The sequence below is a fragment of the Thalassomonas sp. RHCl1 genome (genome assembly GCF_947387555.1).
Taxonomy (GTDB): domain Bacteria; phylum Pseudomonadota; class Gammaproteobacteria; order Enterobacterales; family Alteromonadaceae; genus Thalassomonas.
In genome coordinates this window covers 1-57,671 of the sequence record NZ_CANDNZ010000020.1, presented here as the reverse complement: position 1 = coordinate 57,671, position 57,671 = coordinate 1, and the positions used below count along the sequence as shown (strand labels likewise).

36 protein-coding genes (1 of these 36 running past the window's edge) are annotated in these 57,671 nt (G+C 47.9%); 12 read left to right on the top strand and 24 right to left on the bottom strand.

What is annotated here, in order from left to right; all coding sequences use genetic code 11:
• Together recC and QL234_RS29465 are read right to left on the bottom strand one after the other, a co-directional pair.
• Window positions 1-3,007 carry the 5' portion of an exodeoxyribonuclease V subunit gamma gene (gene recC, locus QL234_RS29470; RefSeq protein WP_281561313.1) on the bottom strand. The gene continues 503 nt to the left of window position 1, outside the view, so only the first 3,007 of its 3,510 coding nucleotides appear in the window; the start codon lies at window positions 3,005-3,007; its stop codon lies beyond the left edge, outside the window.
• Window positions 3,008-3,219: 212 nt separating this feature from the next.
• On the bottom strand, window positions 3,220-3,549 hold the full coding sequence (locus tag QL234_RS29465) for a hypothetical protein (protein WP_281561312.1): 330 nt from the start codon (window positions 3,547-3,549) through the stop codon (window positions 3,220-3,222).
• Window positions 3,550-3,659: 110 nt separating this feature from the next.
• Between QL234_RS29465 and QL234_RS29460 the strand changes: the two genes are divergently transcribed.
• A complete protein-coding gene (locus QL234_RS29460; RefSeq protein ID WP_281561311.1) occupies window positions 3,660-4,337 on the top strand; it encodes a DUF2982 domain-containing protein in 678 nt (225 codons plus the stop codon).
• Between the two features lie 11 nt (window positions 4,338-4,348).
• On the opposite strand, the gene QL234_RS29455 is transcribed toward QL234_RS29460, so the two are convergent.
• The 12 genes from QL234_RS29455 to QL234_RS29400 all read right to left on the bottom strand — a co-directional run bounded on the left by QL234_RS29455 (window position 4,349) and on the right by QL234_RS29400 (window position 32,963).
• Entirely contained in the window at window positions 4,349-6,388 is a 2,040-nt protein-coding gene (locus tag QL234_RS29455) for a DUF3488 and DUF4129 domain-containing transglutaminase family protein (protein WP_281561310.1), read from the bottom strand.
• 4 nt (window positions 6,389-6,392) lie between these two features.
• The gene (locus QL234_RS29450; protein WP_281561309.1) at window positions 6,393-7,373 is read right to left on the bottom strand and encodes a DUF58 domain-containing protein; all 981 of its coding nucleotides are present in this window, start codon (window positions 7,371-7,373) and stop codon (window positions 6,393-6,395) included.
• A gap of 25 nt (window positions 7,374-7,398) precedes the next feature.
• The gene (locus tag QL234_RS29445) at window positions 7,399-8,337 is read right to left on the bottom strand and encodes an AAA family ATPase (protein WP_281561308.1); all 939 of its coding nucleotides are present in this window, start codon (window positions 8,335-8,337) and stop codon (window positions 7,399-7,401) included.
• Between the two features lie 136 nt (window positions 8,338-8,473).
• On the bottom strand, window positions 8,474-11,629 hold the full coding sequence (locus tag QL234_RS29440; RefSeq protein WP_281561307.1) for an EAL domain-containing protein: 3,156 nt from the start codon (window positions 11,627-11,629) through the stop codon (window positions 8,474-8,476).
• 3 nt (window positions 11,630-11,632) lie between these two features.
• The gene (locus QL234_RS29435) at window positions 11,633-18,589 is read right to left on the bottom strand and encodes a cadherin-like domain-containing protein (RefSeq protein WP_281561306.1); all 6,957 of its coding nucleotides are present in this window, start codon (window positions 18,587-18,589) and stop codon (window positions 11,633-11,635) included.
• Window positions 18,590-19,068: 479 nt separating this feature from the next.
• A complete protein-coding gene (locus QL234_RS29430; RefSeq protein WP_281561305.1) occupies window positions 19,069-22,473 on the bottom strand; it encodes a cadherin-like domain-containing protein in 3,405 nt (1,134 codons plus the stop codon).
• Window positions 22,470-24,701: an efflux RND transporter periplasmic adaptor subunit gene (locus QL234_RS29425; RefSeq protein ID WP_281561304.1), complete on the bottom strand. Its 2,232-nt coding sequence runs from the start codon at window positions 24,699-24,701 to the stop codon at window positions 22,470-22,472. The genes QL234_RS29430 and QL234_RS29425 overlap by 4 nt, the downstream gene beginning before the upstream one ends.
• Before the next feature lie 407 nt (window positions 24,702-25,108).
• A complete protein-coding gene (locus QL234_RS29420) occupies window positions 25,109-27,322 on the bottom strand; it encodes an HlyD family efflux transporter periplasmic adaptor subunit (protein WP_281561303.1) in 2,214 nt (737 codons plus the stop codon).
• Entirely contained in the window at window positions 27,292-29,262 is a 1,971-nt protein-coding gene (locus QL234_RS29415) for an HlyD family efflux transporter periplasmic adaptor subunit (RefSeq protein ID WP_281561302.1), read from the bottom strand. The genes QL234_RS29420 and QL234_RS29415 overlap by 31 nt, the downstream gene beginning before the upstream one ends.
• A 396-nt stretch (window positions 29,263-29,658) precedes the next feature.
• Window positions 29,659-30,753, bottom strand: coding sequence for a DUF2855 family protein (locus QL234_RS29410; protein ID WP_281561301.1), 1,095 nt, complete (start codon window positions 30,751-30,753; stop codon window positions 29,659-29,661).
• A 124-nt stretch (window positions 30,754-30,877) separates the two neighbouring features.
• Entirely contained in the window at window positions 30,878-31,075 is a 198-nt protein-coding gene (locus QL234_RS29405) for a DnrP protein (protein ID WP_281561300.1), read from the bottom strand.
• A gap of 49 nt (window positions 31,076-31,124) precedes the next feature.
• Window positions 31,125-32,963 (bottom strand): VWA domain-containing protein, encoded by a 1,839-nt coding sequence (locus QL234_RS29400; RefSeq protein ID WP_281561299.1) that lies wholly within the window; start codon window positions 32,961-32,963, stop codon window positions 31,125-31,127.
• Window positions 32,964-33,160: 197 nt separating this feature from the next.
• Here QL234_RS29400 and mltC point away from each other — a divergent pair, with 197 nt between their 5' ends.
• Window positions 33,161-34,342, top strand: a complete 1,182-nt coding sequence (gene mltC, locus QL234_RS29395; protein WP_281561298.1) for a membrane-bound lytic murein transglycosylase MltC — start codon at window positions 33,161-33,163, stop codon at window positions 34,340-34,342.
• Here mltC and QL234_RS29390 read toward each other — a convergent pair.
• Window positions 34,333-34,782 carry a GFA family protein gene (locus QL234_RS29390; RefSeq protein ID WP_281561297.1) on the bottom strand — a complete coding sequence of 150 codons (450 nt, stop codon included), beginning with the start codon at window positions 34,780-34,782 and terminating at the stop codon, window positions 34,333-34,335. The two genes, mltC and QL234_RS29390, sit on opposite strands and share 10 nt — an antisense overlap.
• 290 nt (window positions 34,783-35,072) lie before the next feature.
• Between QL234_RS29390 and QL234_RS29385 the strand changes: the two genes are divergently transcribed.
• Window positions 35,073-35,915, top strand: a complete 843-nt coding sequence (locus tag QL234_RS29385; RefSeq protein ID WP_281561296.1) for a hypothetical protein — start codon at window positions 35,073-35,075, stop codon at window positions 35,913-35,915.
• Between the two features lie 67 nt (window positions 35,916-35,982).
• Here QL234_RS29385 and QL234_RS29380 read toward each other — a convergent pair whose 3' ends face one another.
• Both QL234_RS29380 and QL234_RS29375 read right to left on the bottom strand, forming a co-directional pair.
• Complete coding sequence (locus QL234_RS29380; RefSeq protein ID WP_281561295.1) at window positions 35,983-36,465, bottom strand: cupin domain-containing protein; 483 nt, start codon at window positions 36,463-36,465, stop codon at window positions 35,983-35,985.
• A gap of 65 nt (window positions 36,466-36,530) precedes the next feature.
• Entirely contained in the window at window positions 36,531-37,622 is a 1,092-nt protein-coding gene (locus QL234_RS29375) for an AI-2E family transporter (protein ID WP_281561294.1), read from the bottom strand.
• Between the two features lie 207 nt (window positions 37,623-37,829).
• On the opposite strand from QL234_RS29375, the gene QL234_RS29370 reads away from it, so the two are divergent.
• On the top strand, window positions 37,830-38,759 hold the full coding sequence (locus QL234_RS29370) for a TIGR01777 family oxidoreductase (protein WP_281561293.1): 930 nt from the start codon (window positions 37,830-37,832) through the stop codon (window positions 38,757-38,759).
• Between the two features lie 103 nt (window positions 38,760-38,862).
• On the opposite strand, the gene QL234_RS29365 is transcribed toward QL234_RS29370, so the two are convergent.
• Window positions 38,863-41,433 (bottom strand): FtsX-like permease family protein, encoded by a 2,571-nt coding sequence (locus QL234_RS29365; RefSeq protein WP_281561292.1) that lies wholly within the window; start codon window positions 41,431-41,433, stop codon window positions 38,863-38,865.
• A 30-nt stretch (window positions 41,434-41,463) separates the two neighbouring features.
• Window positions 41,464-42,171: an ATP-binding cassette domain-containing protein gene (locus QL234_RS29360; RefSeq protein WP_281561291.1), complete on the bottom strand. Its 708-nt coding sequence runs from the start codon at window positions 42,169-42,171 to the stop codon at window positions 41,464-41,466.
• Here QL234_RS29360 and QL234_RS29355 point away from each other — a divergent pair.
• The 5 genes from QL234_RS29355 (at window position 42,170) to QL234_RS29335 (ending at window position 47,254) form a co-directional block, all read left to right on the top strand.
• Window positions 42,170-42,799, top strand: coding sequence for an arylesterase (locus QL234_RS29355; RefSeq protein ID WP_281561290.1), 630 nt, complete (start codon window positions 42,170-42,172; stop codon window positions 42,797-42,799). The genes QL234_RS29360 and QL234_RS29355 overlap by 2 nt on opposite strands.
• A 91-nt stretch (window positions 42,800-42,890) precedes the next feature.
• Window positions 42,891-44,489: a cation:proton antiporter family protein gene (locus QL234_RS29350; protein ID WP_281561289.1), complete on the top strand. Its 1,599-nt coding sequence runs from the start codon at window positions 42,891-42,893 to the stop codon at window positions 44,487-44,489.
• A gap of 231 nt (window positions 44,490-44,720) precedes the next feature.
• On the top strand, window positions 44,721-45,359 hold the full coding sequence (locus QL234_RS29345) for a carboxypeptidase-like regulatory domain-containing protein (RefSeq protein ID WP_281561288.1): 639 nt from the start codon (window positions 44,721-44,723) through the stop codon (window positions 45,357-45,359).
• 167 nt (window positions 45,360-45,526) lie between these two features.
• Window positions 45,527-46,054 carry a DUF6795 domain-containing protein gene (locus tag QL234_RS29340; protein ID WP_281561287.1) on the top strand — a complete coding sequence of 176 codons (528 nt, stop codon included), beginning with the start codon at window positions 45,527-45,529 and terminating at the stop codon, window positions 46,052-46,054.
• Window positions 46,055-46,096: 42 nt separating this feature from the next.
• Complete coding sequence (locus tag QL234_RS29335; protein WP_281561286.1) at window positions 46,097-47,254, top strand: lipase family protein; 1,158 nt, start codon at window positions 46,097-46,099, stop codon at window positions 47,252-47,254.
• A gap of 48 nt (window positions 47,255-47,302) precedes the next feature.
• On the opposite strand, the gene recQ is transcribed toward QL234_RS29335, so the two are convergent.
• Together recQ and QL234_RS29325 are read right to left on the bottom strand one after the other, a co-directional pair.
• Entirely contained in the window at window positions 47,303-49,108 is a 1,806-nt protein-coding gene (recQ, locus tag QL234_RS29330; protein ID WP_281561285.1) for a DNA helicase RecQ, read from the bottom strand.
• Window positions 49,109-49,266: 158 nt separating this feature from the next.
• The gene (locus QL234_RS29325; protein WP_281561284.1) at window positions 49,267-50,085 is read right to left on the bottom strand and encodes a LytTR family DNA-binding domain-containing protein; all 819 of its coding nucleotides are present in this window, start codon (window positions 50,083-50,085) and stop codon (window positions 49,267-49,269) included.
• Between the two features lie 162 nt (window positions 50,086-50,247).
• Between QL234_RS29325 and QL234_RS29320 the strand changes: the two genes are divergently transcribed.
• The 3 genes from QL234_RS29320 to QL234_RS29310 all read left to right on the top strand — a co-directional run bounded on the left by QL234_RS29320 (window position 50,248) and on the right by QL234_RS29310 (window position 53,025).
• Window positions 50,248-50,673: a DUF2141 domain-containing protein gene (locus tag QL234_RS29320; protein ID WP_281561283.1), complete on the top strand. Its 426-nt coding sequence runs from the start codon at window positions 50,248-50,250 to the stop codon at window positions 50,671-50,673.
• Window positions 50,674-50,700: 27 nt separating this feature from the next.
• Complete coding sequence (locus tag QL234_RS29315; RefSeq protein ID WP_281561282.1) at window positions 50,701-52,227, top strand: carotenoid oxygenase family protein; 1,527 nt, start codon at window positions 50,701-50,703, stop codon at window positions 52,225-52,227.
• A gap of 177 nt (window positions 52,228-52,404) precedes the next feature.
• Window positions 52,405-53,025 (top strand): LysE family translocator, encoded by a 621-nt coding sequence (locus tag QL234_RS29310; RefSeq protein ID WP_281561333.1) that lies wholly within the window; start codon window positions 52,405-52,407, stop codon window positions 53,023-53,025.
• A 256-nt stretch (window positions 53,026-53,281) separates the two neighbouring features.
• Here the strand turns inward: QL234_RS29310 and QL234_RS29305 are convergent, their stop codons facing one another.
• The 3 genes from QL234_RS29305 to QL234_RS29295 all read right to left on the bottom strand — a co-directional run bounded on the left by QL234_RS29305 (window position 53,282) and on the right by QL234_RS29295 (window position 56,836).
• On the bottom strand, window positions 53,282-54,160 hold the full coding sequence (locus QL234_RS29305) for a universal stress protein (protein ID WP_281561281.1): 879 nt from the start codon (window positions 54,158-54,160) through the stop codon (window positions 53,282-53,284).
• Window positions 54,161-54,464: 304 nt separating this feature from the next.
• Window positions 54,465-54,719 (bottom strand): SymE family type I addiction module toxin, encoded by a 255-nt coding sequence (locus QL234_RS29300; RefSeq protein ID WP_281561280.1) that lies wholly within the window; start codon window positions 54,717-54,719, stop codon window positions 54,465-54,467.
• 500 nt (window positions 54,720-55,219) lie between these two features.
• Window positions 55,220-56,836: a hypothetical protein gene (locus tag QL234_RS29295; protein WP_281561279.1), complete on the bottom strand. Its 1,617-nt coding sequence runs from the start codon at window positions 56,834-56,836 to the stop codon at window positions 55,220-55,222.
• Between the last annotated feature and the right edge of the window lie 835 nt (window positions 56,837-57,671).

Here is a 57,671-nt window from a genome sequence, read left to right as displayed (position 1 = left end):
GATAAAACACCAATTGCTGCCCTTGTACCGGCAACAAGGTAGTTAACAGGATGTTATTGCCGTCTGCCTGGGAAAGCAGCACTTCACAGTAGACTTGGCTGGGGTTATCCCCGCCTTGTTCAATGATCACCCGGGAAAATTGCTCACTGTCATCACGCCATTTTTCAAACAACTCCCCCGTAGTCGGCAAATCAGGGAACTTGCCCGCCAAACGCGCCGCGGTGATCACCTGTAAAACTTCCCGGTCGATATCAGAAGGGGCTGCTGCGGGAGCATCTTCACGCTCTTTTGTCGCCCCCATCAGATAGCAGTCAAGCAACTGCTCCCTAAGCTGATAACTTTGCAATCGATCGGCGGTAAAAGGTTCGGCATCCTCAAGCTCTATGCTTACTTGTTCAAAATAAAGGTTAAGCTGGCGGCGGGCAAATTGCCTGACCGGATGTTGGAAAAAAGCGATCAGCTCGGAAGCATTGATTTGTGCCGGTTTTTCTCCCTGCTGCTGAGCCGGCATATTTTCTGAAACAGGTGTTGAACTTTGCTCATCACTGCTCTGGTTTTCTTGCGGGATCAATAAGATTTCATTGCCGCTTTCTTCCCCAGAGGCAGTACTATTACCTAATTTCAGCCATTTTTCATCAAAGCCCGGGTAGGTGCCGAGATAATTGTCAGCACTAAAGGGTTGCATCGGCAACTGCCGGACATCGTCGCCCGAACCGCTAACTTGCCAGCCGTAGCCCAGTTCCAGGTATTCCATCAGCTCTTTTAATACCAGGGAAGCCTCCCTGGGGGCATTGGTTTTAATATTGCGCCCCTGATAACTCAGGTAAAGGGCCTGACGTGCGGAAATAATGGCTTCAAGGAATAAATACCTGTCATCCCCCCGACGCGATCTGTCGCCGAGTTTTGCCGCCGTCATCGCCAGCAGATCAAAACCCAGCGGCTGACGCTGGCGGGGAAATTCACCGTCATTGAGTCCTAAAACCGCAATGATTTTAAAAGGAATGCTGCGCATGGGGATCATAGAGCAGAAAGTTACCTGCCCCACCATAAACTGGCGTCCGGGATCCGGCATACTGAAATGGCTGTTAAGAAAATCCCGGACCACGCTTAAAGCGATTTCCTGACGATAAAGGGCATGGGTACAGTATTCCACCAGGGATTCGATGGCATGATAAATCAGCTCAAAATTATGATCTCCCGTGACCACAAAAAGCTCATCCAGCATTTGTTGTAAAAAGCTTTGCCAGCTGGCGGCATCGCGTGCAGTGCTTAGCTGGTGGGAAAAACTTTGCAGCTGTTCAATAATCAACATCAGCTGGCCTAATAAGCGTCCGTCATCCCCTTCCACCACAGGCAACAATAACGCCTCCTGGTGGATAACCTCACTATCGCCGTAGGCAAACCCTGTCATTAGCCGGCCCAGTCCCTGCTGCCAGGTAAAGCTGTTATTGCCCTGTTCAAGCCCGAGGATATTGGCTTTATGCTGCTGGTCCAGCCCCCAGTGAATCGCCGCCTGCTCAACCCAAAGGGTAATTTTATCGATATCCTCAAAGCTCAGGGAAAATTTTTGCTGCATCGCCGGTAATCTTAACAAGGCGATCAAACCCGAAACCTGAAAACGGCTGTCGGGCAAATTAAGCAAGTCAATGAAAGCGGCGATCAGCGGCTCGGCATCTTTACTGCTCCTGTCGGCAATGGAGCAAGGTAAAGGAGGAATTTTATCGTCGATATCCTGCCAGCCCCGGGTAAAGACCGCATTAACATAAGGGGCGTAACTTTCGATTTGCGGGCACATCACCAAAATATCTTTTGGCGTTAACTCACTGTCGGCATTAAATTGGTGCAACAGCCAGTCATGCAAGCCCTGCACTTCCCTGAGCGCACTATGGCAGCTGGTGATGGTCACCGAATCATCTTTTGCCTGCTTGGGCGCCTGACGCGCATCCGTCAGGGTTAAAATATCATTTTGCAACTGTGCCAGCACGGAAACAGCCTCCGGTGCCGATATTGCCGCCTGCTGGCCAGATTTTGGCGCTGATACCGGGTCTTGGCTTCCGGCATGTTCAAAAACGTCAATATTGACCAGAGAGTAATTATGCAACAGGGCCATAAACTCCCTTCCCTGCTGGCCAAGGCTTGCCAGCAAAGGATTGCCGACCGCAGAGCGGATATTGTCATAACCATCGACCCAGTTGGTGATGGCCTTCACCGCCTGCTTTTCTGAAAGGATATCCCCCCAATAGGAAAAACACGGGTTTAAATGAAAAAAGTGTATTTCGATATGCTCACTCAGGGCATTAATAAAATCCAGCCACATCGGCGCCATGGCGTTGATACCGAAAAAAACAATCCGCCGGGGCAGCTCGGCTTTCTTTTTATCGAGCCCGGCAATAGCATCCTGCATTAAGGTTACCGGATTATAGGGCAGTTCTTTGATCAGTAATTGCCATAACAGCCCCTGCCATTTTTCAATCTTATCAAGACCGCCGGCAGTCGGCGGGCTCTCGTCTTGCAAATTGAAAATACTTTCTTTGTGCTGCCAGGCATCGATCCACTTTGGCCGGAAAATAAGGTATTGCTCATATAAATCCGCCAGCTGTGTTGCCAGCTGATAACGTTTCAGTGCCGCCCTTTCTGCTGATGTTTCCTGTTGCCAGTAGCGGGTGGGCTGCTCAAACTCGGGATTAGCCGTCACCTCATCACAGCCCAGTAAGGCATCTAAACGCCAGGTAAGCACTTCCCGGGAATAAGGCGACTGATCCGGGACATCTTCATCACTGGCAACAGATCGCATTAATTTCCATAAAAACTGCGCCGGCAGCGCATAACGGATATTCATGCTGATCCCCCGCTGTTTTGCCAGCGAGAGGTTCAGCCAGTGCTGCATACCCGGATTTTGCACCACAATGATTTCCTGGCTAAACACCGCCAGGGGGGATATCTGCTGAATTTTATCTAACAGCACCAACAGATTTTCCATCTTGTTGGCAGGATAAAGGTAGATCACATTGATACCAAGTAGATTAAGGAAGCCATCCGGCTTTTTTATTATCGGTAAATTTAATCATATGGGGTAAGTCAAAACTAGTGAAAACCACAGAAAAACCCCAAAGAAAATCAAAATGATGAATAATCGAGCAAGCAGGGGTTAATAAGGAAGGCCGGGGCAACAGCCAGGATTAAACAGCAAGGTATCAAGCCGCGGCACAAAAACGAAAATTAACAGATAAAATCCAGATGTCTTTGATAGAAGTCCCCCAATAACGGCACAGATCTTTTTTGTCCGGTCAGGGCGTAATACAAGGCCAAAAACCACAAAAAGATCACGGCGATATTAAGTAACCAGCCAATTAAAGGAATAAAGGATAACAGGGCTGCGGTAATCACCAGTCCCAGGGATTGTCTTAAATGAAAGCGGGCAAACGTTGATCTATGAAAGCCATAGAGAATTATCGCCAGCATCCACCCTACTATGGTCAGATAACTTAATGCCGCCACTATTTTAGCCATATCATAGGCCGTTTTGGTATCCGTGTGATAATGCGACATCTTTTATCTCCAGCAGGGTTTATTAATATAAAAGTTAGCCTTTATTCAACTTCCAAACAAGCACAATTTTTGTCATAGTTAACAATATAACCCGAGTTTATGACAAGAAAATGAATGCCAGCCTGCCCTGCATCCAGATAAAGGCCAAAGCAAAAAATCACGGATTATTTTTAGTTTGCCTCGGCAGCGGCTTATTGCTGATCGCTTTACTGTTTTCGCTCTTTTTCTGGCAACAGGCAAGACTTACTTTAATTTTCATTGACTTAGTCGCCCTGGTGACCTGCCTGGTAGGTTTGGGCAAATTGATGGAGCCTAAGATCAGCTTTTTTATCACCCCCGCCTCTTTATGTTATCAGCACAGGCATGGCAAATGGCGCCTGTTATGGCAGGACATAGTGCGGATAGACGCTGTCAGGCAAACCTGCGGTGTCAGCAGCCAGGAACTGCCCTATCTGGGTATAAGGCTGAAACATATCGACTGTATTGCAGGCAATATCTCCCCGCGGATGGCAAACCGGCTGATCCATGAGCAAAGGCCGCTAACCCTTTATTGCTTACTCAATAATTTAATGACCCTGGAGCAGGGAGCCATGAATTTTATGCCTTATACCTTAAGCGACGGCACCCGCATCAAGGGACCAATAGCCTGTTTCCTGCACCATAGCTGCGCCTTGCAAAAGGCATTGGGCTACCACCTTTTTATTCCCGATACCGCCATGGACAGAGATATCACCGACTTCTCCCGGCTACTGAGCCAATGTAAAAAGGCCACCGCATTATACCCTTAACCCCTTTTATCTTATTTAAGCGGCTTAAGCAGACGCTTGAATTGGGACAGCAGCACTTGCATCCGGGCTAAGCTTGTTTTCTGCTCGGCCGCAGACAGGGGTTGGTAACTCAGTTTTTCGAAGGTTTGTGTTATTTCGTTAAAAATAGCTGCAATTTCAGGACGCTGCAACGCAAGTTGCCCGGCAAAGACTTTGGCTGTCTGGGGCAGAGGTTTCTCCAGTCCTTTTTCGGTTAATAAGTCCAGGGCCTGGCGGTATAAAACTAATCCGGGATCTCTTACTTCTTGTGAGGAATTACGCCGGTACAGCCACCATAGAAGCACTAAAGTGATCATTATGGTCCCGGTAATGATGACGACAACTTTCCATGGCACCAGGCGGCCAAACCAGGAAGATAACAACCGATATTGCCGGGCGGCACTATAGCCGAGCACCAAACGTGTCCACTGATAGTCTATGGCATCAAGCTGCAGGCGCAACTCATTGAGCCAGGCGAATTGCTTCAGTCTTTGCAGGCTGAAAAAATCGCCGCTTAACCGTGATTGTTCCTGCAGCAACAACGCCGATAAACCGTTTTCAACCCGCTCAGGGTTAACCGCGGCGGTGGGGTCTACTCTGTGCCATCCCTTACCCGGTTGCCATATCTCTACCCAGGCGTGGGCATCATATTGATAGATGCTGTAATACTCCCCTTGCGGGTTATGCTCCCCCCCTAAATATCCGGTCACCAGGCGGGCAGGAATACCGGCGACCCGCATCATAAAAGCAAAGGTACTGGCATAATGCACGCAAAAGCCTGCCCGGGTATCAAAATAGAACTCATCCAGGCTATTTTCATTTAACAGCGGTGGTTGCAGGGTATAGCGAAACGGCGCCTGGTTAAAATGGGCCAATACCGCCTGTACCAGAGCGGAATCATCGGCATACGCTTTTCTTAAGGCAAACACCTCCTGTACCAGTTTAGGGTTACTGCCTGGCGGATAATCCAGGTTGCGGCGGATAATATGACCGGGGATCTGTAAGTCCAGGGGGGCATCGGGATAAGTATCCACCCGGTAACTGACAGCCTTGGTCAGGGGCTTTCGGCTGCGCAAGCTATAATCCGGCAGCTGGATGATTTGCTGAGAACCCTTGGTCTCCGCAGGCAATGTCGCCAGATCCAGGGCAAACAACCATTTCTTGAAACTGGCTTCGGCGATCACCTGATAACTTAGTTTGCGCTCCCCGGGGCGGACTTGCCCGGAAAGCGGATCGATAAATATTTGCTTAAGTTTACTCTTGTACTCGGGCGCCATTTGCCAGCGCCTGCCGTTATAATTTTCTAAAACCAGGGTACGCCAGTAAAGTTGGCTGTAATCGGGGCGCACCCGATCAAAGTTCGCCCGAAACGCCAGCTTATCAGACAATGCCAGGCTGGCAATATCCCCCGGCGCAACACTTTCAGATAATCCGGTGGCGGATGTTTTCGCCATAGGCACTTGCCAAAACGGCGAAAGCCTCGGAAAGATAACAAATAAAACAATGGCTAACGGAATACTGTGCACTATCAGCAAGCCGCTGGATTTAAGTGTGCCAGCTCCGGGACGGCGTGATGAAAAATAACTGAGCAATAAACTGATATTAAGTAAGAGCAATAACAGGATCGCTAAGGTAAATTGCAGATCTTGCTGAAAAATCAATGCCGACACCAACAAGAAAAACCCCAATAAGACTACCAGGTAAAAGTCCCCGCGCCCCTGAATCTCCAGTGCTTTTAGCACATAAGAAAAACACAGCAGATGCAGCATGGCCGATAATAACCCCAGCTCAACCCCGGAAATAATCAATACCAGGCAGCCGCCTAGGGCAAAAATAGCCATCACAGACCCGGGTGGCCTCTCTTTTTGATAGTGCACCATTAACACCTGCCAGCACAGGCACAGGGCTAGAACGGCTAACATCCAGGAAGTCAGTTCCTGAAACAAGGTCAGCAGGTTGGTCCCCTGGCAGACAATTAACAGCCAGGTGACATCTTTACTCAGGGTAAATGTTTTTTGGCTGACCACCGGCATAATTTTATGCTCCCCCTGCTGACGGACCCGGGTAAGCCGCCAGTGCCCGCAAGCAGCTTTTCAGGTGAAAGTCACCGCTGTCGACCTGGAATACCTGCCCTGCCAGCTCCAGGCCATAGCGATAATCTTCATGATGGTAATGTAACAGCAGATAACATAGATACTGTAATTGTGTTTCGACATCGCCGCCCGGCATAGCCGCCAGGCTTAACCAAAGGACACTGCCCTGTTGCTGCTGATAATGTTTGGTATATTTTCCCTGCCCCCGGGCAAATTGTTTCCAGGCCACCCGGTTGACTGACTCTCCGAGCACATAAGTTTTTAATTCAAAAAAGTCTTCCGCACCGACGCAGGCTTTACCGGTATTTTCCGCACTGTCCCCCTGCTTTAAAAAATGCAGCAACGGCCCCGGGGGTAACTTGGCCTGAGGATAAAGGGTGCATAAGCAGCCAAAATCCAAGTGGGTCCAACAGCTAAAGAGTCCCAGGGAATATTCGCTTTTAATGGTGATGCGCCCGGGCGCGATCAAGCCCCGCTTTTTCGAGAAAAAGGGTAAGTTCACAGACACCTTTTCTGCACGAATAACGCTGATATGCACCGCCTGCTGCCCGGCAAAAGAAAGGGTTAAGTCATAGCGGGGGATTTTACTGTGCACGGTAAGCGGCATAGTCACCCCCTGCCCGGCATAACCGCTACATTGCCCGTTGCAGCTTATCGCCAGGCCGCAAAGATTAAAAAAGCTTTGCAACATCACGGTAATAAAGAGACTGCCCATCAGGTAACTCATTAAAATAATGACATTATTCTGATAGTTAGTGCCGAGCAAAAAAATCAGCAACACCAGTAATAAATAGGCGCAGCCAAAACGGCTGGGAAAGATAAAAATATTGCCCCGGTGCAACAGCTGGTATTTGGCCGCCGGCAGCCGCTGCTTTAACCAAAGGGAAAAGCGGCTTTTAACGCCGGCTTTAAGCTTTAACATCATCTTGGCGCCAAACATAGCAGGGACTTCAGGATAACTTGGCTAACGGATTGGTGGGATCTACCTGCTCCAGTACACTTAATGCCAGTCCCTCTTTGTGCTGCATAAAGCTATCTGAAACAATTTCCAGGCGATGCTGGCAAACCGCCACAAACACCGCTTGGATATCCCCGGGATGGACATAATCACGATCTTCCATAAAAGCCCAGGCCTTTGCCGCTTTTAACAATGCCTTACCCGCACGGGGCGACAGGGGTCTGAGATTTTCATCCTGGCCGCGGCTGACATGGCATAAAGCAATGATATAGTCGAGAATGGCATCGCTGGCACTCAGGTTATCAATATTTTTTTGCATGGTGATAAGTTGCTCAAGTTCAAGGCAAGGGCGTAAGTGCATAAATTGATGATCCCTGTCCTGGCTTAACAAAATCAGTTTTTCTGCCTCCACATCGGGAAACCCCAGGGAAATACGCATCATAAAACGATCCAATTGAGACTCAGGTAAGGGATAGGTCCCAGCATGACTGAGGGGATTTTGCGTGGCAATAACAAAAAATGGCGAAGGCAGTTCATACGTTGTGCCGTCGATACTGACCTGGTGTTCGGCCATGGCCTCTAATAACGCACTCTGGGTTTTCGGGTTGGCCCGGTTAATTTCATCCGCCAGCACCACCTGATTGAAAACCGGCCCCCTGTGAAGCTCAAACTGCTTTTTTTCACTATGATAAATCGAAATACCGGTAACATCCGCCGGTAATAAATCACTGGTAAACTGGGTTCTTTGGTAACTTAGTCCCAAGGTTTTTGCCAATACCTGGGCTAAAGTGGTTTTGCCCATGCCGGGTAAGTCTTCAATTAAAATATGTCCCTGGGCCAGTAAACAGGCAAGGGCCAGGCGGATCTCCCGCGGTTTTCCCAGCACTATTGAACCGACTTGTTCTACTACCGCACTAATAAGGTTTTGCATCTTGATTATTAAACGTTTTTTAGCCTGAAATCTAACTGGCAGTATAGGAATGAACCGGGCCTTTCGCGAATGGCAGCGAGCATTAATCTTAAGTTTCAACGACATTATCCGCTAACCAAAATAAGGCAATCCCCCCTCAGTAAGGCGCTTTATTTAAGATCCCGGTAAGTTCGACCTTAAAGTTACCTTCATCATGGGCTAACGCCTGGATATCATGCTCCAGACTGGCTTTAACTTTGCCGTTGATTAATGACGGATCCGATATAAACTCAGTGGCCTGTTCATAGGAAACCGGTTTGCTGATCAAATAACCCTGCACTTGGTGACAATTGAGATCACGTAAAAATTTCAGTTGCTCCGCCGTTTCCACCCCTTCGGCCACGATCTTTAAACCTAAATGATCCGCCAAGGTGATAATGGAATTGACGATGGCGGCATCAAAGGTATTCTCGGTGAAATCTGTGATAATAGAGCGGTCAATTTTAATTTTATCCACGGGAAAGTTCTTTAAATAACTATAAGAGCAATAGCCGGTACCAAAATCATCGAGGGAAATACTAAAACCGGCATCGGTGAGTTCGTGGATCAAATCGATCGTTGCCGCCAGGTTATCGGCGACCACATTTTCCGTAATTTCCAGCTCTATGTATTTGGGTAAAATATCATTTTGCTTCAACTGTTTAATAATCTTGCTGGCAAGCTGCGGGTTTTTAAACTGTACCGGCGACAGGTTGATGGCAACCGGCACAGGCTCAAGAGATGCCTCCTGCCACCGGGTGAGATGTCCGCACACCAGGGCAAGTATCTGATCGGTAATCGCATCAATAATACCGTTACTTTCCGCCAGCGGGATAAAATCATCCGGGGGCACCATACCCGAGTCCGGATGTTGCCAGCGTACCAGGGCCTCCATACCACACAATTGCCCGCTGCTGACATCCACCTTCGGCTGATAATAAACAAGAAATTCATTTCGTTCGACGGCTTTATGCAGGTCGTTTTCCATTTGCAGCTGCTGGTTCGCCCTTTGATTGATTTCTGGCGAATAAAACCTGAAGTTATTTCGTCCGGATTTCTGTCTGGCTTCATACATGGCAGTGCTGGCATTGGCGATCAGCTCATCCGGCTCTTCACCGTCATTCGGGTATAAGCTCACCCCGATACAGGTATCAAGGTACAGATCACTTCCTTCAATACTCACCGGATTTTCCAATGATTGGAATATCCGGTTTAACATCTGGATCAGAAATTCATCCTGGGAAAAATCATCCAGCAACAGAGATAATTCATAACTGCTGATTTGTGACACACAGACACTGTTCTTTGCAGCGTGCCCAGCACTATCAACAAGGGAAACACAATCCGTATTTCTAAATAGTTGGCTGATTTTACGGCCCATTTCGCGGATCAATTTTTCACTGACACTATGACCTAAGGTATGGCTGATTTGACGGACCTTCTCCAGATCCAGAACCAGGATAGCAAACTTTCTGTTATTGCGCTTTGCCCTGTATATTGCCTGAATAATACGATCGAACATCACAGTACGGCTCGGCAGACCAAAGACCTGTGTGGTTTCCACCCGCTCATCATATTTACCGGGAGCTAAATTCACAGATACTACAGCACTTTCCTGAGGTGGTTCATCGTCATTTGGGCATAAGCTTTTCTTGCTTTCCAACTCACTCCCGGCCAGGGGGGTTATTTCGACAACCGGTTCGGCCTGGACTTGTTCACTCTCATTTTCTTCAAAAGTCTCAGTGCCATTGCTTTCCTGTTCGCTTTCCTCAACCGGCTCGGCGGCTGCCGGAGGTTTTTCCGCCTGTTCATTCCAGATTTCCACACGGTTACGGCCCGTTTCTTTAGCAACATATAAGGCCTCATCTGCCTGGCTGACAAAGGCTTCGGCATTACTGAGCTGATTTGACCAGCAAGCCACGCCAAAGCTCGAAGTCACATTGAATTTACCGTCTGGCAGGCTGATATCTTCTTTCATCACCGCCAGACGAATTCGCTCCGCTACCTGGGCAGCCTCTTGCGCCGTGGTCGCCGGCAGCACCACGCAAAACTCTTCGCCTCCGTAGCGCCCCACCAGATCATTGGTGCGGGAGATGTCTTTGAGTATTTTCGCCACCATCTTGATCACTTTATCCCCCACCGCATGACCATAGGTATCGTTGACCGACTTAAAATGATCTATGTCTGACATAATACAGCTCAGTGAACTCTTAAGGCTTTTTTCCTCTTCAATCAAGACTCTGAGCCCTTCAAAAAAAGAGCGGCGATTAAGGCAGCTGGTGAGCGGATCTCGGGTCGCCAGATATTTCAGCTCCTTATTTTGGGCGGTGATCTCTTTTTGGCTGAGCTTAAGCTTATCCAGTAACTGGCCCAATTCGCTGTTCTTTATTTCCAGCTCGGTAATATCGTTAAAAGTCACCAGGGCGCCCCGGGTTTCTTTTTCGCTGCGGCCAATCGGTGAGACATTCACTTTAAAAGAAACCTGGTTGCCTGACTTGGCCCTTAATTTCAGCGCTGCGCCGGTCACCGCCGCCTCACCTTGCAATACCGGTAACCAGGGAAGTACTTGCTGTTCTTCTTCGCATAACCAGTCTAACTCAGACGCTTTTTTGCCCATCAGCGATTCATTTGACCGGGCCGATTTTGTCAGGAAAGGTTCATTGGAAAAAATTATTTGCTCTTTGTTGTCAATGATTAACAAACCATCGGATAAGGTATTTAATGCATTGCGCACCCGGTCGGGAACCACAGAACCGGGATCGAGCTCGAGCATGGTTTTTTTTAAAAACAGTAAATAACAAACAAAACCGGACAAGGAGACGAACAGCACCAGTATAAAGAAGGGGTTATCCAAGGTAGACAGGTCATCAAAAATAACTTCTATCGTTCCCCAGCGCTCACCTTTTTTAAAAATCGGCACCTGTACCTGGGAAGCGGTAGATTTATCTGTGGGTTTAAGCAACCATGCCTGCTGGTGATCGCCGGACTGGGCGATCACTTGGTTGGAAGTTAACCGTACGCCGGCGGATTTTACATTGCTGTTTCGGGTCACCACGGCTTCCAGGGTATGATGGACATTATCTTCCCGGTTAGCGGTAATATCGGCATTAAGCTGTACCGCAAGCGACTCTACCAGCATTTTACGAAATTTCAGCTCCGGCACTTTCTGGTTCGGGACCAGGCCTAAAAACTCAAACATCAGCAATATACTGCAAGTAAGCATCACCAAACCAACGCTGATACGCACCAATGGAGAGCCGAGGGGATTTTTCATAAGCTAGTCCTTAGATTCATCAGCGCTTTTTTCCTCAGTATCAAAAATAGTTTCTTCTTTCGCCGCAGACTGACCGGCTTTTTTATCCCCTGACGGCTCCGGCGTCTTCACCGGTTGACTACCTAAAACCGGCATAAGATCAAACTGTTTCCAAAGGGGAATAATGGACAGAAAACTGGCCATCAAAGAGCCGGCCCGCAAAACCCAGGCAAGGACCCCCATAGAAACCGATAAAGTCGCCCCCATGGTCACTTCCGCGACAACATCAGCTTGTTCATCTTCATCGGCTATCGATTCGTTCAGCTCCCGGCGCATTTGATCCAGCTCCCGGAAAAAGTGCTCATTATCACGGGCAGAGACTTGCTCGGCGGTCAAAAGTTCAAGGGGAACACTGGTAGAAAAGTCCAGATTAATCAAATCAAGAGCCTCCAATGACTGGCTCTGCTGATCAGTGTTATTCTCCTGGATTGTTTTTGTTTTAATTTCTACCTCATTAATTTCCCCTATCACGGTTTCAAATGCTACCTCCGAAAAACCCGGCGCATCATTACTGTTATGCTGATGATTCAGAATCTGATGCAGGCCTTTCGGCACCGATATACTTTGCGCTATCTCGACCTCCTGGGCCGATTTCTTCTCCCCGGAAGTTTCAGCCTGGTCATCCGTTATTTCTTCGGCTTGTTCAAGGCTGTTTTCTTGCAGGCTCTCCTGTTCCAATGAGCCCTGGTTTTCTGCAACCCCCTTATTTATGCTTGTCTGCACAACATTGGTCGGCTGTATATGAGTGATTGGTAAAGTATCAACCGTCATTGGCCGGTTTACCGTCAGTGAGAAGGCTTCAGCAGTAGTTAAGCTGCCATCATCAGCAATGAGTTTCAGCGCCAGGGTACCCGTATCTTCGTTGTCGGCTATGCCGCTAAGGGTTAGGCTGTCGCTATCAAAGTTTAACCAGCCGGGCAAGGCACTGCCATCTGCCTGCAATAGCGTGTATACCAGGGTATCGGCAGTGTCGGGATCCATGAAGGTATGTTTACTAAAAGTAAGGTCAAATTCACTTTCCGGGTTAACGGCCTGATCGCTGAGGGATTGGGTAATGACCGGAGCATCATTAACGCCAGTGATGGCAACATTCACCCGCTGCTCGGTACCGTCGATACTGGAGACAGTGAGCTGCTCTGTCACGGTTTCATTCTCACCCAATGCCCGGATGGCTGGCTGGGAGGCGTTGGCATGATAAAACCAATGACCTTGGCTGTCGATATTTAATTCCCCGTAACGCCCGCTGAAGGTTTCGGCAACAAAAGCAGCCTCGCCTTCATCGGCATCGACAATCGTCAACTGGCCTGAAGTTACCAACTCTCCGTCGCTATCATCAGCCAGCAGCAAAATAGCATTATTCTGCCCTGAAATTATCGCGGCATCGTTAACAGCAGTAAGTTCAATACGAATCAGCTCTGTCGTTATGCCGCCAAAGTCATCGGTAACGGTAACGTGAAAGCTGTCACTGCCAAACCAATTGCTATCCCTTGCCGTATACACCCAGTTGCCCGTTTGCGTATCTATCACCACCTGTCCATGGCTCGCCGGACCCACCGAAAAATAGCTCAGGTCGGTAAGACCATCAACATCGCTGGCATTTATATCGCCGCCGATCCAATCACCTTCAGTGCCGCTAAAGTACAGATCGCCGCTGATCAGTGCCGCATCATCAACGCCGGTGAGCGTGACGGTCACCAATTGCTCTGTTATTCCGCCAAAATCATCGGTTACCGTAACGGTAAAACTGTCAGTGCCGAACCAGTTGTTATCTGTTGGCGTATAAAACCAGACACCTGTTTCGGCATCTATATCGGCACTACCGTAAACTCCATGACCTGCGCTAAAATAGCTGCTGTCGGTAAGGCCATCGACATCAGTGGCACTAAGTATACCGCTAACTATATCTCCTTCATTACCGCTGAAACTGATATTACTGGTGATCATCGCAGGATCATCATCGATACGGTTGACCTGAATAACAAAGTTCTGATCGCTAAGCTGGTTACCTGCCGGATCCGTTACAGAAAAGCTGAAACTGTCAGTGCTGGTATTACTGTCGTCATGGGAATACAAGACTTTACCGTCGAGAATATCCTGCTGGGTAAAGCTGTCGTTGCTGCCCTGGGCCCAGGCGCTGCCGTTAATGGTTAAGGTGCCGTTGCTGACATTACCTACGGTATACAGTAAAGCCGCATCATCGCTATCGGCATCTGTGCTTTGCAACTCATTTAATGAAAGGGCAATATTGCTATCCCCTTCCGTCACCGTCAGGCTTTGCTTAATGACAAGGGCAATATCATCATCTACAGGCGTTACGGTAATAACAAAACTTTGTCCGCTAAGCCGATTACCGGCACCGTCTTCAACACTATAAGTAAAATGATCGCTTAAAGTATTGCTGCCATCATGGGAATAAAGCACCTTGCCGTCGATGATGTCCTGCTGGCTGAAACTGTCATTACTGCCCGATGCCCAAGTGCTGCCGTTAATGGTTAACGTACCATTGCTGACATTACCCACGGTATAAATGAGCGTACTATCGAGAGTATCGGCATCTGTACTTTGCAGTTCGGTCAAGGTCAGCGCAGTATTACTGGCGCCCTCTGCTACTGTCATGCTTTGATTAACCGCGGCCGCGGTATCATCATCTTCCGCACTTATCGTAATTGTAAAGCTTTGCCCGGTGAGTTGGTTACCAGCGCCATCTTCGACGGTATAACCAAAGTTATCGGATAAAGTATTGCTGCCATCATGGGAGTAACGTACTTTACCGTCAATAATATCTTGCTGGCTAAAGGTATTATTGGCACCAATACCTGACTTGTACCAGACACTGCCATTGATATATAAAGTGCCATGACTGACATCCGTCACGGTATAAATGAGCGTACTATCGTCGGTATCGGTATCTGTGCTTTGCAGCTCGGTTAACGTCAAAACCGTATCAGTGGCCCCTTCCGCTACTGCCATGCTTTGATTAACGACCGTTGCTGTATCACTGTCTACCGGCGTGACTGTGATAGCAAAGCTCTGCCCGGTCAGTTGGTTGCCCGCGGGATCTTCCACGGTGTAACTGAAATTATCAGAAATGGTGTTCGAGCCGTCATGGGAGTACAGGATATTACCGTCAATAATATCCTGCTGGGTAAAGGTATCGTTACTGCCGGCGGCCCAGACGCTGCCGTTAATGGTTAACGTGCCATTACTAACATTACCCACGGTATAAATAAGCGTACTATCATCGGTATCGGCATCTGTACTTTGCAGCTCGGTTAACGTCAACACTGTATTGGTATCGCCTTCAGCAACCGTCATGCTTTGGTTAACCACAATCGCGGTAGTATCATCCTCGGGTGTCACCGTAATAACAAAACTTTGCCCAGTCAGCCGGTTACCCGCAGGATCTTCCACCGTGTAGCTGAAACTGTCCGAAGTGGTGTTGGAGCCATCATGGGCGTACAGGACATTGCCGTCGATAATATCTTGCTGGCTAAAGGTATCGTTGCTGCCCGAAGCCCAGGCGCTGCCGTTAATGGTTAACGTGCCGTTGCTGACATTGCCTACGGTATAAATGAGCGTACTATCGAGAGTATCGGCATCTGTGCTTTGCAGCTCAGTCAAGGTCAGTGCGGTATTACCGGCGCCCTCTGCTACCGTCATGCTTTGGTTAACCACGGTCGCAGTATCGTCATCTACCGGGGTTACCGTGATAGTAAAACTCTGCCCGGTAAGTTGGTTACCCGCAGGGTCCTCCACCGTGTAACTGAAACTGTCCGAAGTCGTATTGGAGTCATCATGGGAGTAGCGGATATTACCATCGATAATATCCTGCTGGGTGAAGGTATCATTGCTGCCCGAAGCCCAGGCACTGCCGTTGATGGTTAACGTGCCGTTGCTGACATTGCCCACGGTATAAATGAGCGTACTATCGTCGGTATCGGTATCTGTGCTTTGCAGCTCAGTTAACGTCAAGACCGTATCAGTGGCCCCTTCCGCTACTGTCATGCTTTGATTGACAACCGTTGCTGTATCGCTATCGACCGGCGTGACTGTGATAGCAAAGCTCTGCCCGGTCAGCTGGTTGCCCGCGGGGTCTTCCACGGTATAACTGAAATTATCAGAGCTGGTGTTGGAGCCGTCATGGGAGTACAGGATATTCCCGTCAATAATATCCTGCTGGGTAAAGGTATCGTTACTGCCGGCGGCCCAGGCGCTGCCGTTAATGGTTAACGTGCCGTTGCTGACATTACCCACGGTATAAATAAGCGTACTATCATCGGTATCGGCATCTGTACTTTGCAGCTCGGTTAACGTCAACACTGTATTGGTATCGCCTTCAGCAACCGTCATGCTTTGGTTAACCACAATCGCGGCAGTATCATCCTCGGGTGTCACCGTAATAGCAAAACTTTGCCCAGTCAGCCGGTTACCCGCAGGATCTTCCACCGTGTAGCTGAAACTGTCCGAAGTGGTGTTGGAGCCATCATGGGCGTACAGGACATTGCCGTCGATAATATCTTGCTGGCTAAAGGTATCGTTGCTGCCCGAAGCCCAGGCGCTGCCGTTAATGGTTAACGTGCCGTTGCTGACATTGCCTACGGTATAAATGAGCGTACTATCGAGAGTATCGGCATCTGTGCTTTGCAGTTCAGTCAAGGTCAGTGCGGTATTACCGGCGCCCTCTGCTACCGTCATGCTTTGGTTAACCACGGTCGCAGTATCGTCATCTACCGGGGTTACCGTGATAGTAAAACTCTGCCCGGTAAGTTGGTTACCCGCAGGGTCCTCCACCGTGTAACTGAAATTGTCCGAAGTGGTGTTGGAGTCATCATGGGAGTAGCGGATATTACCATCGATAATATCCTGCTGGGTGAAGGTATCATTGCTGCCCGAAGCCCAGGCACTGCCGTTGATGGTTAACGTGCCGTTGCTGACATTGCCCACGGTATAAATGAGCGTACTATCGTCGGTATCGGTATCTGTGCTTTGCAGCTCAGTTAACGTCAAGACCGTATCAGTGGCCCCTTCCGCTACTGTCATGCTTTGATTGACAACCGTTGCGGTTTGATCATCGACCCCGGTCACGGTCAGAGTCACGGTCGCAATATTAGAGTCACTGGTGCCGTCATTGACTTTATAGCTAAAACTGTCAGTACCGCTAAAATTGGCTGTGGGCGTATAAGTAAAAGAACCGTCAGCATTAAGAGAAAAAGAAGCAGCATTTGATGGCCCGCTGACCAAAATAGCCGTTAACGGATCATTTTCCGCATCATAGTCATTGGCTAACACACCGGCATCTGCCGAAACATTTAAGGTACCATCTTCTAGCAGGGTATAATCTTGCAGGGCTGAGCCATAGAGCATTTTTATTTGCTCGGCCGACAGGGCCGAGTCAAAGATAGCCACTTCATCAATTTTCCCCTGATAATGGCGCACCGTCGGTGTTTCGCTTCCCGAATTGCTGACACCGGTAGAGGCGCCAATCACTATAGGCTCGCTATTACCGCTTCCGCCTGAAGTGGTGCCTAGTCCCCCGGTATATACATTGGTATCTGCCAGCTCGCCATCGACATATAGCTTCATTCCTGATGAGCCAAAAGTAAACACTACATTATGCCATTGGGAGTTGGTCATAACCTCTGTCGTTTCGACAAAATAGCTATCACTACTGCTTTGTAAACGCACATTAATATGGCCGCTGGAGGTCAAGTCAATTTCAATATGACCACCGTTGACATAGCCTGAAGAATCCTTTGAAAACAAACTCGAATCTTGCATGACATTGTCGGTATTAAACCAGAGCTGAATACTACCGTCATCCAGCATCATATCGCTATCGTGGGGAATAACGATATAGTCACCGCTATCATCGTTGGTTGTTCCATCAAAAGAAACCGCAGTATTCGCCGGGTCATCAACAAGAGCCCCCGTTTCGGCCAGCCCCGGAGCATTGACGTAAGTACCGTTATTGCTTCCTGCCTGGTCGAGGACCAGGGTGCCGCTGCTTTCATTGAGCTGCCAATGAGAAACAGGATTAAGACTGCTTATATAAGTACTGTAGGTTACCGGATCATCATTGGCTGATGCCGGATCATTAGCCAATACCTGCTGCCATTGTACTTGCAACGACTCACTCACGGCTAATTCGGTATCAATAACACCTGTGTGATATTCAAGCTGCCAGTCTCCCCCTGCCTCTGCATGCCCCGTCAAATCATTACTGGCTGCAACATCCGTTTTAGTTAAAACAGCCAAGGCGTCAATAAAAGCCTGCCCGCTAAGCTCAGCTGCCAGGTTGCAGCCATAAAGTAAAATATCACCATTGAATTTAAAAGCACCTGACCAGGCAGAAATCTCGGCGGAGTATTGCTCCAGGTTCTCCTGGGAGAGGCGGGTATTTCCGATATTAAGCTGGCCCTGCTCACCGTGGGAAATAAGGTGTAAGGCATCCAGATCTGTATATTGACTTAATACTTCACTGATTTGTTTAATACCGCTATCTTGAGAATCAATGACTACCAGTTGGAATTGCGTTCCGTCGGCAGCGTTATTGATGATATCATTGACCAAAATTTGATAATCCGGCGTAGATGCATCTATGATAACCAGCTCGACTCCGCTCACTTCTTTATCATTTGCATCGGGTATCGGCTGATTTTCCTCAAGCTGAGCAGTTAACGCATGAGGGCCGGATTGCTCATCCTGATGATTCCCTTTAGCCAAAATAGACAAGCGGGTTTTAGCTTCATCCAGCACGTCAGGATCAACATAGGAAACATCAATAGTGCCACCTAACAAATCTGCCGAATATAATAAACGCGGCTCTAATGCTTCAATATATGCGGGAAAGCGGCAGTTTTTTACCTTAAGGCTGGCTTTGGCTTTGTTTTTAAGCTTAGCTTCCCTGCGTTTGAAGATCATAATACCGCCTTTAACAGCGACATAAACACCGAACAAACACTATGAATAATTTTTTTGTAAAAAACTTGGAAGGTAAAATTTATAACTGGATGAGATATTCGCTTTTTTTCTGAGTGCGCCCTGAGCAGTTTCCCCGGTTGTACACTCTTTTTATCACAAAGTTCAGGCTCAGTCCCCCCCCTGTTTAGTTGATGGCTTCTCCCCCGGGTAAAGGTACTTTTAAAATGTTGATAAAGTCCTGAAGCCACAATAAATCCCTTTATCCTATACTGACATATAGCTCGCAGAGCTCCAAGTCGGCCAAGCAAATCATCAATGCCTTTGTATTAAACCAGGACAACAAGTCAATACAGCAAGCATAACAGCCATTAATTATAGCCGGTGACTGATATTCAGCATAATCGACAGGTAAACTCCGGCTTAATTTCCATACGCCCGGAGCAATAACTTGTTTTGCCGCCCTTCTGCAGGCATACACATTATCTGGACTCATCAGTGTTTTCACCTTCTGAATCAAAAATACTTTCCTCCAGTGCCTCCGGCTCGTCAACTTGCTCCTCCTTTAAAGGCCGGGCTGGCTTCACTGCCTGCTCCCCCAACACCGGCATTAAATCAAACTGTTTCCACAAAGGAATCACGGACAGGAAACTGGCCATCAAAGAACCTGCCCGTAAAATCCAGGCAAGCACCCCTACAGAAACCGACAAAGTTGCCCCCATAGTTACTTCTGTCACGACAGCAGCTTCGAGCTCTTCCTCTGCGACCGACTCATTCAGCTCACGGCGCATTTGATCCAGCTCCCGGAAGAAGTCGTCATTATCCCGGACAATACGCTGGTCCTCGGTTAACAACTCAAAAGCTTCTTGCCCTGAAAAATTCAAGGGGATCAGATCAAGAAGCTCTAATGCCTTGGCTTGCTGATAAACTTCTTTAACCTCGCTTGTTATTGCCTTACCGACAACCTCATTGGTCTCTCCCGCCACATATGCAAACGGCACAGACGAAAAAGTCGCCCCCTGATAGCGGCCATGCTGACTGATATTTACCTGTTGCAGGCTCGCCAATGTGTTATTCGATCTATTCGAAGTCACAGCAGATTTATCCGCCTGAGGGGCTTGAGCTTCCTCACCCGTCACTTCACTCTCTGTTAGTACCGATTCTTCCTCCAACTTTTCTGTCCCAGGACTTATTTTTTCTGTGTTTTCCGTCACCGAAGTTAACGGCGTACCGGCAGTCTGCGGCATATTAACAGTCAACGAGAAGGTCCCTGTCGCACGAGCGCCGCCGTCATCTGCTATAAGTTTCAAAGTAAGGGTGCCGGCGTCTTTAGCACCAGCTATACCGCTGAGGGTAAGACTTTCGGCATTAAAGCTTACCCAGTCGGGCAAAGGGGAGCCATCCGCCTGTACCAGGCTATAGACCAGGCTATCGTTACTGTCGGGGTCGATAAAAGTATTTTCTCTAAAGATAAGCTTTAAATGACTCTCAGGGTTCAATACCTGATCGGCCAGGGAATAAAGCATAACCGGTGCATCGTTGACACCGTTAATAGTGATCATCACTTGCTGTGTTGTGCCGTCGGCACTGGTTACCGTAAACTGCTCCGTCACCTTTTCATTTTCACCCAGTGCCCGGATAACCTCTTGGTTGTTATCGCCATAATAAAACCACTGGCCCTGGCTGTCGATTTGCAGCTCCCCATAATATCCGGCCAAGGTGTCGGCGACAAAGCGGGCTTCCCCGGGATCAGGATCGGCTATGGATAATAGCCCTGAGGTTACCAATTCGGCACTGATATCTGTATTTGCCAACAAGCTGCCGGCCGTATCTCCCAGGATGATTGCCGGATCATTGACCCCGGTAAGTTCAATCAAGACGATTTCAGTGCTGGTGCCGCCCAAATCATCGGTTACCGTGACGGTAAAACTGTCACTGCCAAACCAGTTGCTGTCATTTGCCGTAAAAAGCCAGTTGCCCGTTTGGGCATCTATCTCCACCAGGCCATGACTTGCAAAATCCACCGAAAAATAGCTCTGGTCGGTAAGACCATCGGCATCGCTGGCATTAATATCGCCGCTCACTTTATCCCCTTCACTGCCGCTAAAATAGAGGTCACCGCTGATCTGCGCCGCATCATCAACACCTGCCAGCCTGACAGTCACCAACTGCTCCGTGACTCCCCCTAAATCATCAGTCACGGTGACAATAAAGCTGTCACTGCCAAACCAGTTATTATCTGTTGGCGTATAAGACCAGGCTCCTGTTTCGGGGTCTATTTCAGCCCAGCCATAAGTGCCATGACCGGCACTAAAATAGTTACCGTCGCTCAGGCCATCAAGATCACTGGCACTGAGCTCCCCGCTGGCTATATTCCCTTCACTACCGCTAAAGCTGATATCACCAAAAATCTGTGAAGGATCATCATCAACACGATTGATCTTAATGGTAAATACCTGCTCAATAAGCAGGTTTTCTGCCGGATCGGCTAAAGTAAAATGGAAACTGTCAACATCGCTATTGCTGTCGTCATGGGAGTATAAGACTTTGCCATTGATAATATCTTGTTGGGTAAAACTATCGTTGCTGCCGTAAGCCCAGAGACTGCCATTAATGGTTAAAGTGCCGTGGCTGACATTAGTTACGGTATAAAGCAAAGCGGCATCATCGCTATCGGCATCCGTGCTTTGTAACTCATTTAAGGACAGTGCAATATTAACTTCCCCTTCCGTCACCGTCAGATGTTGATTAACCACAACCGCGGTATCATCATCGACAGGCATCACGGTAATAGCAAAACTTTGTTCACTATGCAGGTTACCGAAAACATCTTTAACGCTAAAAGTAAAATTATCAGATAAAGTATTGCTGCCGTCATGGGAATACAACACTTTGCCATTGATAATATCTTGCTGGGTAAAAGTATCATTGCTGCCGGCAGCCCAGGCACTGCCGTTAATCAATAAATGCCCGTTAGCGACATTGCCTACAGTATAAAGCAGTGTTTTATCGCTGGTATGACTATCGCTACTTTGCAACTCGGCCAGTGTCAACGGGGTATTATCCGCCCCTTCTGCCACTGTCATGCTCTGGTTAATCACGGTGGGGGGATAATTATCCACGGTAGGCGAAGGGTTAGCCACAGGTGTGACCGAAATGATAAAAGTCTGTCCCGCCGTTTGATTGCCGACCCCGTCTTCAACACTATAAGTAAAACTGTCAAAGGCAGTATTACTGCCATCATGGGAATAACGCACCTTGCCATCAATGATATCTTGCTGGCTAAAAGTATCATTTGCGCCAATACCGGATCGGTACCAGGGGGTACCATTGATATACAAGGTGCCGTGACTGACATCGGTAACAGTATAAATGAGGCTGGCATCATCACTATCGACATCGGTACTTTGCAAATGATTTAAGGTCAGGGCAACATTGCTTGCCCCTTCTGCCACCGTCATGCTTTGGTTTACTACAGCAGGGGGATCATCATCCACCATAGCTTTCATAGCCACAGTCGCAATATTAGAATCACTGGTGCCGTCATCGACTTTATAGGTCAAGCTATCCCGGCTGATAGCATTGTCCCCGGTCGGGGAATGAAAAGAGCTGTCGGCATTAACGAAAGAAACATCTGCATTTGCTGGCCCTATGAGCCAAGTTGCCGTTGGCCGCTCACTTTCTGCCCGGGCCAGAATATTCAACCGCGTTTGAACATCTTCTTGCAGATCCGGATCAAAATGGTTGAACTCAACCGTTCCCGCCAGCAAATCTGCCGAATACAGTAAACGCGGCTCCAGTACTTCCATAAGCACAGGGGATTGTCTGCACAACACCAGCTTATCCCCGGCTTTATTAGCTTTGACATCCCTGCAAGTTACGCTCAAGGCGCAACCTTCATTTGTGCAAAGGTTTCCACATCAGAGCTGTACCTGCTGTTATCCGTAACGATCCGGGACAGCTTATCAGCCTCCAAAGTCATCTGACCGGTTATTTTTCGGCTTTTTGCCGGGCCGCTCAACTGACAACTGTTACATTTTTTATAACGCGGATTAAGCGCGACCTCAAAACCAAGAGACTTCAGGTTTGTGACCCGCCCAAGGGCATTGCCGAGCTGCTTGTACACCCCTAAAGCCACGGTATACTCCTGCTCTCCCCTGGCTTTTTTAACATAAAAATCACGAATATTTTTTGCTTTTAAACGCGCCGTGAATGCCTTGACCTGAGTTTGCTGTAAAAAGGGCACACTATAAACCGCATAATCACGGATTATCCCGGCAGCCCTTTGCGCTTGATGAGTCGAGGTGCCGGCACCGGCAGGCAAAGTCAGCACAGGCGTTTTCTCTGCGGCTTTCACTTTTGCGACAACTGGCAAAGGTTTGGCTTTAGCCTTCGCCATCAAAGCTTTTGCCGGGCAAGAACTACAGGCCCGGTAACGGGGGATGAGTTCAACTTCAAAGCCTAAATCTTGCAAAGTTTTAACCCGGCGAAGCGCATTTTCCCGACCGCGATAAAGTCCCAGAGACATCTGATAGCCAGTTTGCCCTTTTACCTTTTGTACATAAAAATCATGGATATTTTGTGTTTTTAAACGGACACTGAGTGCTTTAACCTGAGCTCGTTCGGGCAAAGAGGCACTACGCACAAAATAGCCGTTAACACTTGCAGCTCCCTGCTGCTTTTTCTCTACTGTTACTTGCTTGCGGGAACTTCCGGTATCAAGTTTACGCCCCTTGTCTGTTGCACTTGCCTTTAAGCTAAGCTGAGGCATTTTAGCCTTTGCTTCTTTAGTTAACAAAGCAGAGACCTGATCTGCCGCCTCTGGCTTTACCTCCCTTTTTTCAATGCCGCCACTTAGCACTGCTACGGACGTTTTTTGTCTTTTATAACGCGGACTCAGTTCCACCTCAAACCCTAAGGTGGTGAGCTTTTTAGCCCGGCCGAGGGCATTGTCCCGGTTTCGGTAAAGCCCCAGAGAAACCCGATAGCCTTCACCTTTTATGCTTTGTACATAATAATCACTAATTTTTTCGGCTTTTAAGCGATTGGTAAACCCCTTTACCTGCTTCTGTTCACTTAAAATCTTGCTGCGTACCACATAACCATTGACGCTCACGGCAGGTTTTTCCCGGACATGCCCGACATTTTCCTGCGAAAATAGCTGAAGAGCTTTCTCCGTTTTTTTCACTCCTTTAGCGCTCACCTCATCAGCAGCAAAAGGCTTTTTCTCCACGGAAAAACGGGCGTGTTTTTTCGGTTCAAGCTGTTCATGCTGATGCATAAAAGCCAGCTGGCACTTCAGTCCGGCAGCAATTTTATGCTCCGGGTTAGGCAAAGCCAGCTGCACCCTGAAGGTACCGCTGGCACTGTCTACCACAGGATCGATACGCTCTATGTTTGCCATTTGCGTATCCAGGCCGCTAAACTCAGGGGTCACCTGTGCTGTTTGTCCCGGGATAAGTTGTCCCCAATAATCCGCCGCAACAATGACTTCAATGCGCAAGGGATGCAATTGCGCCACCCTCAATAACGGCTCATTTTCAACATACTCTCCCGCCGACTTATATTTTTCCATGACCACACCGTTAATAGGGCTGAAAATAGTTTTCTGGTTGACCACCTCCAGCGCCCGCCGGTACTCCATTTTTGCTATTTCATTTTTATTTTTTGCCTCCTGCTGATACATTTCGGCCACGGTTTGTTCGGTTGCCAGACGATCCATCTCATGGGAAGAAATAGCCGACTTACTAAAAAGCGCCTGGTTACGTAAGTGTAAACGTTTACTGAATTCGGCATTTTCACGGGACAGTTCAATTTCCACGGTTGAGCTGGCCCGGGTACGGGCAAGTTCAAGTGCGGCTTGCTCTACCGAAGAGTCGAGTTTCGACAAAGGCTCTCCCAATGCAACATAATCACCGCGATCGACAAAGACTTTTTCAATCACGCCCGGGGCCGGACTGCCGACATCAACCACTTCCCCTGGTTCGATCAGGCAATCAAATTCTGGTAAAGCGCTGCTTTGATGATTTTTCGATATTTGTTCGGCGCCAACCTTAGCTAATAACATACTGCCAACGAGTAAGAGAAACACTTTTGATTTATAGTATTTTTTCATCGCTCATTTCCTGCTCATCATGATTGCCAACAGCCGCCGCAAACAGCCAATCAAGCGCCCCGTAATGAGAAAAAGATGATAACAGTGGCATTGCATTCCCTATTACCCAAGACGGAACATCCTAACGAAGGGAGCAAATTTTGCACCAAAAAGTAAATTTCGTTCTCAATCCCGGGCGAAAAAAACCAAGACATTGTCTTTCATGGGATTAATTGTATTTCCCTGAAAAACCAAACCGATTCAGGTTTACCCGGAGGAAAGAAAAAAATGACGAAACAGCGAAATATTTGCCGAATAAAATGAAAATACAGATGAAACAAATGACGGATGCGCAAAAGATAAACCGCGGGAAGATTAAAACAGCCGAACCCACAGCCGCTCAGGCAAAACTTAACTTCACTATGTACTTACAACAGGCTTAATACCAGCTGTCGGCCACGGCGTAACCACTGTTGCGCCAAGGGCTCACTGCCATGATCAAAACGGACAAAAGCCCTGCCCCCCAAGCCGCTGACCGACAACCCCTCAGGTAATACCAGATCAATTTGAAACATGGCTTGTTTGCTGTTTATTGCACCATCTTCTCCCCGCTGCACCACAACTTTGCCTCCCCCCTCTACCGATAAGGCCAGGCTGGGCAACTGCTTGCTGCCCGCAGGCGTCATTTTAAGAATTTGTGTGTCGATGACCTGATTGAGGTCTTCGGCAAGCCGGATCTGCACGGTATTATTTTTTTTCCGGACCAGGCCTATATCTGACTGGGAAACCACGGCTCTGATGATAAGATGCTCAGGACTGATAACATAACCAATCAGCTCTCCCTGCTGCAAGTATTGCCCGGCAAGTTGCTTATCGCCGGGCAAGACAAAAACACCTGACTGCCCGCTTTTTATACTAAAGGCTGACTTTTGCTGCTGAAGCTGTGCCAGTTCAGCCTCAATGGCCGAAGCTTCTTCGCTGATGATCTCAAGCTGCACCGGCTGCTGTTTTAACGCTTTTTGCCGTTCAATTTTCAATAGCTTCAACTTAGCTTTAAGTACGGCAATATCTTTATCCAACACCGCAGATTTCATCTCCACCAGGGGAGTATCGGCTTCAACCGGGGTGCCGGAAGCAAGATAGGCCGTCTCAACAAAACCTTCACCCGGGGCATATATTTGTGCTTGCTCGGGTACCCAGACCACCCCTTGGGCAAAGCTGGTATGGGGAACGGGAATAAAAAACAAGGCACAGGTGAGCACAGCTATGATACCTGTCATCGCCGTCACGGCTCTTATCCTGTGCCCGGCCAGTTTCTCGCTGGCCAGCAGGAAAGAAAATCCCCGCCATAACGGCAGTAAAATTTGCAGGCTGATGGCCCATACGGCCAAAATCACGCCAACAATTAAATAGTCCTTGAGCAAAAATAATACGATCACCGTCAACATAAAAAGCCGGTAAAAAAAAGCGCCAAAACCATAACAGAGGAACCAGCCCCGCTCGCCGCTAGCCGTAACCGGTGATTGGGCCTGGGGGAAAGCAAACAGGTAACGTTGCAGCAAATACAGGTAATAACGGGAAGCGCGGCTGGCAAGATTCGGGATCTCAAGCTGATCCTGCAAGATAAAATAACCGTCAAAGCGTAACAGAGGATTGGCATTAAAAAGCACGGTTGAAATGGTGCCGGTCATAAAGGTAAACAATGCCGCCTGGCTGACAATCCCCGGCTCCACCGCCAGATAGACAAATAATCCCAGGGCCGCCAGAAACAACTCCGCCATGATCCCCGCCGCCCCCACCAGGATACGTTTTCTTTTTTCCCGAAAGGTCCAGGCAGAAGAAGCATCAACATAAGGTACCGGCATAAAAATGAGCAAAGTGATCCCCATGTCATGTACTTCGCCCCCCCAAAATTTCACCACAAAAGCATGGGCAAATTCATGGCAGGCTTTGATCAGGGGATATAACAGCCACAACAGCAACAGATTTTCAACCGTCATAAGGTCATGACTGATGGCCTGGGAAAGCCTGGTACTATTGGCCAAAGCAAGCATTGCCGCCAGTAAAACAACCAGCAGCCAAACCAGAAAAGCCGTTTTCGACAACAAAGGGTTTATCCAGCGGATAGCCGCATTAAGGAAACGGTCCGGGTCAAACAAAGAAAAACGCAGCGCCAGCGGATTCAGCAATTTTTGCTGCCAGCGGTGATGACGGGCCTGCTTGTCCTGTTTGAGCATGGTTTCCACCGGGACAGACAGCTCCCCTTTAAGGGCATCTATGGCATGTAATTGCGCCACCAGATGCAGCATATCTTCCCGGCTCAGCAGGCGTTTGTCCAAAGTTTGCTCATCCGGCGGCGCAGCTGCGGTGACTTGTTCACCCGAAGCCAGGGGCAGCTGCTGCCAGACTTCTTCCAGGGTGCGCCGGCCGTCAAGGCGGCCGATCACTTCATAAGCCAGGGCATTAAAACGTAAGTGCCGCCCCTTGGTGAGATCCCTTAGTACAAACCAGGACTCTCCCCGGTAGCACTGGGGATAAACCTGAATATGCGGGGCCAGGCAAAACTTCATGCCTTTGACCATAGGCCAGTTGTCCCCCTGACCGGGCTTGCTCACCCCGAGACCCCCAGTGACCAGAGCCATAAGGACAAGCGCTCTTTCAGCTCATGGGTCCATATCCACAACAGCTCCCTCTGGGCTATGGTAATTTTAGCCACCCCCCGCATACCGGGGCGTAACAATGAAGAAGGTTGCTCCAGCTGGGCCTGGACCCGAAAATAATTATAACCGTCACTGCTGATCGCCACCGGGATCACCTTTTCCAGGGTGATATTAAAACGGGTATCGGGTAATGCCGTCATGATCAAGGTACCGGTCTGCCCCGATTGCAAACGGGCAATATCATGTTCATCCACTTCAAGCACCACCCGGTAATGGTTCAGAGGCGTCACTTCAAACAGCACCTGACCCCGGGTCACAGGCGAGCCCTGGGCCTGGTCTAAATCACCGCTGAGCACGATACCGTCAAAAGGCGCCTTTAACCGGGTACGGGCGATTTGCTCATCAACCAATTGCATTTCAGCGCTTACCTGATCGAGCCGGGCCTGTAAAATCCCCAGCTGGGCGCGCTCTCGCTCGGAAAAAGCCTGCTGATACTGTTTTTTCAGCTTATTAAATTCACTTTGCCACTTCTGCCGTTCCAGTTGTAGTCGGCTGTCATCCAGGGTGGCCAGCAACTTGCCTTGCTCGACCAGGTCGCCGGCACTGACCATACCTTTTTTAATAAAGCCGTCCTGCGGCGCCACCAGCAACTGCCGGACCTTGCCCTGCAAGGTGGCGGAAGCTTTAACTTCAAAAGCCCCCGTGAGTTCAGAAAGGCCAACCAAGGCGACAAATAACGAGAGCAGCATTATTTTCACCTTCAGATAACTCAACCCCAACACACGCCCGACAGAGAAACGCAAGGCGACCAGCGTTTTTTTTAACCAGGATGCTTCATGCTTCATCCTGAGTTCAAAAATGGGTCCAAGCAAGCGGCTCACCGTTTCATACAGGGCCTGCTTTTCTTTACTTAATGCACTCTTATTGCCAAGCTCACAGCTAATGGCCCCGATAGCACCGGATTGCCCGATAAGCAGCCGGGTATAAACCGCTTTATTACCCTGCTGTTTCGCCAGCCTGGCATGTGCCTGCATCACAGCACTTGAAGACGTGACGCCCTCACAGTACGCCAGGGACTTGCCCTGATCTATGGCTTCATTCATCACCGCTTCAATTTCCCGGATAAAATCACGCTCCCGTTCAAAATGGGCAATATGGGACAAAGCCACCAAACGCGCAGACAGACCATAACAAAGACCGATACTGACCCGCTGGCAGGCTAGTTCTGTGGACAGGACATTGGCCGCTTCGAGGGCCGCCGCTTTGACACTGCCATGAGCGAGCACACCGTGAAGTAACTTTAAGATGATGGCCGAGTGCTCCCGCCGGGAGGCAACCTCCTGCCTGAGCAAAGATTCCAACCACATCATGCCCCATTCAAGTAATTGCATCACCGCATGACACTGGGGCTTAGAGCGGGGAGAAATCGCCAGGGCAACAATCACCGAAGGCTTTTCATCTACCATTAACGGACAGGCAAGCAAGTCACAGGTTTGTCCCTGATTACTGGTATATTCCTGATTAAAACGTATACTGCTTTTGCCCGACGCCTGGCTTAAACAGGCAACTTGCTCAAGCAATACCAGGTTAGCACCGCTTTGGGGATATTGTGCCAACAACTCCTGCCCCGGCTTTGAATGTTTTGTCGGCAAAAATATCCCGCCGCACAAAACCCCGGATACCATGCTCGCTTGCCAGTTCAGCCAGTTAAGCGCCAGGACTTGTAGTTCACTCAGAGAATTATCGGGGCCGGCAACAGAAGCCGAAAAAGGACTAGCCGCGGAAGAAGTGTCTTGTGTTGACTCTGACGCCAGAGATTCTGATTCAGGGGGGGAAACAGCTTCGAACGCGCCACTCTCCTTGTCCGGATCCTTAGCATCATCTTCTGCGGGAGTCTTGACCAATGGGCTCGTTGTTTCCATAAAAAAGTAATTCTTTCCTTAGGATCTATCAATAATTACGATATAAGACTCGCTTTTTGTCAAGTATAGAGACACTCTCTTACAATAAGGTGCCCTTGTTGTCCGAAAGCAAAATTTATTTCAGTTTGCCCGGATGGCGCACCTTGAGATCAGATAAAAAACTTCAGAGTGATTGCTAAAAATTCATTTAACACTTCGACGTTTTGGCATGCCGGATTAAGGACTTGGCTATAATCCGGCTCGGGTTAAGGCCCTTTATCAAAAATAATATTTACGGTAATATCCAGTGAAAATGCTCTATTGTTCGCACGTTTCAGGAGAGCTTTTCACTGGTAAAGCTTCCCGCTGCGGGTAAAAAAGGCCCCCTTTATTTACCCTAAGCCGCCGGCATCCGTCTTATTGTTGCCACATGGAGATAATATGGCCGACATCGGCATTTGCCCGGCCGCTCAGTATATCCTGATAAACACTGTCTATCTCATCCTCGCCCCGGCTATAGGCTATCCCCAGCACAGATTGGGCAAATGCCAGGTAACGCATCAGCGCTTGTCCTAAAGATGTCATCAACTGCTCCCGCCCCCAGTCTTGCGATCTTTTTTGTATCTGGCTCGGGGCAAAAAAGAAAGTCGGTTTAGCACCGGGTAAATCCCCTCCGGTAAACAACGCATTATGATGAGTGGCACCGATGCGACATGAATAGCGTAATTGATTGTTAAAATGTTGATGGATTTGCTTAAGGATTTTGCCGCTGCCAGCCATATCCACCAAAATGGATGCTTTAGTGGCATCCAATGAAGTTATTTCATCGTAACTAATCACCTGATCATAACAGCCTAAGCTTTCAACAAAGGCCCTGTTGGCCATAGAGGTAATGCCCAAGGCTGGCAGTTCACCCCTTTCACGCACGGCAAAAGCCAGGGCAATGCTAGTTTTACTTGAGGCACTGGTGATCAGGTACTGACCGGCCGAGAAATACTGATGATCGAACATAAAATCATCCACCAGCCAGGAAGTGGTAAACAATCCCCGCAGCAGCATTTCGTAATCTTCATTCTCTTCACGGTAAAACGGATTAGCCTTTACCCGCTCAAAACTGGCGTAAACGGGTGCCAGTTCGGCTCTGTGCGGACTCACATCAGTAAAGCCAAAGGGGGTTATTTTACCGGCGGTGATTTTTACATGGCTGGCCATTGGCAAAAAGCCCCACACCCGCTCCCCCGTTTCGATCCCCCGGCAATTAGAGGCAATCACCTCGGCAAAGCCCATCGCGGGGATTCTGCCCCAGTTATCTTTTGCAGGAAAAAAGCGCCAATAGCCCAAACTGTCTCCTGTGAGGGCATAACTGATGTTATTGGCGGTCAAAGCAAATTTATCGACTTTGAGCAAGAGCTGATCCGGCCCTAAATCCTGATCAACATCCTGGCGGGTAACCCGGGTTTTTGTCAGCTGAGTTTTATCGACTTCAAATGTCCGTGTGCTGATAACCGTCATAATAAAGCGCTCCTTGTTTTATTTGTCCTGCTTAAAAAGTGAAAAATATCATGATTCATGGTTTTCCCTTTACTTGCAAGAGCTTGCAAGGAGTTACAAGCGCCTTTATTTTCTGCCCGCTCTTTTATCTTGGCAGATAAGCCACCATCACCAGGCAAAACACCGCGATTAACGCAAACACTTTACTGAAAAAGCGCAGGCGGCTGCTTTTATTTTCCGGGTGTTTTAACGCCAGCGGCATACCGCAATGACCACAGTTTTTTTCATCGACGGCATTTTCTGCCAGGCAATATAAGCACGGCACCGTATTCTCAGTATTCACATTGCACACCTTATGATAAGTTGAGTTTCATTCATGCTCACCGTTTTGCTTATTGCGCCGTCAGCTGGTGGTATAGCTGGGGCAGGCGCACCGGCAACTGTGAAGGTTTCATGATCACGGTAAAACCGCTGCTGCCGAAGATATAAGGCAGATAGTCGGCGGCGTCCTGATCTATGGTAATGCAAAAAGGTTTTATGCCCTGCTGTCTGGCTTCGAGGATTGCCTGACGGCAGTCTTCGATACCAAAGCGCCCTTCATAATGATCGATATCGTTGGGCTTGCCGTCGGTGAGCATCAACAGCAGCTTTTGCGTCGACTGCTGCTCAATTAAAAGCTTGCTTGCCTGGCGCACCGCCGCCCCCATGCGGGTATAAAAGCCGGGTTTTAATGCCTGGATGCGTCCCCTGACCTGATTGCCGTAGTTTTCCCTGAAGTTTTTCAGCACGCTAAAGCGGACATTCGAGCGTTTTACCGAAGAAAAACCATACATGGCAAAATTATCGCCGCTTGACTGCAACGCTTCGCCAAAGAGCAGTAAACTGTCTTTAACCACGTCAATGACCCGGTTATCGTCATCTAAATAGGCTTCGGTGGACATGGACAAGTCCGCCAGCAACAAACAGGATAAGTCGCGGAAGTTACCGCGAAAACTCTGATAAAGTCCGCGATCTTCGGCTTTGGATACCTGACTTTGTACATAAAAGTCAAGCCAGGCATTCATATCTACCTCTTCCCCCTGGGGTTGGGATTTGAGCCAGTAGCGGACACTTTGCAATTGCTCAAACTGCGCCTGTATGGTCTTGGCGGTGTTTTGCAGGTGCTTGGGCAAACCTTTAGGAGTCGCATCTCTTGGCAACATAGGATGCAACAAACACCTGTCCGGCACCAGCTGATTGCTGCGATAATCCCATTCCGGCAGCTTACAACCGGGGCCAAGGGGAATATCGTCTTCACTGGCAGAGGGCAGATCCAAGTCCATTTTTATCGCCGAGCTTTTTTGTGTTTGCTGCCTGGATAAGGTAATTTTATCGAGATCTTGTGCCACGCGGTCATTATCTTCATCATCACTGTCATCAAGGCCGCGGTCCATTTTCGAAAATTCGCTCCAGCTAAATAAGCTCTCTAGGCGAAAAATCATCATGCCATCCCGGTTATTGCCGGCATCGCTGCGTTCGGCTTTTTTACGGGTGTTGATTTGCTTTTCCTGTTTTGGCTTTTTGCTTTCCTGTTCGTCTTCATCGGCGCTATTTTCCAGAAAAGGCGATGCCTGTAATGAAATAACTGAGGCCGGATACAGCCATAGCAATACCGCTTTCGGGGCATAATTAACCAGAGGAAATACCTTCACTGAGCCGGGCTCCAATAAGGCACGGTTAATGGCAAACTCCATTTCCCGCTCTTCCCGGGGTAATTTCCCCGGATCGCCGCGTTGGGCAACAAAGGTTTTTGCCAGGCGCTGGTATCTGGGTTTTAATCCCGGATATTTTGTCAGCACATCCAGCACCAGCTGCTGGTTATCCAGCCCCCAGTGCTTAAAGCGGCCGTTATGCTGCGCCGCCAACACCGCCAGCCAGATATAAAGATCCCGGTTAAGCTCAGTGTCGGGGAAAACTGCCAGCGATTCGGGCAAGCGCAGGCTTTCATCGTCTTGCCAGGCCAAACTGATTTGCTGGTTAGCGCCGGAAATTTTTTCCAGCAAAGAGCGCCGCACCAGATAATCCCGGCCACTCGCCGCTTCAACCCGTTTAACACCTTCGCCGCCAAGGGCCCTAAATACCAGGGACACCGAATGACTGATATCGGCAAACTTTACCCTGGCCTCTTCGTATTCGCTTGACGCCTTGCGGGTGATAAACTTATGCCAGATTTCCCCTACCCATTCTTCCATCAGTACCTTTACCTGATTATGCTACCTAAAGGCATGCTAACAAAGGCTAAAAATCCCCGCCGTGATTTGAATCAAGCTAAATCCCCTTATCGGTAAATTTCCTCTCCCTTTACTTGTAAAAACCGGCACAGACTTTATTTTTGTTGCCGGATATGAAAAAGTAAGGCCAGAGTTTTGCAGTATGGGATTGCTATTGGATGGATGTTACCCGCAGGTTTTCTTTCTCACCCCGCCTGGGCGTTATCTTGCTTTTCACTGTGCTGCTCTGCGCCTGCACGGTAACAGATCAGCAAAAACTTGCCCGGGCGATACTCTCGGACAATCCGAAAACACACCTTAAAGGGTACCTCAAGGGCAAAGGAAAAACCTACAGCCAGTCTCCCGGACAGTTAGTCAGCGATCTCAACACCTTAGATGCCAGCATTAAAGAATTCGCCGCCATCATCATCGCCATTTGGGGTAAAGAGCATGCGCCGGTTGCCGGGCGCAAAAAGTTAGTGAAATACGGCCACGGCTATCATTCCAAGGCGGAGGTCGACTTTGCCAAAGGCCTGGTCAGCGTTGAAACCATTGCCGCCAGCAAGCCCCTGGAACAGCTGAAACAGGCGATAGTCACCACTTTACTCACTGACGACAACCCGGCCCATATCGATTTATTTTCCGACAGGGAGCCGATCATTTCCGGCAAACCCTATTTATTTAATCAGGTACTCGATCACGACGGTCAGGCTATCGCCTATTCCTGGCGCGCCAACCGCTTTGCCGACTACCTGATCAAACACAAATTGAAAAAAACCGTCAGGAGCAAGCAGCAAATCTATGGCGTGGAAATCCCTATGGTGGGTTCTCATCATCAGCTGCGCAAACAAAAATACGCCCCTTATGTGCTGGCTGCCGCCAATAAATACCAAATAAAACCGGCATTGATTTATGCCATTATTGAGACCGAAAGCAGTTTTAACCCCTTTGCCGTCAGCCGCGCCAATGCCTACGGCCTGATGCAAATCGTGCCTGCCACCGCAGGCAAAGATGTTTACCAGAAGATCAAGAAAAAGCCCGGCATGCCAGGCAAGCAAACCCTGTTCAGCGCCCGGGAGAATATCGACATCGGCACCGCCTATTTGCATATTTTATCCCAGCAATACCTGAAAAATATCCGCAACAGCCAGAGCCGGCATTTTGCCATGATTTCCGCCTACAACGGCGGCGCCGGCAATGTCTTTAAAACCTTCAGCAGCAACCGGGATCATGCCAAAAGCCGGATTAATACATTGCTGCCTTGGCAAGTTTACCAGCATTTAACCATGGAACACCCCAAGGCCGAAAGCCGGCGTTACCTGCAGAAAGTCACCCGGGCGGAAAAAAGCTATCAACTATGATCTTCATCTGCCGGTATTGGTTTTCGAAAGGCACTGAACTTGGGCAAATCATCGCAAAGCGTTATCCAGGACACTTTAGAGCGGGTAAAAATATGGGCATCCGGGGTTAAGGGCGCCCCGGAGTCTAAGGTGGCGATGGCAATCTCTACCGTGGACGCTTCCTCGTTATAACGGGAAATAAACACCATGCTGGCGCCACAGCAGTTGCAGAACTGCCTGATGCTGCCGTTTTCCGCCCGGTAGCTGGTTAAATGCTCCTGGCCGCTGAGCCAGTGAAGGTTTTCTTTTTCAACTTCAGCAAACGTTGAAAAAGCCGCACCATGGAATTTTTGGCACATAGTGCAATGGCAATGGGCGATCACGGGTAAAAACTCGCTCACCCGGTATTGTACCTGTCCACATAAACAACTGCCGGTATAGTTTCCTTTTTCCTCTGACATTTCCCCTCCTTTGGCTTAGCTGGCAATAGCTGTGCCCAGGCAAAAGTATGATCAGCTTAAGGCAATAATACCAGTAATATTCCCAGGGAAAATCCCCATCTTGACGACATCAAGTTATAACGAAAAGTTAACTTTTTTATGGCAATTAGATCGATTTGTTCTAATTATCAGGGTATCCACATGTGAAACAAAACGATATCTTGATAGCAGATCCCAGGGAAGGTTTCATAAAAAGCCTTGGGGTAAGGGTGTTTTATTATTAACATTAACTTAAGTACCAGGAATATTTTATGTTGAAGTTTTCATACTTAAAATCGGTCAAACGTCTCTTTTCTTCACTTGTTATCACCATCTCATTTATATCTTCTGCGGCATGGGCAGATCATAAATCAACCGAGGCACCATTGCTTATCATCGGCGCCTCTTATGCAAATGCAACAACCCCGTTTTTCAGTGATTTACAGGCCCCTTTAGCGGGCACGGCGGTCAATTCAGGCACTTATCTCTCTCTCGGCAATGCCCTGGTAAGAGAAAGAAGCCTGTCGGGACATGTCATTAACGAAGCCCAGGCCGGCGCCACCAGTTTTACCCGTCTCGGCTGTTATCCGGGACCTGAATGTGTCGGTCCCGGTTGGGACAGTTACGATATCCAGTTTCAAAAGGCCCTGGCCCGGGTATCCACAAGGGATAACGTCAATGCCAATTACCTGGTGATCGTTAAGGGCAACGACTGCATGCATCCAGATGCCTTCGGCATTGCCATGGAATTAACCATGGAATGTAGTGAAGATCAGATGAATGCCTCTATTGATAATCTCATTGCCGTCGGCAAAAAAGCGCTGGAAAAAGGCATCACCCCGATTTACGGCTATACCCCCGCTTATGAAAATTTAGAGCTGGAGCTTTTTCGTACCGCCCTGGGCTGGCCCTGGATCATAGGTGAAGAAAGCTACAATGCCTACCGGGACCTCTACCGCAGCCGATTGGAAAGCGAAATGCCAGAAGCTATTGTCGTTGATTTCTGGAAAGGTTTTGAACATATGGGCGATGGTCTGCACCCCAGCAGAAAAACCGTCACCCGTGCCGCCAAACGCATCGCCAGAGCAATCAAGCGTCATCAAAGAACGTTTTAAGCGCTAACAGCTAAACGCAGGCATTGGCTATACCCTTCCAATGCCTGCCCATGTCAGCTCCCGTTGACTACTTTTTCTCCCCCGCCACCGGCGTTTCAATCGCAGCAATATCCACCAGATTCCACTGACGGCCTTTATTGCGAAAAATACGCTTTTGCAAATCCGGATAATCGGCAACATCATGTTCCAAACGCTGGCCGACCACGATACACCTTAACAGTTGAGTGCCGGTATTTTTCAGGCTATGGGCCTGGCCCCCTGCCCGGTAACCGATAAAATCACCGGCCTTTACCCGGCTGATATCATCGCCAATCCTGGCCTCGGCTTCTCCGGCAAGAATATATACGCATTCTTCTTCAAAAAAATGCTGATGAAACTCGGTGGACTCAAATCCCGGCTGGATCTCAATAATATGAAAACCTATGCCGTTTAAACCCGTCAGATCGCCCAGGGATTTATTGCGGCGCACCGCTTTGTTATTGAGAAAATGCGTTTTCTCTATCCCGGGATAGTCGTCAATTTCTTCTTTGGTGACTATATACTTGTCCATTAACAGTACTCCTTACATTCAAATGGCAATCAAGGCGGGCAGTTTTTATTACGTCAAAGTCAGCACTAGACTTTATGGCCGGCTTCAGTTTCCGGCTCATTCCCGCTTTCATTGCCAGACTCATCCCCAGGTTCATTCCCGGACAAGAGCACAGCCAACCAGCGACCTTCGGAGGAACTTTCCAGGGCAATTTTTACTATCATGGTTAAAGGTACAGACAATAACATGCCCACCGTGCCTAACAGCCAGCCCCAAAAGATTAACGATAAAAATACCACCAAGGTAGAAAGGCCAAGGCCCCTGCCCAAATACCTGGGCTCCACCGCATTGCCCATCACGGTATTGATCATCAGGTAACCTAAACCGATAAGTCCGGCACTGCCCGGTCCGAGCTGTAATACCGCTAAAGACATTGCCGGTACCGCCGCAATAATAGAGCCGATATTGGGAATATAATTAAGTAAAAATGCCAACACGCCCCACAGCAGGAAAAAGTCCAGACCAAAAGCCCACAGCATCACAGAAACGCAGACCCCGGTGGCGATGCTGACCAGGGTTTTAATCGCGATATAATGGTTCACCGAGGAAAGGAACTTATCGATTTGCTTCAGGCGCATTTCGGGATCGTCCAGCGCCAGATGCAGCTTTTTCGGAATACCTGAGGCTTCAAACAGCATAAAAACCACCGTCATGATGATCAAAAACATATTGGCCATCACGCCTCCCAGGCCGCTGAGCATATCCGCCGCCAGGCTCATGGCCGCCCCCGGGTCAAAGTACTCCACCAGCACTGCAGAAGAAATCTGAATATTGTAATTGGCAAGTTTTTCCGTCACCCAGACAAACTGCTCTTTAAGCTGCGCCCGATATTCAGGTAACAGCAGGGATAATTCATTCAGGGAGTTGCCCACCAGGCCTGCCAGGGAAAGGGCGATGGTGACAAACATCAGGATCACCAGCAGTACGGAAATCACATTGGGAATTTTGTATTTGCTGGCTTTTGCCACCAGGGGATTGCAGATAATGGCGATAAAAACCGATAATAAAAACGGTACTAAAATATTCGCCGCGGTTTTAATACCCGCGAGAATAATAAAAAGGGCGGCGGTCACCAAAAGCGCCTTAACGGTGCTGCTGTTTTTGCTGGTTAATCCCATAAATAGACTTTCTTTTGTTCTTAGTTTTAAAGCCCAAACTATACGCTAAAACGCCCTAAAAGCCGTAATAAATTTTGATAATTAATTCATGACATTGCACATTTTTTTACCGAGTAGGCCCAAGCTTTGTCATAATTAAAAAGATTAAGCCCGCAGGCAAACAAAATAGACTAAGCTCGTTACTAACACAGGCAAAGGTGCAATGATATGAACATCCTGATCACCGGGGGCACCGGCTTAATTGGCCGACATTTTATTAACAAATATTTGCATCAACATCACTTTACCGTCCTGAGCCGGCAAATACATCCACAATTGTTCAGCAGTGAATTGCCAGGAGACGCAAAAGAACACCAGGGTAAAAACGACATTGTCTTGATCCAGCATTTACAAGGCTTTGAGAACCTGGATGCCTTTGATGCGGTGATCAATCTGCAAGGAGAATCACTGGCAGATACCCGCTGGAGTGAAAAGCAAAAGCAGCGCTTATGTCAAAGCCGCTGGCAAGTCACCGAACAGCTTTCGCAATTGATCAACCAATCCACCTCCCCGCCGGAGGTTTTCCTTTCCGGATCTGCCATCGGCTATTACGGCCGCCAGCAAACTTTTGATATAGGTGAAAACTTTACTGATTGTTATCCGGAATTCAGCCACGACTTATGCCAGACCTGGGAAGAAAAAGCCCTGCAGTGCCGGGAAAAGACCCGGATTTGCCTGCTACGTACCGGTATTGTCTTAAGCAAAAATGGCGGCGCCCTAGCGAAAATGCTGCCGCCCTTTTCTTTTGGGCTGGGAGGGCCGATTGCCGATGGTCGTCAATTTATGTCCTGGATACATATAGACGATTACTGCCAGGCGCTGAATTACCTGCTGCAACAAGAGAACATCTCCCAAGCGGTAAACTTGACCGCGCCAACACCGGTTAGCAATAAGGAGTTTAGCCAGACATTGGCAAGCCAGCTGCACCGTCCCTGCTTTATGCCGATGCCGGGCCCGGTATTAAAACTGCTGATAGGGGAAATGGCTGAACTCTTGATCCACGGCCAGCATGTGGTACCGAAGAAATTACTTGATGCAGGTTTCACCTTTGAATATCCGACATTAGAACAGGCATTGGCGCAGTTGTTAGCCAAATAACGGCAAAGGGTAAGCCGGTTATGCTCACAAATAATAAAGGCTTGCCGCAGCAAGCCTTTATTGATTTAGTTACTAAGCCAGTAATATAGCCAAGCTATGCAAATTACATGGTGCGCCGGATCAGGGTCACACTTGACATATTAAGCAAACGCCAACAGCTGAGCATGCCCACCAAGCCGACAAAGAGGCCACCGGACACAACCCCCAGCCCCCAGTATTGGAAATGCAGACTGGCGCTCATCTCAAATATCCGGGTTTGTAAAAAGTACACAGCGATCTCCATGGCGATACTGGCCATAAAACCGGCAATAGCTCCCAGGGCAACAAATTCAAACAAAACACTGTTCCTCAGTAAAGTGCCTTTTGCCCCCAGGGTTCTTAAAATAGCCACTTCCCGCTCCCGCTCTTCCATGCTGGCCTGCACTTGGGCCACTAACACCAGGGAACCTGCGATCACCACCAGTACCAGGATAAACTCCACCGCCAGTGATACCTGTTCAATCACGCTGTGCAGCTGACCTATCATGACATCAACATCTATCATGGAAATGGTCGGATGCTGCGCCATAAAGTCTTGCAGGGCTTGATCTTTTTCGTCGGGTATATAAAGCGATGAAATATAGGTGGCAGGGAAATCGGCCAGCACGCCCGGGCTGAAGATCATAAAGAAGTTCGGCTGCATCGACTGCCAGTTCACTTCACGGATGCTGGTGACAGGCACAGTGAAAAATTCACTGCCGAGCTGGAAGGTCAAGGTATCGCCGACTTTAAGCTCTAAACGCTCGGCCACCCCCTGCTCAACCGAGACCTGGGGCTGTTGGCTTGACCCTGCACCGGACTTAGCCCACCAGCTGCCGTCGATAATATTATTTTCCTTCGGCAATTGCTCGCGCCAGGTCAGGTTAAGCTCACGGCCGACACCACGCCTGCCGTTATCCGACGCCTTATCTTCTTCCTTGGTAACTTTTTGCGCGACTTTTTCTTCATTAATTGCCGTTAACCTTCCCCGTACCACCGGATATAAGCCACTGGTTTTTAAACTGTGTCTGGCAACAAAGTCATCAACCTGGGTCACTTCAGGGCCACTGACGTTGATCAAAAAGCGGTTCGGCGCATCCTGGGGTAATTGCTGCTGCCATTCGCTCAGCAAAGCACTGCGGATCACCACAATCAATAACAACAACTTAATGGCTATGGTAAAACTTACCAGCTGGACACTGTTTTCTTTTGCCCGCCGTTTTAAATTCGCCATCGCCAGGTGCCAGGATTTACCCGCCTGGGTACCGGCAACCCGACCGGCACTCATCAGGCCACGGCCAAAGAGCACCAGAATACCCGCCACCAAAATGCCGCCGATAAGCAAGGCAAAACTTAACAGCAAATCTTTGCTGAACATAAACAGCAGGGTAAACAACGCCGCCAGCGGCAAAAGATACTGCCCGCCTTGTTGTACTCTTTGTTTAAAGGAAAGTGAAGTAGTATTGTCAGCGCCGCTATCAGACTGTGAAAAGCCGCGGATCACCGACAAAGCCGGTGTCGCCACCAGATGTTTTAACGGCGTCACTGCAAAGGCAATGGCGCAGATCAGCCCGGTAACACAGGAAATCAGTAGCGGATACCAGCTAAAGACAAAATCATTTACCGGCAAAAAGTCCTTCACCGCATATAAGCCACCCTGTAATAAGGCATATCCGAGCATCATACCGACAAAAATACTAAAAAGACTCAACAGGCCCCAATGCAGACAATAGAGTTTCTGGATATGCGCCATAGACGCCCCCATGGCCTTAAATACCGCCACCATAGGCTGATGCCTGTGGCTGTAACGGCGGCTGGCGACGGCGACCGCAACGGCGGCAAGAATAATACCCAGCATACTGGCCAGAGAAAGGTATTTTTCGGCGCGGTTCAGGGCATTGGCGAGCGGCGACTGCCGTGACTGGATATCATACCAGCGCTGGGTTTCGTTCACTTGCGGTTTAATCCAGGTCTCAAATGCTTCAACCGCATCTTTCTCGCCGGCAAACAAATACTTATAAGTTAAGCGACTGGCCGGCTGTATCAACTGGGTGTTACCGATATCCGACTCATTTAAAATAATCGCCGGGCCATTGGTAAAGACACTGAAACTGGCATCGGGAATTTGTTCGATAATACCGTCAAGCACAAAACTGCTCACGCCTATCTCTATGCTGTCCCCCATGGTCAAATCCAGGGCGGATAATACTTTCTTTTCCACCCAGACCTTACCGGGCTCAGGCGCATTGCGGCGCTGGTTCACTAACTTATGCTGCGGGAAAGAGATCAGCAGCTCACCTCTGAGCGGATAACCATCGGAAACCGCCTTAAGCTGAGCCAGCTGCATCTTGTCGCCGGCAAATACCATGGACGACATCAATAACTGCTTGGCATTATCAAGGCCGAGTTGTTCACTTTTGCCGATAATAACGGGGTCTACCTCGCGGCTGGTTTGCAGCACCCGATCTGAGGCAATAAAGCTGGTGCTTTTATTGAGCAAAGCCTGTTGTATCTGCCCGGAAAAACCCGACAGGGAAAATACCGTGGCCACCGCCAGCACAATCGCCAGGCAAATAATGGTGAGATCACCCCGGCGCAGCTCATGCAGCAGTAAACGTTTTGATTGCCTGAACCAGACAGCATTAAAAATATTCATAGGTCATTGTTTTCCTATCAAAAGCCCGGTCTAACCGACATTGGCAATGTTAGTGATTTCTTCGGTAAGCTGTCCGCTCTCCATCACCACCCGGCGCTGGCATTTATCCGCCAACTTAGGATCATGAGTCACCAGTACCAAGGTGGTGCCAAATTGCTGGTTGAGGTTAAACAGCAACTCGGTGATATGCTCGCCGGTACGGGTATCCAGGTTACCTGTGGGCTCATCGGCAAATAATATATCCGGTTTGGAAATAAAGGCGCGGGCAATGGCGACCCTTTGCTGCTCACCCCCGGATAACTGGGAAGGGAAATGATCGATGCGATCGCCCAGGCCTACCTGTTCAAGCAAGGCCTTGGCGCTTTCCCTGGCATCCGCCATATTGGCCAGCTCGGCGGGCAACATCACATTCTCAAGTGCGGTTAAACTGTTAACTAGAAGAAACTGCTGGAAAATAAATCCCACGTGCTCTGCTCGTACCTGACTGCGCTGCTCTTCATTTAGCTGGTGCAAACCATGGTTTTTAAGATAAACTGCACCTGACGAGGGGAGGTCCAGTCCGGCAAGCAAGGATAACAAGGTGGTTTTACCTGAGCCGGAGGAACCGACAATCGCCAGTGTTTCACCTGCATTAACTTCAAGATTTATCTCGAGTAACAGATCCAGGTTTTTATTTTCCAAGGCAACTGACTTGGCTAACGCATCGGCTTTAAGGATAATTTCGGAATTTAACTTCATGATAAAAAATACTTTTTTTACTTTGTTAATGTTTTGCTTGCTAACCCTAAGTGCTCAGGTTAAAGCGACCAACTCTATTGTATTACTAGGTGATAGTCTCAGTGCAAGCTATGGAATGCAACAAAATGAAGGCTGGGTCAGCTTACTTAATCAAACCCTCAACGAACAAAATGCCCCTTTTATGATCACTAATGCTAGCATAAGCGGCGAGACCACAGCAGGCGGTTTATCTCGCCTGCCGGGCATTTTATCGAAAGAAAAAGTCGATTATCTCCTGATAGAACTCGGCGGTAATGACGGCCTGCGCGGCTTTCCCCCCAAGCTGATTAAAAACAACTTGTTACAAATAATTCGACTCGCCAAGGCAAAAGATATTCCGGTGGCGATCATGAATATCCGTATTCCCCCCAATTATGGCCCCAGATATAACCAGTTATTTACCGATACCTTTGCCCAGGTCGCCAAACAGGAAAATATTCCATTATTGCAGTTTTTTATGGAAGACATTGCCACCAACCCGAAGCTGATGCAGGCAGACGGCATACACCCGAATCAGGCAGCGCAGCCGTTAATTGTCGAGGTCATGCATAAACAGCTTAACCAGTTACTGCTAAAGAGCAGCAAATAAAGAAAAAGCCAAACAAAAGATAACGAACAGCAATTTAACACTATCAACAACTTTTTACTTTTCATAGTAAATTGAACAACCTGAGGGCCAAATGGAATTTATCTGGATACTTTTTGCGTTTATTTGCGGCCTGGCATCAAAGTCGGTGTCGCTGCCCCCTTCTATCGGCTACCTGTTTGCCGGATTTTTACTGCATTTTCTCGGCTTCCAGGCGGATGACAATCTCCAGGCTCTGGCAGATTTAGGTATCACCTTGATGTTATTTACCATAGGGTTGAAATTAAACGTCAAAGATTTATTCAAACCGGAAATCTGGCTCGCCAGTTTAAGCCACACCTTGATCTGGGTGGTAACTGTTGCCGTACTCTCCAAATTATTAATCATGGGGGCCGTAGTCTACTTTGCCGATCTCGATTTTGCTACCGCCGCCTTAGTCGCTTTTGCCTTAAGTTTCAGCAGCACGGTTTGTGTGGTCAAACTACTGGAAGAGCAAGGGGAAATGAAGACCCGCCACGGCAAACTCGCCATCGGCATCCTGGTGATGCAGGATATCGTCGCGGTGATCTTTTTGGTACTGGCCACAGGGAAAACCCCTTCTGTCTGGGCACCGGCGCTGTTGGCTTTAGTGCTGCTGCGCCCGCTGCTCAGCCGGGTGATCAGCCATGCCGGTCACGGCGAATTAATGCCTTTGGGGGGCTTTTTCCTGGCGCTAGGCAGTTATGAATTGTTTGAACTGGTCAATATCAAAGGGGATCTCGGCGCCCTGCTAATCGGCATGCTACTGGCCACGCACCCCAAAGCCACCGAAATCTCCAAGTCGCTGCTGAGTTTTAAAGACATCTTCTTGATCGGCTTTTTCCTGACCATAGGCTTTACCGCCCTGCCCGACTGGCAAATGCTGGGGCTGGCATCGTCACTGGCGCTGCTGTTACCGGTAAAATTTGTGCTGTTTTTCCTGCTGCTGTGCGCACTGAAAATTCGCTGCCGGACCGCTTACTTAAGCGCCCTGGGGTTAAGTAATTACAGTGAGTTTGGCCTGATTGTTACCGCTATCAGCGTCAAGGCCGGCTGGTTGGCCAGTGAGTGGCTGGTGATCCTGGCGCTGGCGGTATCAATCTCTTTTGTCCTCACCAATGTACTCTATCGTTTTTCCCATATCATCTTTGCCCGCCACAAAGATTTCCTGAGAAAATTCGAGCGCGACACCCGCTTGGCCGAAGACGTATTCGAACAGCCCGAGGATGCGCCCGTTATCGTTATCGGCATGGGCCGGGTCGGCATGGGTGCCTACCAGGCATTATCCACCCACGGCAATACCCGGGTTTGGGGTATGGATGCCGACAAGGAAAAAATCAAACAGATCAGTAAAAAAGGCATGCAGGCCTGTTACGGCGACGGTGAAGATGCTTTTTTCTGGGAAAATATCGACCTGAGTAAAATTCATTTGATCTTACTGGCACTGCCTTCGGTACAAGACAGCAAAAGCATTGCCAGCCAGTTAAAGACCGCCCATTACCAGGGACAGATTGCCGCCATCGCCCGCTATGACGATGAACGGGAAGAGTTGACGGAATACGGCATAGACAAGGTCTTTAACTTCTACACCGAAGCCGGGGTCGGTTTCGCCGAAGAAAGTTTAGCTATGCTGCCGCAGGGATGTCCCGAGCCGGTTGGCAGCACAGGCACCTAAGCATACCGCCCGTTATCTCTGTATTTGTTGCCGGTAAAAGCATCAGCACAGAGATAACGGGCCCTCCAACCCTTCCCTATAAAGCAGCCCCATGCCTGATAATGCTTCCCCGACTGTCATTTCATCCGTCAAGGTTTTATAAAAAGCTATTGAATTAATGGTAAAGCCAACCATACTAAATTTTCAGCTTGGGAAATTTCTATAAAGGAAAAATCACCAAAAGAGACACTTTTGGTTAAAGCAAACGATTTCGCAATCGAAAGCAAATCACGCTTTGCAACAGCGACAATTTCCCCTTATTTCTCAGGTAAGCAATACTTCTTCACCATGGAGGCCCGAGCCATGTTTGGATTGTTTAAACGCCACGATGTCGAAATGTCACCCCAGGTGCGCGGCTGTATTACCGATAATGGTAAACCTGTTGCCGGAATAGTGGTGGTTCGTCGCCTGATGTATGAAGGTTACGAAGACGGGAAAGAGCAAGTTGCCTATGCATCAACCGATAGTGAAGGTCGGTTCTCATTTGAGAAAAAAATGATTAAATCACGTCTGCCCGGGCGTATGTTTGGGGCAAGCGTACCGGTTTTACAATCTATCTATATCGAAAAGGATAACCCTGAAGATCAGGATGATCCTTATTATTTTCTTTGGTCTACAAGTAAAAGTTGGCGTTCGATTGCTCCGCTTTCAGCACTGATGCTAAAGCTTAATGGCGACTTACAAAATAAGGAAGTTCATCATGAAATCAATACCCAGGATTATGGAGGACGGCTGAGGCAGCCCATCATTTCAATATGCCATTGGCAGGGAGAGCTGATTTCAACCTACTTTAATAATGAGTTGATTGCTTCCTATGATGAAATAATCTGACTTTTCATCTATAGTCGTTTTCACCAAGTGAATGTCAATGGAGGATGTTCTTTTGTTTAACAAAAATAATTGTTATACATATCAACCAGTCACAGTTCATCAAGCTCAAATGTTTACCTGCCGAATCACCGTGAGTGCTATTTCACTACTTGTTGGAGGCCAAAGCCATGTTTGGTCTGTTTAAGCGCCATGATGTGGAAATGTCACCCGAAGTGCGAGGATGCATCACAGATAATGGCAAACCAGTCGTCGGTATAGAGGTTATTCGTTCTCTTATGTATCAAGGTTACGAAAAAGGAAAAGAGCAAGTTGAGTATGCATTGACCGATACCAAAGGTCGATTCTCATTCGAAAAAAAGATTATTAAGTCACGACTACCTGGCGATATTTTTGGGGCAAACATGCCCGTTTTGCAATCCATTTATATAGAAACAGATAATCCTAAAGATCAAGATGATCACTATTATTTTCTTTGGTCTACAAGTAAAAGTTGGCGTTCAATTCCTCCTCTGTCAGAGCTTATGCTAAAACTTAATGGCGATTTAAAAAATAAAAAAGTGAAACATCTTATTGATGCTTCAAATTTTGGAGGTCGACAGCGACATGTCGTCAGTTCAATATGCCATTGGCAGGGGGAGCTGATTTCAACCTATTATAACAATGAATTGATTGCTTCATATGATGAAATAACTTGATCTATCTATTACGAAATAACGATACTATTTTAAGGATAAAATATGCCTGCTATTTCCCCTCTTATTGCTTCTGACCTTGCTGCTGCGGCCTATAACATTAAAGGTTCTTTACCTAAAAATTATCATTTAGAGCTTGCCCCTGAGACTGAAAAACATTTCAAGTTTAATCTATCAGAGCATATCTATACCGGTACATCCGGCGGTTTTTTCTGCCGTCAAGCAACAGGCTTCGTTTTAATCGGCCAGGGCTATAGCAGAGAGCATAAAAACGATCATGTCATTGCTATTCGCGGCACGGATTCATTAGCCGATGCTCTCACTGATATTACCTGCCATAGCTGTAACAGTGATAATGGCGCTTCGGTGCATACCGGTTTTCAAAGTACATTTGCTTCATTCAGATCCGGCTTAATGGCCTATTTCAATCAAGCGGGTTTATTTAACGGCAACACTATTGTCCATTGTGTCGGTCACAGCCTTGGGGGCGCACTTGCATCCTTAACCGCAGACTGGATAAAAACAGAGTTTAAAAGAAATGTTTATCTCTACACTTTTGGTGCCCCCAGAGTTGGTAAAAAAGACTATGCCATCAGCAACAGCGCCCGGGTAAAAAAAATGTTTCGTTGTGTCCACGGTGCAGATCCGGTACCGAAAATGCCAGTATGGCCTTTTTACCATGCTCCTATCAATGGTCATGAATACATATTGTCCCGTGCCCAAGGCATAGACCCGAAGGCTCACTTTATGGATGGCACTCCTGGCTATATCAACACCGCAAACGTCAACGACTGGGAAAGTTTGCACTGCCAAGCCGCCTGCTCCGTCAGTCAGCGGGTGGTACTCAACTACCAAAACCGTACTGAAACTACCTATTCCAGCTTTTGGGCCGACAAGATTGCCGCAGCATTAATGACATTGATGATAGACGGCGGCGCCGCAAGCATTATTGCTTCCCTGCAGGCCACGGGCGCCACCATAGGCACGGTCTACGACATCATGGCCAGGGCCTTAGTCGATATCTCAAAAATTATCGGCATGGAAAAGCAACTCAAAGGCGTATTAGGCTACATGCTGGTTTTTGCCGGTAAAAGTGCCTATATACCGATTGAATTTACCTATAAATTTATCCGCTGGGTATTTACAGTTACTATCGGCCGCTTACAAAAAGCCGCAAAGTTGGCGCTAAAGCAAAGTAATTAAAATTAGCTGATACAGTATCGTCGGCATAGTTCAATACCTTACTTTGAATTAATTCCCTTGATGCTGTGCAATAACCGCCAAGAACTGCTCGCCGTATTTATCCAACTTGCTGACACCTACTCCGCTGATATTTAACAATTGCTCCCTATTCTCAGGCCGAATAGTGATCATTTCCATCATAGTCGCATCATGAAAAACCGTGTAGGCGGGAACACCATGCTCATCTGCCAGCTGTTTTCTTAACGCCCTGAGCGCTTCCCATAAAGGCTGGGCGTATTCAGGAACAGCTGCTGCTGATTTTGATGCTTTTTTCTTTTTCATCTTTTCGGTGTTATCTTTGCGCAGTTCAATGCTTTGTTCGCCGCGCAATAGAGGGCGGCATTTCTCAGTCAGCTTAAAGGCGCCGAAACTGTCCATATCGGCATATATATAACCGCGCGATACTAACTGGCGGAACACAGAATGCCACTGATTGCTTTCCAGCTCACTCCCTATGGCATAAGTACTCAGTGTTTGGTGATGAAACTGCTGCACTTTGGCCGTGCTTTTCCCCAGAAGCACATCAATAAGATGATTGACGCCAAAACGTTGCCCGGTGCGGTAGACACAGCTCAGCGCCTTACGCGCCGCCTCGGTGCCGTCCCAAGTTTGCACCGGGGTAATACAGGTATCGCAATTGCCGCAGGGCTGGGGCAAATGTTCATTAAAATAGCCTAATAAGGTTTGCCGGCGGCAAGTGGTGATTTCACAAAGCCCTAACATGGCATCCAAGCGCTGGCGCTCGATGCGCTTTTGCATGTCGGGGGCTTCAGATCTGTCCAGCATCTGTTTGAGCTTGATCACATCCTGTAAGCCATACACCATCCAGGCAGTCGCCGCCTGACCGTCACGCCCTGCCCGCCCGGTTTCCTGATAATAAGACTCTATGCTTTTTGGCAGGTCAAGATGGGCAACAAAACGGACATCGGGTTTATCTATGCCCATACCAAACGCTATGGTAGCGACGATAATAATACCGTCTTCCCGTAAAAAACGGTTTTGATGCTGCTCTTTCATCTCAGGTGCCAAGCCGGCATGATAAGGCAAGGCCTGCAAGCCTTGCTGGCATAACCAGCTGGCGGTTTCTTCGGTTTTTTTACGGGACAGGCAATAGACAATACCGGCATCATGTTCGTGTTCGCTGCGGATAAATCTTAATAACTGCTGGCGGCCATTGTGCTTTTGATTGATACGGTACTGGATATTAGGCCGGTCAAAGCCGGCAATAAAATGCCTGGCCTGATCCAGCTGTAATCTCTCACTGATTTCCTGATGTGTACGGGGGTCCGCCGTCGCCGTTAACGCGATGCGCGGCACCGAGGGAAATTGCTGGTGTAATAGCGACAACTCCAGGTAATCGGCCCTGAAATCATGTCCCCACTGTGAAACACAATGGGCTTCATCAATAGCAAATAAAGCAATGGAGCATTGCTGCAGCATGGACAAGGTTCTGGCTTGGGTTAAACGCTCGGGGGCAATATAAAGTAGCTCTAATTCTCCTTGAAAAAGCGCCTGTTCAACCGCAAAGGCCTGATTGTTATCAAGGGTTGAATTTAAAAAACCGGCATTAATGCCCAGCTGGGTCAGTGCATTCACCTGGTCCTGCATTAAGGCAATCAGTGGCGAGATAACAATGGCACAGCCCGGGCGGATCAACGCAGGTATTTGATAACAAAGAGACTTACCGCCACCCGTTGGCATTAATACCAGGGCATCGCCACCATTAATCACAGTGTCAATGACTTCATCTTGAGGGCTTCTAAATTCCGGATAACCAAAAACGGTATTGAGTACCGACAGGGCTGCTTTATTCATCGGGGAGGTTGATTTGTTGATAGTGTAAAAGTTTTAGCATGTGCTTGATGTTTTTGCGAATGATTGTTTATGCAAACATGAGTTATCTTTTTTAAAAGAGGAGCTTTGCTGCCGGGCGGACAAAAGCAGTACCGCGTCCGCCCATAATAAACAGGCACTCAGAGCAAGTTTTTCTCTTTCAGCCGCGGTAGATAGGTTCTGGAGACAGGCACCAGCAGATCATTGCTCAGCCTTAACGACACTTTGCGCTCCTGCTTAACACTTTCACGAATGGCTTCTTCTGCCACCCACCAGGATCTGTGGGTTTGCAGCCCCGGGTAATGAACCAAGTCTTCTAAAGCATCTTTTAAACGCATCAATAACATATGATGCCCTTTATCGGTATGCACCTTAAGATAATGATCATCCATTTCCAGGCACAGTAAGGTGCCGCGTTTATCTTTTGGCAACTTAGCCATAAAATTAACCCTGGTTTCCTGCTCCTGCTGGTGCTCCTGTTGAATTTGTCTTTGCTGCGCTAATTGCTCATTTTGGTGCTTAATATAGTTTTTAAGCCATTTCACCAAGGTAATGATCACACCTATTAAAAAGGTTTTAGGAAAGAGAACGGGTAAATCAGCAAGATAATCGGCACTACCGCCCAGATATAACCAACTGATAAAAGTGATCACAAAACACATCAAAAATCCGGCGACCACCGACAGCAGCAATAATCCCGCCCAGGAAGGCAAGGGAAAACGCTGCAAATATTTGCCTCCAAAAAAGAACAAAGGCGAATAAAGCAAATGCCCGGCAAAGCAGGCGGTCACCCAAAAGGCAATGTTGCTGCCCAGGGCAATTTTGTTCATACCAAAAGGCGCCAACAAGGCTAAAACCACACCTGCGATCAGTAAAACCAGACAATCCGTCGCGATTGTCTTTTTATTGAACAACCGGCTTTCAGTTTGATATTTAAGGAAAAATTCACGAATCGTCAATGGTACTTCAACCTTTACTGTGCTTTTTACGAAAAAATGTTGCGGTTCACGTAATCTGCCTTGGCGATCACACCTGCCTATTTTAAAGTTTTTTCAACGCCAGGCAATGGCTTCTTTTACACCCTGAGTGATTTATACAAAAACATAAAAAGGAGTACTTTTATGATTAAAACAGCAAACAGATTATTCATCACAGGCGCATTCACCCTGAGCAGCTTTTTTGCCCAAAGCGCCAATATCCAGCTGGAAATCACCGGGATAAAAAACGACCAGGGAAAACTCTATATCCAGTTATTTAATGGCGAAGAAAATTATCACCAGGGCAATGCCGAGCTGGCGACAATAGCCAAAGCAAAATCAGGTAGTGCCACCCTGACCTTTGAGGATGTCGATAGCGGCGAATATGCCCTGCGCTTTTATCACGATGAAAATAATAACGGTAAACTCGACAGCAACCTTTTTGGCATGCCCACCGAAGGTTATGGTTTTTCCAACAATGCCCAGCCAAATTTTGGCCCGGCAAAATATCAGGAAATGAAATTTCAGGTAAGCGGCGACATCAAGCTCTCCAGCAAAGTTATTTATTAATCACAGCCACTATTAACAACGGACAGTATGATGAACAGACGCCACTTTATAAAAAATTTATCCATAATCGCCGGTAGCGGCCTGGCAATGGCCCCTGGTATGCAGGCACTGGCAAAAATAGTAGAACCGGCTCCATCAGCATTATCGTCAAAGGCACAATTTGCCCGTGCGCTAAAGAACAATCCCGCCTTGATAGGCTTTGCCAATATCACGGAAAACTTTGCCTTAAAAGCCTTAACCATTGAGGGGAAAATGCCGGGGGATTTAAGCGGTACGCTTTACCGTATCGGCCCGGCAGGCCATGAACGGGGCAATCTCAGGTACAGCCACCTGTTTGAAGGTGACGGCATGCTCCACAGCTTTAATTTTTCTGACGGCAAAATTTTTCACCAGGGGAAATTTATCAATACCCCGAAATTTGCCACAGAAAAGCAGGCGGGCAAGTTTCTCTACTCGGGACCGGATACCAAAATCTCCGGTGCCCTGGCGGTGCATCATGCCGACAGTATCAACCCCTCCAATACCAATGTGATCAGCGTTGGCGATAAGCTCTGGACACTGTGGGAAGCAGGCTCGCCGATGCAGGTTAACCCGCAGACACTGGACAGCAGGGACTGGGCCAACCTCGGACAAAACAGCCCATTTGAGCAAAGCTTAAAAGGCATGCCGTTTTCTGCCCACCCGAAAATAGATCCCGGCGGCGATATCTTTAATTTTGGTCTTAACGGCAATGGCCAGGCAGTGTTCTATCATTTGTCGGCAAACGGCCGGATGAAAAATGCCGCCGTGGTCGATGCCGGTTATCGCGGCATGCTGCATGACTTTTTAATCACCCATAAACATGTCTTGCTGATCTTACCTTCCCTGTCCCCCAATGGTACGGGTAAAGGGTTTTTTGAGCGCACCCGATTTGAAAAAGAGCAGCCGATGCGGGTATTAGTGATAGATAAAGCTGAGTTAACAATTAAGAAAAGCTATCAACTGCCCCCGGGCTTTGCTTTTCATTTTGGCAATGCCTGGGAGGAGCGTGACGGCACCATACATTTTGACGCCAGTTTATATCCGGATGTCAGCTCGTTACATAATTTATCAACCTTGATGCAAGGCGAGGTAGGCAAACATACCAACCGCTCACAAACCGTGTTATATACGCTAAAACCCAATGGCGGCTTTACTCAGCAATACATTGACGGCGACAGCGAGTTCCCTAGAATTTATGATCACCTGGTTGGCCAAAGAAACCGTTTGCTTTACACCACAGGCAATAAAAACAACACCCTTTGGGCAGATTCGATACGCAGGTTAAACACAGATACCGGGGCAGTGGATGAATATTATTACGGTGAAGATTATCTGGTTGAAGAGCATGTGATCACCACCACTAAAGCCCGTGAAGGCAGTGGTTACCTTCTCGGCACCGCGTTACATGTGCCAAGCAAGCGTACCTGCATTAACCTGTTTCAGGCCGATAATCTCTCGCAGGGGCCGGTCATGCGTGCCTGGCTGCCTTATCATATTCCCTTGGGGTTTCATGGGAATTTTCAAAGAGCTTAATCTACAGTCAGCATTAAAATATCAGGGCGGGCATACCGCCCTCATGGCAAATATAACGCCAGCTTTCGGCGGTCTTTCACTGGCCCAAACTTTGTCTTCTTCAACCTAAAGCAAGCTGGCTTCTGAGCTTAAGCTCTATTAAACTGGCAAGCCATAATAATGAATAAGAAAAGTGAAATGCCTGACTTTGCCGTACTTGCTGTGTTTATTCCCACCTTCTTTTTTGTCTCGATCACCCCGGGTATGTGCATGACCTTAGCCATGACCCTTGGCATGAGTATCGGCGTAAGACGCACATTATGGATGATGATGGGAGAGTTAATCGGTGTTGCCATAGTTGCCGTTGCTGCGGTCATGGGCGTAGCAAGTGTTATGCTGAACTATCCCGAAGCTTTTGCGATATTAAAATGGCTGGGAGGGACATATTTAGCCTATATCGGCATAAATATGTGGCGCGCCAAAGGTAAAATGGCCTTAACCGATGATATTGAGCAACAACAAGTAAACCGCTCTGCCCTGTTTTATCAGGGACTGATCACGGCAATTGCCAACCCTAAAGGCTGGGCATTTATGATTTCTTTATTGCCTCCTTTCATCAACGTTGAAGCTAACCTTAATGTGCAATTGGCGATACTGCTCAGCATTATTATGCTGACGGAATTTACCAGCATGATGGCATATGCTGCCGGCGGTAAAAGCTTAAGGCTGTTCTTAAGTCGTGGTGATAATATCAAATGGATGAACCGTATTGCCGGTAGCCTGATGATAGCTGTAGGACTTTGGCTAGCCTTAGGGTAATTGGCAAGTAATCGCTGTTAGTGCTTGTAGGTGCTGTATTGTGTTTACATATCCGGGCAGGCATAAAATAACGGCGGGTTAAATGAAATTCCGGCACTGGTAGATGAGCATTTTATACCGGATGTATAGCAAAACGCCTAAATTAAGCGAAGAGCTGCTCACAACAAATCGTGAGCAGCCAATAACGCATTCATTTCATTCACAATATCAAGAAGACTCTTAAAAAAACAGAAGAATCCGTGTTTTTATAAGCACATTACACCGGCGCTACAATTAACATATCAGTATGTAGATAAGCCGTTAATTTCTCAGCGGTATTACCTATCAGTTTTCCCTTAATGCCGGTGCGGGCCATCGAACCAATCACAACGGTATGTGTTTTAGATTTTGTTGCCACGCTGGCAATACACTTTTGTGGATTGCCAAATTTCACATGTAGGTTTTCTTCATCAATATGATATTCCTTCGCCAGGGCTTGCATCTGCGGCAAATATTTTTCACGTACTTCATCTTGATAACGTGCTTTATCAATAACATCAAGATCTATAAGTACTTCCGGCAACTCAAAACAAAAGCAGCAGTGTAATGCTGAATCAAATGTCTTGGCAAAGTCTGCTGCGGCAGACATCACTTGCTCGCGCATTAACTTACCTTCTACAGAATCATTTTTTAAATCAACCGCAGCCATCACAGTACTTTGGCTTTTCCATTCATCTTGACGAACCAAGTAAACAGGAATTCGACTTTCCCGTAATAAATACCACTCGGTTGATATATGGAAAAAACTGCCGGTGCCATGGTGCTGTGCGACAATAAAGCGGTAGTCGTTGGTGGAAACTTCTTGTAAAACAGCTTTATATATTTCCCTTTTCCACTGCGTTTCAACCGTGATATTGCTGGTGCCGTGCTCTAGTTGTGCAATTTGATTTTGAACCCATTGATGGCGTTTATCGATAATTTGCTGTTTAACCTGCTCTACCTGCTCGGCAGTAAAACTGCCAACAGACTCAAGCTCTTCATGGCAAAAGGCCATAATATGAATGTCTGCACAATAGCGTTCAGCCAGTTGCAGCGCCTTATTTATTGCCGTGGGGCTTTCATCTTCCCGGTGCGCTATTACAAGAATTTTGCTCATTTAACACTCCCTGATCGTAAAATAGGTTTATCCCAAATAAGATTATCACTTGAGCTATCAACGTTTTATTGTTTTACATTAATAATTTATGCAAAAGTACGATTTTAATGCAACCGATAGATAACAACTGATTTTCAGGCTTCCCCCAAAAATCCGAGGTGCCGTAATAACAAATAAGTATTTTTATCAATTATTTTTCGGGAGGATTAGCCTACAAGGTAAAACAACTGCGCCTACCAGCGGGCACAGTTGTTTAGCCTGCTTTAACTACGGGTGAATACCTTAGCTGGAATACTTAGCTATATTACTTAGGTGTAATGATCACTTCACCCGGATTAATGGCCAAAGTGACTTTTTGCCCGATAGCAAAACCAGCCTTTTTCAGCCATTTTCCCCTGAGCACAATACAAGGTTCAACATTAACAGGCACATAGTTAATGCCGGTGCCGCGAATTTTCACTGCCGAGTCACAAATAGTTTCCTGTATGGTTAACTGACGGTAGCGGGGATATTTTGCTTTTGCCGGACAAGTCTCTGGCGTATGATGATATTCAGCCATGACGGACTCCTTGGTAAGTTCGTTTTGGTTAGCTATCTCTGGGTGTTACCGCACTCAGGGGTAGCGCTTGTGTTTATTCACTGTTTATTGGTGAGCTGTTTTTTAGTCAGCTATTTATTAGCCAGTTATTTATTAGCCAGTTATTTTAGCTATGGCTAGTAAGTCGCTGCGCTTGATATACCTCCTGTGGTTAATGTTTCCCCCTGTGTTTATAGTAGAAAAAGCGGGATAAATCCGGGTATGGCTGCATTTAATATTATGCTTAACTGCAGATACTGTATAACTTACTGTACGAAGAGTTCAATACTATAAAAAACATTGAGTTAAGGTCACTACAAAAACACTCAACATTACTTGCATATCACGACTAAATCTCAAACAAGGGAGTTCACCGTTATAAAACAACGGGCATCAATTAATTCAGGCCGTTGTCCGGTTTCTTATCGACATGCTTACGCTGCCCTTTATATCGGATCACCGGCCTGCTCTACCCTGTTTTGTTAATTCAGATTATCCGGCAAGGTGTAGCTGCCGTTGAGTCCTAACTCGACAATCGCCTGATTGATCACACGTTCAATTGCCCGGCGAGACTCCGCCGCCCTGTCTTGTTCGTTTTGTGTATCGCCAGGTTGATTGGTTTCCACATCCTTGTAATCAAAACCATGTTGCGCGGGTGAAAAAACCTCGCCAATGACCGATACCGAGCCATCGGTGATTGTTGAAGCCGTGAAGGTACCGGCAACATCCGTTTGAACGGCCCCTTCACTCACACGGTCGTCACATTCAGCTTTATAGAGGGAATCTTCATCACCAAAGCTGAACATGGTTTTAATCGCCACTTTATAACCGTTGGCATTGTCACCGTCGTCTTCTACTTCACCTGGCTGCAAGCTATTGTCTTTTTCCATGGTGCCGTCTAGTCGGCAGCCGGGATAAAATGAGTGGATCATTTTTACATCGTCGTAAAAATTGCCACCAATAAAGGCCGCGAGATCAGCATGGTAAGTCTCTTCTGAGAAATTTCCATTGGGGTTCACCTCGGGCTCTTCTGCATTGGCTTGTTCACCCGCTGTGCCATTAATCACCATATGGTTGCTGTACAAATTCAGTGACTCGCCATTGTTTAGTCTGGCGTCTAAATCTGCTGCGCTGATATTTGCCAACATGGCATTGAAGGCATCGGCATATTGTGGATTATTGACAATATCGTTCAGGGTCAGCGCAGGGATAATAACCGGGTCGGGTTCTGGCTGTGGTTGCTCGTTTGGGGCCGGTAGGTTACGTCCCCAAAATTCCCGGGTATTCAGCGGCCATATATGATGATCGGCAGCTAAGGCTATCATCGCTGAGCCGCCGTTAGAGCGCCCCTCAATAATGATATTGTTCAAGGATATATTGGGATACTGCTCTTTGATCGCTTTATAGAGAAATACATTATCAAATCCCGCGATGTCAGGTGCTGCATGCATGGGACGTAAGTCGCCATCGATATCGGATACACCATAGCCATCAAAGTTATAGGGTGGGTTTGTATCCCGGGTCACACTATTTTCATCGGTGAGATTTAGCCAGTAAAGGGCATTATCCAAATGAGCGGCATCTTTGACTATGTTGTAACGTCCCACCATAAAGATATGTACCGGGGAGTCAAATTGCGCAAAAGCATCTTGCCAATACCAGGCGGCAAAAGCGGTACTGCCGACAATTTTTTTCAGCATAAAATCTTCAAGCAGAGGCCCTACCGGTACATTGCTCACAGTGAAGTCCGCCAGCATGACTTCGTCACCATTGCCATCAACCTCACATAGGCCGTCATATAAGGTGCCGGTAAAATCGCCATTGCCATTAATATAATCAGGCCCGCAAACGCCAAATTCTGTATCAATTTCATCGTACCACTCACCGCCAGAGCCATGATTGAGGAAAATAGTGACCGCCGGCCCCTGCCCGTTTTCGTTAAATGCCCAGTGGTAGGCCTGTTTATAATTGCCGTCGCCGGTATAAACAGTGAAGCGCTCCTGGGGTTTCTCCTTAAAGTCGGAATCAACACCTGCCATGATTTGGCTGCTTGGTATCAAAAAGATGGCTGAGACTAAAGTGGTTTTTAATAAATTCATATTCAAACTTCCTCTTTAAACATATTGTCTGTAGGTTTAATGCCCGTGGTATCTTGCTGCTTTCTTTGTTTCTCAATCGCTTTTCGCGGTTTTATCGCGAGTACATTTTCAATTTCCAGCGACAACAGCTGTTACGGTGGAATAGTAAAAGCCAAAGGCCGTTGTCAATTCACCTATGCAAGTGCACTTAAATAGAAAGCTGTCTCACCTGAATGAATAAAAAATTACCGCTAAAGTAAATTTAGAATAAGACAAGGAAAGTGATTAAGAAGGGTCAATTAGTCTGTTAGCAGGGAGAGGAAGCTAAATTTTCAGGCCTGATGCCGAATAACATGACTGTAAATGCAGAAGCAAAGCTGAAGAGGCCAAAATTTAATGGCAAGCTATATAAAGTGTTTTCGGAATCAGAAAAACAGTAAGCAGAAAAATCAAATTTCAGGCATAAAAAAACCGACTTTCGTCGGTTAATTTATGTAAATTGGCATCCCTAAGGGGATTCGACCCCCTGTTACCGTGCCTGGCTAAAGAACTGCGGGCGGTGTCCTCAAGGGTTAAGCAATCACAACAAAGTCAAATTTCAGGCATAAAAAAACCGACTTTCGTCGGTTAATTTATGTAAATTGGCATCCCTAAGGGGATTCGACCCCCTGTTACCGTGCCTGGCTAAGGAGCTGCGGGCGGTGTCCTTAAGGGTTAAGCAATAACAACAAAGTCAAATTTCAGGCATAAAAAAACCGACTTGCGTCGGTTGATTTATGTAAATTGGCATCCCTAAGGGGATTCGAACCCCTGTTACCGCCGTGAAAGGGCGGTGTCCTAGGCCTCTAGACGATAG

Coding starts and splice junctions, on each gene's coding strand:
- QL234_RS29465 (WP_281561312.1), bottom strand. CDS start 3,549: ATGTCGCATTATCACACGGATACCAAAACGGCCTATGATATGGCTAAA.
- QL234_RS29460 (WP_281561311.1), top strand. CDS start 3,660: ATGAATGCCAGCCTGCCCTGCATCCAGATAAAGGCCAAAGCAAAAAAT.
- QL234_RS29455 (WP_281561310.1), bottom strand. CDS start 6,388: ATGCCGGTGGTCAGCCAAAAAACATTTACCCTGAGTAAAGATGTCACC.
- QL234_RS29450 (WP_281561309.1), bottom strand. CDS start 7,373: ATGATGTTAAAGCTTAAAGCCGGCGTTAAAAGCCGCTTTTCCCTTTGG.
- QL234_RS29445 (WP_281561308.1), bottom strand. CDS start 8,337: ATGCAAAACCTTATTAGTGCGGTAGTAGAACAAGTCGGTTCAATAGTG.
- QL234_RS29440 (WP_281561307.1), bottom strand. CDS start 11,629: ATGAAAAATCCCCTCGGCTCTCCATTGGTGCGTATCAGCGTTGGTTTG.
- QL234_RS29435 (WP_281561306.1), bottom strand. CDS start 18,589: ATGATCTTCAAACGCAGGGAAGCTAAGCTTAAAAACAAAGCCAAAGCC.
- QL234_RS29425 (WP_281561304.1), bottom strand. CDS start 24,701: ATGAAAAAATACTATAAATCAAAAGTGTTTCTCTTACTCGTTGGCAGT.
- QL234_RS29420 (WP_281561303.1), bottom strand. CDS start 27,322: ATGGCTCTGGTCACTGGGGGTCTCGGGGTGAGCAAGCCCGGTCAGGGG.
- QL234_RS29415 (WP_281561302.1), bottom strand. CDS start 29,262: ATGGAAACAACGAGCCCATTGGTCAAGACTCCCGCAGAAGATGATGCT.
- QL234_RS29410 (WP_281561301.1), bottom strand. CDS start 30,753: ATGACGGTTATCAGCACACGGACATTTGAAGTCGATAAAACTCAGCTG.
- QL234_RS29400 (WP_281561299.1), bottom strand. CDS start 32,963: ATGGAAGAATGGGTAGGGGAAATCTGGCATAAGTTTATCACCCGCAAG.
- mltC (WP_281561298.1), top strand. CDS start 33,161: ATGGATGTTACCCGCAGGTTTTCTTTCTCACCCCGCCTGGGCGTTATC.
- QL234_RS29390 (WP_281561297.1), bottom strand. CDS start 34,782: ATGTCAGAGGAAAAAGGAAACTATACCGGCAGTTGTTTATGTGGACAG.
- QL234_RS29385 (WP_281561296.1), top strand. CDS start 35,073: ATGTTGAAGTTTTCATACTTAAAATCGGTCAAACGTCTCTTTTCTTCA.
- QL234_RS29380 (WP_281561295.1), bottom strand. CDS start 36,465: ATGGACAAGTATATAGTCACCAAAGAAGAAATTGACGACTATCCCGGG.
- QL234_RS29375 (WP_281561294.1), bottom strand. CDS start 37,622: ATGGGATTAACCAGCAAAAACAGCAGCACCGTTAAGGCGCTTTTGGTG.
- QL234_RS29370 (WP_281561293.1), top strand. CDS start 37,830: ATGAACATCCTGATCACCGGGGGCACCGGCTTAATTGGCCGACATTTT.
- QL234_RS29365 (WP_281561292.1), bottom strand. CDS start 41,433: ATGAATATTTTTAATGCTGTCTGGTTCAGGCAATCAAAACGTTTACTG.
- QL234_RS29355 (WP_281561290.1), top strand. CDS start 42,170: ATGATAAAAAATACTTTTTTTACTTTGTTAATGTTTTGCTTGCTAACC.
- QL234_RS29360 (WP_281561291.1), bottom strand. CDS start 42,171: ATGAAGTTAAATTCCGAAATTATCCTTAAAGCCGATGCGTTAGCCAAG.
- QL234_RS29350 (WP_281561289.1), top strand. CDS start 42,891: ATGGAATTTATCTGGATACTTTTTGCGTTTATTTGCGGCCTGGCATCA.
- QL234_RS29340 (WP_281561287.1), top strand. CDS start 45,527: ATGTTTGGTCTGTTTAAGCGCCATGATGTGGAAATGTCACCCGAAGTG.
- QL234_RS29335 (WP_281561286.1), top strand. CDS start 46,097: ATGCCTGCTATTTCCCCTCTTATTGCTTCTGACCTTGCTGCTGCGGCC.
- recQ (WP_281561285.1), bottom strand. CDS start 49,108: ATGAATAAAGCAGCCCTGTCGGTACTCAATACCGTTTTTGGTTATCCG.
- QL234_RS29320 (WP_281561283.1), top strand. CDS start 50,248: ATGATTAAAACAGCAAACAGATTATTCATCACAGGCGCATTCACCCTG.
- QL234_RS29315 (WP_281561282.1), top strand. CDS start 50,701: ATGATGAACAGACGCCACTTTATAAAAAATTTATCCATAATCGCCGGT.
- QL234_RS29310 (WP_281561333.1), top strand. CDS start 52,405: ATGCCTGACTTTGCCGTACTTGCTGTGTTTATTCCCACCTTCTTTTTT.
- QL234_RS29305 (WP_281561281.1), bottom strand. CDS start 54,160: ATGAGCAAAATTCTTGTAATAGCGCACCGGGAAGATGAAAGCCCCACG.
- QL234_RS29300 (WP_281561280.1), bottom strand. CDS start 54,719: ATGGCTGAATATCATCATACGCCAGAGACTTGTCCGGCAAAAGCAAAA.
- QL234_RS29295 (WP_281561279.1), bottom strand. CDS start 56,836: ATGAATTTATTAAAAACCACTTTAGTCTCAGCCATCTTTTTGATACCA.